This is a genomic window from Xenophilus azovorans DSM 13620 (genome assembly GCF_000745855.1).
GTDB classification, from domain to species: Bacteria; Pseudomonadota; Gammaproteobacteria; order Burkholderiales; family Burkholderiaceae_C; genus Xenophilus; species Xenophilus azovorans.
Genome location: NZ_KN050766.1, coordinates 92942 through 149017, shown reverse-complemented (window position 1 = coordinate 149017; position 56076 = coordinate 92942). Strand labels below are relative to the sequence as shown.

52 protein-coding genes (1 of these 52 running past the window's edge) are annotated in these 56076 nt (G+C 70.5%); 27 read left to right on the top strand and 25 right to left on the bottom strand.

Features of this window, described 5'->3' with window-relative positions:
- Positions 1-555, top strand: the end of a protein-coding gene (locus Q392_RS27150) for a bifunctional protein-serine/threonine kinase/phosphatase (RefSeq protein ID WP_038216102.1). 1194 nt of this gene lie to the left of the window's left edge; the window shows 555 of its 1749 coding nt (coding positions 1195-1749); its start codon lies beyond the left edge, outside the window; the stop codon is at positions 553-555.
- Between the two features lie 447 nt (positions 556-1002).
- On the opposite strand, the gene Q392_RS27145 is transcribed toward Q392_RS27150, so the two are convergent.
- The gene (locus tag Q392_RS27145) at positions 1003-2112 is read right to left on the bottom strand and encodes a M14 family metallopeptidase (protein WP_038216099.1); all 1110 of its coding nucleotides are present in this window, start codon (positions 2110-2112) and stop codon (positions 1003-1005) included.
- Complete coding sequence (locus Q392_RS27140) at positions 2109-3308, bottom strand: M20 aminoacylase family protein (protein WP_038216095.1); 1200 nt, start codon at positions 3306-3308, stop codon at positions 2109-2111. Before Q392_RS27140 ends, Q392_RS27145 begins: the two co-directional genes overlap by 4 nt.
- Positions 3309-3417: 109 nt before the next feature.
- On the opposite strand from Q392_RS27140, the gene argE reads away from it, so the two are divergent.
- From argE to Q392_RS27115, 5 genes are all read left to right on the top strand, one after another.
- A complete protein-coding gene (gene argE / locus Q392_RS27135) occupies positions 3418-4623 on the top strand; it encodes an acetylornithine deacetylase (protein WP_038216092.1) in 1206 nt (401 codons plus the stop codon).
- Entirely contained in the window at positions 4616-5887 is a 1272-nt protein-coding gene (locus tag Q392_RS27130; RefSeq protein ID WP_245610837.1) for a DUF445 domain-containing protein, read from the top strand. Before argE ends, Q392_RS27130 begins: the two co-directional genes overlap by 8 nt.
- 28 nt (positions 5888-5915) lie before the next feature.
- Positions 5916-6815: a LysR substrate-binding domain-containing protein gene (locus tag Q392_RS27125; protein WP_038216089.1), complete on the top strand. Its 900-nt coding sequence runs from the start codon at positions 5916-5918 to the stop codon at positions 6813-6815.
- Positions 6816-7197: 382 nt separating this feature from the next.
- Positions 7198-8859 carry an L-lactate permease gene (locus Q392_RS27120; RefSeq protein ID WP_038216086.1) on the top strand — a complete coding sequence of 554 codons (1662 nt, stop codon included), beginning with the start codon at positions 7198-7200 and terminating at the stop codon, positions 8857-8859.
- Between the two features lie 16 nt (positions 8860-8875).
- The gene (locus Q392_RS27115; RefSeq protein ID WP_038216083.1) at positions 8876-10030 is read left to right on the top strand and encodes an alpha-hydroxy acid oxidase; all 1155 of its coding nucleotides are present in this window, start codon (positions 8876-8878) and stop codon (positions 10028-10030) included.
- A gap of 774 nt (positions 10031-10804) precedes the next feature.
- On the opposite strand, the gene Q392_RS27110 is transcribed toward Q392_RS27115, so the two are convergent.
- From Q392_RS27110 to Q392_RS27075, 8 genes are all read right to left on the bottom strand, one after another.
- The gene (locus tag Q392_RS27110; protein ID WP_038216078.1) at positions 10805-11962 is read right to left on the bottom strand and encodes an ABC transporter substrate-binding protein; all 1158 of its coding nucleotides are present in this window, start codon (positions 11960-11962) and stop codon (positions 10805-10807) included.
- Positions 11963-11987: 25 nt separating this feature from the next.
- The gene (locus Q392_RS27105) at positions 11988-13868 is read right to left on the bottom strand and encodes an AMP-dependent synthetase/ligase (RefSeq protein ID WP_038217224.1); all 1881 of its coding nucleotides are present in this window, start codon (positions 13866-13868) and stop codon (positions 11988-11990) included.
- Positions 13865-14638: an ABC transporter ATP-binding protein gene (locus tag Q392_RS27100; protein ID WP_038216075.1), complete on the bottom strand. Its 774-nt coding sequence runs from the start codon at positions 14636-14638 to the stop codon at positions 13865-13867. The genes Q392_RS27105 and Q392_RS27100 overlap by 4 nt, the downstream gene beginning before the upstream one ends.
- The gene (locus Q392_RS27095; protein ID WP_038216074.1) at positions 14635-15450 is read right to left on the bottom strand and encodes an ABC transporter ATP-binding protein; all 816 of its coding nucleotides are present in this window, start codon (positions 15448-15450) and stop codon (positions 14635-14637) included. Before Q392_RS27095 ends, Q392_RS27100 begins: the two co-directional genes overlap by 4 nt.
- Before the next feature lie 82 nt (positions 15451-15532).
- On the bottom strand, positions 15533-16609 hold the full coding sequence (locus tag Q392_RS27090; RefSeq protein WP_038216073.1) for a branched-chain amino acid ABC transporter permease: 1077 nt from the start codon (positions 16607-16609) through the stop codon (positions 15533-15535).
- A gap of 10 nt (positions 16610-16619) precedes the next feature.
- A complete protein-coding gene (locus Q392_RS27085; protein ID WP_038216071.1) occupies positions 16620-17495 on the bottom strand; it encodes a branched-chain amino acid ABC transporter permease in 876 nt (291 codons plus the stop codon).
- 64 nt (positions 17496-17559) lie between these two features.
- The gene (locus Q392_RS27080) at positions 17560-18372 is read right to left on the bottom strand and encodes a helix-turn-helix transcriptional regulator (RefSeq protein ID WP_038216070.1); all 813 of its coding nucleotides are present in this window, start codon (positions 18370-18372) and stop codon (positions 17560-17562) included.
- A 137-nt stretch (positions 18373-18509) separates the two neighbouring features.
- Positions 18510-19475: an alpha/beta hydrolase gene (locus Q392_RS27075; RefSeq protein ID WP_038216068.1), complete on the bottom strand. Its 966-nt coding sequence runs from the start codon at positions 19473-19475 to the stop codon at positions 18510-18512.
- Between the two features lie 259 nt (positions 19476-19734).
- Between Q392_RS27075 and Q392_RS27070 the strand changes: the two genes are divergently transcribed.
- The 6 genes from Q392_RS27070 (at position 19735) to Q392_RS27045 (ending at position 25111) form a co-directional block, all read left to right on the top strand.
- Entirely contained in the window at positions 19735-21387 is a 1653-nt protein-coding gene (locus tag Q392_RS27070; protein ID WP_051954009.1) for a hypothetical protein, read from the top strand.
- 76 nt (positions 21388-21463) lie between these two features.
- A complete protein-coding gene (locus tag Q392_RS27065) occupies positions 21464-22312 on the top strand; it encodes a 3-hydroxybutyryl-CoA dehydrogenase (RefSeq protein WP_038216066.1) in 849 nt (282 codons plus the stop codon).
- 67 nt (positions 22313-22379) lie between these two features.
- The gene (locus Q392_RS27060) at positions 22380-23198 is read left to right on the top strand and encodes a crotonase/enoyl-CoA hydratase family protein (protein ID WP_038216064.1); all 819 of its coding nucleotides are present in this window, start codon (positions 22380-22382) and stop codon (positions 23196-23198) included.
- Positions 23199-23725: 527 nt separating this feature from the next.
- Entirely contained in the window at positions 23726-24181 is a 456-nt protein-coding gene (locus Q392_RS27055; protein ID WP_038216062.1) for a MarR family winged helix-turn-helix transcriptional regulator, read from the top strand.
- Between the two features lie 73 nt (positions 24182-24254).
- Complete coding sequence (locus tag Q392_RS27050) at positions 24255-24683, top strand: organic hydroperoxide resistance protein (protein ID WP_038216059.1); 429 nt, start codon at positions 24255-24257, stop codon at positions 24681-24683.
- A gap of 65 nt (positions 24684-24748) precedes the next feature.
- Positions 24749-25111, top strand: coding sequence for a DUF1304 domain-containing protein (locus tag Q392_RS27045; RefSeq protein ID WP_038216055.1), 363 nt, complete (start codon positions 24749-24751; stop codon positions 25109-25111).
- Positions 25112-25130: 19 nt separating this feature from the next.
- Here the strand turns inward: Q392_RS27045 and Q392_RS27040 are convergent, their stop codons facing one another.
- Positions 25131-26021 (bottom strand): LysR substrate-binding domain-containing protein, encoded by an 891-nt coding sequence (locus Q392_RS27040; protein ID WP_038217220.1) that lies wholly within the window; start codon positions 26019-26021, stop codon positions 25131-25133.
- Positions 26022-26109: 88 nt separating this feature from the next.
- On the opposite strand from Q392_RS27040, the gene Q392_RS27035 reads away from it, so the two are divergent.
- From Q392_RS27035 to Q392_RS27015, 5 genes are all read left to right on the top strand, one after another.
- Complete coding sequence (locus Q392_RS27035) at positions 26110-27813, top strand: acyl-CoA dehydrogenase family protein (RefSeq protein ID WP_425425204.1); 1704 nt, start codon at positions 26110-26112, stop codon at positions 27811-27813.
- Between the two features lie 87 nt (positions 27814-27900).
- The gene (locus Q392_RS27030) at positions 27901-28899 is read left to right on the top strand and encodes a Bug family tripartite tricarboxylate transporter substrate binding protein (RefSeq protein WP_038216049.1); all 999 of its coding nucleotides are present in this window, start codon (positions 27901-27903) and stop codon (positions 28897-28899) included.
- 62 nt (positions 28900-28961) lie between these two features.
- Complete coding sequence (locus tag Q392_RS27025; protein ID WP_038216046.1) at positions 28962-29957, top strand: tripartite tricarboxylate transporter substrate binding protein; 996 nt, start codon at positions 28962-28964, stop codon at positions 29955-29957.
- Between the two features lie 30 nt (positions 29958-29987).
- The gene (locus tag Q392_RS27020; protein ID WP_038216044.1) at positions 29988-30461 is read left to right on the top strand and encodes a PaaI family thioesterase; all 474 of its coding nucleotides are present in this window, start codon (positions 29988-29990) and stop codon (positions 30459-30461) included.
- On the top strand, positions 30458-31600 hold the full coding sequence (locus Q392_RS27015) for a CaiB/BaiF CoA transferase family protein (RefSeq protein WP_038216042.1): 1143 nt from the start codon (positions 30458-30460) through the stop codon (positions 31598-31600). The genes Q392_RS27020 and Q392_RS27015 overlap by 4 nt, the downstream gene beginning before the upstream one ends.
- Positions 31601-31636: 36 nt before the next feature.
- On the opposite strand, the gene Q392_RS27010 is transcribed toward Q392_RS27015, so the two are convergent.
- The 4 genes from Q392_RS27010 to Q392_RS26995 are packed head-to-tail and all read right to left on the bottom strand — an operon-like array spanning position 31637 to position 35062.
- A complete protein-coding gene (locus Q392_RS27010; RefSeq protein ID WP_051954008.1) occupies positions 31637-32074 on the bottom strand; it encodes a PaaI family thioesterase in 438 nt (145 codons plus the stop codon).
- Positions 32075-32866, bottom strand: a complete 792-nt coding sequence (locus Q392_RS27005) for an enoyl-CoA hydratase (protein WP_038216030.1) — start codon at positions 32864-32866, stop codon at positions 32075-32077.
- Complete coding sequence (locus Q392_RS27000; protein ID WP_038216025.1) at positions 32866-34062, bottom strand: CaiB/BaiF CoA transferase family protein; 1197 nt, start codon at positions 34060-34062, stop codon at positions 32866-32868. Before Q392_RS27000 ends, Q392_RS27005 begins: the two co-directional genes overlap by 1 nt.
- Positions 34063-34081: 19 nt before the next feature.
- The gene (locus tag Q392_RS26995; RefSeq protein ID WP_038216022.1) at positions 34082-35062 is read right to left on the bottom strand and encodes a quinone oxidoreductase family protein; all 981 of its coding nucleotides are present in this window, start codon (positions 35060-35062) and stop codon (positions 34082-34084) included.
- 133 nt (positions 35063-35195) lie between these two features.
- Here Q392_RS26995 and Q392_RS26990 point away from each other — a divergent pair, with 133 nt between their 5' ends.
- Positions 35196-35981, top strand: coding sequence for an IclR family transcriptional regulator (locus Q392_RS26990; RefSeq protein WP_038216021.1), 786 nt, complete (start codon positions 35196-35198; stop codon positions 35979-35981).
- Positions 35982-36010: 29 nt separating this feature from the next.
- Here the strand turns inward: Q392_RS26990 and Q392_RS26985 are convergent, their stop codons facing one another.
- Genes Q392_RS26985 through Q392_RS26965 form a run of 5 tightly spaced genes read right to left on the bottom strand, consistent with a single transcriptional unit; the run spans position 36011 to position 40957 of the window.
- The gene (locus tag Q392_RS26985; RefSeq protein ID WP_038216018.1) at positions 36011-36997 is read right to left on the bottom strand and encodes a tripartite tricarboxylate transporter substrate-binding protein; all 987 of its coding nucleotides are present in this window, start codon (positions 36995-36997) and stop codon (positions 36011-36013) included.
- A 40-nt stretch (positions 36998-37037) separates the two neighbouring features.
- Positions 37038-37736, bottom strand: coding sequence for a fumarylacetoacetate hydrolase family protein (locus Q392_RS26980; protein WP_038216014.1), 699 nt, complete (start codon positions 37734-37736; stop codon positions 37038-37040).
- Between the two features lie 18 nt (positions 37737-37754).
- A complete protein-coding gene (locus Q392_RS26975) occupies positions 37755-38717 on the bottom strand; it encodes a Bug family tripartite tricarboxylate transporter substrate binding protein (protein WP_038216011.1) in 963 nt (320 codons plus the stop codon).
- Positions 38718-38750: 33 nt separating this feature from the next.
- Positions 38751-40106 (bottom strand): metal-dependent hydrolase family protein, encoded by a 1356-nt coding sequence (locus Q392_RS26970; protein ID WP_051954006.1) that lies wholly within the window; start codon positions 40104-40106, stop codon positions 38751-38753.
- A gap of 5 nt (positions 40107-40111) precedes the next feature.
- On the bottom strand, positions 40112-40957 hold the full coding sequence (locus Q392_RS26965) for an alpha/beta fold hydrolase (RefSeq protein ID WP_084217439.1): 846 nt from the start codon (positions 40955-40957) through the stop codon (positions 40112-40114).
- A gap of 137 nt (positions 40958-41094) precedes the next feature.
- On the opposite strand from Q392_RS26965, the gene Q392_RS26960 reads away from it, so the two are divergent.
- On the top strand, positions 41095-42120 hold the full coding sequence (locus Q392_RS26960; protein WP_038216008.1) for a serine/threonine protein kinase: 1026 nt from the start codon (positions 41095-41097) through the stop codon (positions 42118-42120).
- A 3-nt stretch (positions 42121-42123) separates the two neighbouring features.
- Here Q392_RS26960 and Q392_RS26955 read toward each other — a convergent pair whose 3' ends face one another.
- The 3 genes from Q392_RS26955 to Q392_RS26945 all read right to left on the bottom strand — a co-directional run bounded on the left by Q392_RS26955 (position 42124) and on the right by Q392_RS26945 (position 45891).
- Positions 42124-43032, bottom strand: a complete 909-nt coding sequence (locus Q392_RS26955) for a Bug family tripartite tricarboxylate transporter substrate binding protein (protein ID WP_084217438.1) — start codon at positions 43030-43032, stop codon at positions 42124-42126.
- Positions 43033-43286: 254 nt separating this feature from the next.
- Positions 43287-44729, bottom strand: coding sequence for a nicotinate phosphoribosyltransferase (locus Q392_RS26950; protein ID WP_038216004.1), 1443 nt, complete (start codon positions 44727-44729; stop codon positions 43287-43289).
- A 64-nt stretch (positions 44730-44793) separates the two neighbouring features.
- Positions 44794-45891 carry a bifunctional nicotinamide-nucleotide adenylyltransferase/Nudix hydroxylase gene (locus tag Q392_RS26945; protein WP_038216001.1) on the bottom strand — a complete coding sequence of 366 codons (1098 nt, stop codon included), beginning with the start codon at positions 45889-45891 and terminating at the stop codon, positions 44794-44796.
- Between the two features lie 316 nt (positions 45892-46207).
- On the opposite strand from Q392_RS26945, the gene Q392_RS26940 reads away from it, so the two are divergent.
- Genes Q392_RS26940 through kdpE form a run of 7 tightly spaced genes read left to right on the top strand, consistent with a single transcriptional unit; the run spans position 46208 to position 54288 of the window.
- On the top strand, positions 46208-46312 hold the full coding sequence (locus Q392_RS26940) for an ATPase (RefSeq protein ID WP_038215998.1): 105 nt from the start codon (positions 46208-46210) through the stop codon (positions 46310-46312).
- Entirely contained in the window at positions 46309-48021 is a 1713-nt protein-coding gene (gene kdpA / locus Q392_RS26935; RefSeq protein WP_038215996.1) for a potassium-transporting ATPase subunit KdpA, read from the top strand. Before Q392_RS26940 ends, kdpA begins: the two co-directional genes overlap by 4 nt.
- Before the next feature lie 7 nt (positions 48022-48028).
- The gene (gene kdpB, locus Q392_RS26930; protein WP_038215994.1) at positions 48029-50125 is read left to right on the top strand and encodes a potassium-transporting ATPase subunit KdpB; all 2097 of its coding nucleotides are present in this window, start codon (positions 48029-48031) and stop codon (positions 50123-50125) included.
- Between the two features lie 16 nt (positions 50126-50141).
- Positions 50142-50732 carry a potassium-transporting ATPase subunit KdpC gene (gene kdpC / locus Q392_RS26925; RefSeq protein WP_038217203.1) on the top strand — a complete coding sequence of 197 codons (591 nt, stop codon included), beginning with the start codon at positions 50142-50144 and terminating at the stop codon, positions 50730-50732.
- A gap of 10 nt (positions 50733-50742) precedes the next feature.
- Positions 50743-50874 carry a hypothetical protein gene (locus Q392_RS34095; RefSeq protein WP_281173470.1) on the top strand — a complete coding sequence of 44 codons (132 nt, stop codon included), beginning with the start codon at positions 50743-50745 and terminating at the stop codon, positions 50872-50874.
- A 17-nt stretch (positions 50875-50891) separates the two neighbouring features.
- Positions 50892-53585: a DUF4118 domain-containing protein gene (locus Q392_RS26920; protein WP_038215992.1), complete on the top strand. Its 2694-nt coding sequence runs from the start codon at positions 50892-50894 to the stop codon at positions 53583-53585.
- 10 nt (positions 53586-53595) lie between these two features.
- On the top strand, positions 53596-54288 hold the full coding sequence (gene kdpE, locus Q392_RS26915; RefSeq protein ID WP_038215991.1) for a two-component system response regulator KdpE: 693 nt from the start codon (positions 53596-53598) through the stop codon (positions 54286-54288).
- Positions 54289-54295: 7 nt separating this feature from the next.
- On the opposite strand, the gene Q392_RS26910 is transcribed toward kdpE, so the two are convergent.
- Positions 54296-54775 carry a carboxymuconolactone decarboxylase family protein gene (locus tag Q392_RS26910; protein ID WP_038215989.1) on the bottom strand — a complete coding sequence of 160 codons (480 nt, stop codon included), beginning with the start codon at positions 54773-54775 and terminating at the stop codon, positions 54296-54298.
- Positions 54776-54895: 120 nt separating this feature from the next.
- Between Q392_RS26910 and Q392_RS26905 the strand changes: the two genes are divergently transcribed.
- Positions 54896-55660 carry a pseudouridine synthase gene (locus Q392_RS26905; RefSeq protein ID WP_038215986.1) on the top strand — a complete coding sequence of 255 codons (765 nt, stop codon included), beginning with the start codon at positions 54896-54898 and terminating at the stop codon, positions 55658-55660.
- Positions 55661-55712: 52 nt separating this feature from the next.
- On the opposite strand, the gene Q392_RS26900 is transcribed toward Q392_RS26905, so the two are convergent.
- The coding region (locus Q392_RS26900) for a 2Fe-2S iron-sulfur cluster-binding protein (RefSeq protein WP_038217201.1) at positions 55713-56076 on the bottom strand (364 nt) is incomplete at its 5' end.

Here is a 56076-nt window from a genome sequence, read left to right as displayed (position 1 = left end):
GACCTGCGCCCCGAGAACCTGATGGTCGACGCCGCCGGCACCGTGACCTTGATCGACCTGGGCTCGGTGCACGTGGCCGGGCTGGCGGAGCGGCTGGACGCGCCGCCCGCGCCTGCGGTGGAAGGCACGCTGCAGTACGCCGCGCCGGAACTGCTGTTGGGCGAAGGCGCCAGCGAGCGCTCGGACCTGTTCTCGCTGGCCGCGATCGCCTACCAGATGCTGGCCGGCCAGTTGCCCTACAGCCTGGACGCTGCCCGCGTACGCACGCCGGCCGACCTGCGCCGGCTGCGCTGCGTGCCGCTGCGCCACCACCGGCCCGAACTGCCGGCCTGGGTCGATGCCGTTCTGCACAAGGCCCTGCAGCCCGATGCGCAGCGGCGCCAGGAGGCGGTGTCGGAGTTCGTGCACGACCTGCGCGCACCGGCGCCGCAGTTCCTGCAGCGGCGCCCCGTGCCGCTGGCCGAGCGCGACCCGGTGCGCTTCTGGCAAGGGATCGCGCTGCTGCTGGCGCTGGCGGTCGTCGTGCTGATCGCTCTGCGGGTGTTAGGGCGCTGAGATGGCCGCCTCGGGCGTGTGAGGGGGAGCGGGGTAAGCCATGGTCCGGCCCTGGCCCCGGTCAACTCCCCTCACCCGTTCACGCTGAGCCTGTCGAAGCGCATCACCCGGCTTCGACAGGCTCAGCCCGAACGGGGGTGGTGGGTTGACGGCACCTTGGATGCTCCCTCCCGGTTCCACGCGCCGTGGCCGGGGGCCTGGGGCGCGGGCGATTTGTGGGGCGGCGAGGAGCGCAGGACAGGGGCGGGCGGGCCTGCGGTAGGACAGGCACGCTTCAACTCTGACTCGCTGCACCTGTTTGAACGGAGCGCTCCGCAGGAGCGCGCAGTGAGTTATGCAGCGCCGCCCCTGGCCGAGCACCGCAGCGAAGTCGGCGCAACGCGCCGACCGCCCCACCATGAGCCCGCGCCCCAGGCCCCGGCCACGGCGCGCTCCCCCTAAGTCACGTCAGGAGTCAGCCACCCCACTCAACCCATCCACCGCCTGGAACATCGCCTGCCGCGCCTGGCTGATGACCTGCCCCTTCCAGGCGTCGGTGTCGGTGTAGAAGGCCTCGCGCATCTGCCGGCGGATGGCCGCGGCCAACTCGGGGGCGGCGTCGGGATGGTTGTGCAGCCAGTGGTCGGCACGCGTGGCCTGCATCACCTCCAGCAGCGGCAGCGTGCCGTACTCCATCGCGATGCCGGTGTACTCGGCCTGCGGGCATTCCTCGTAGACCGCGTTCCACATCAGGCCGTTGAGCAGCGAGGAGGTGGAGCTGCCGTCGTAGATCGAGGTGACGGGCGTGGCGCCGCCGCCGCTCCACCAGGCGCTGGCGCGCCGGTAGGCGGCCGCGTCGTCGCGGCAGGCGAAGATGCGCTCGCCCAGCCCGTTCGGGCCCAGGCCGGTGTGCAGGTCGATCCAGGCGATGCGCCGCGCCGCCGCGCCGTGCTGGCGCAGCACCTGGCGCAGCGTGCGGTTGCTCCAGGTGGGTGCCTTGCCGCCGAAGAACACGCCGTCCTCGAACTGGTACTGCCCACTCGACATGGCGGCCTGGAAGGCGGGCATGCCGTGCTGCTGCATCCACTGGCCCAGCGCCGCCTCGTTGGCCGGCGTGGGCGGCCACTCGCGCGGCAGCAGCAGCGCGTGCAGCTCGGCATACGCGGGGTTGGCGGGCAGCGGAGCGCCGAAGTCCGCGAAGTTGCGGTTCAGGTCCACGTTCTCCTGCGTCGTCCGCCGCCCGTACGAGAAGCCGTGCGGATTGAGCGCATGCACGTACAGCACCGCCACGCCGGCGGCGCGCGCCTTGTCGCGCCACTCGTCGTCGTGCAGCGCGAAGACCTGCACGCCGCTGCCGCAGTGGCCCTCCACGCCGTGGCAGGCGCTGGTGACGACGAGCAGGCGCTCGGCATCGGCCGGGCCTTCGCGCGCCACGTCCATCGCCAGCGCCTCGCCCCCGGCGCCGGGCAGCGCGAGCGGATGCGTCTGCACCGGCAGCCCCGCCGCCACGCAGGCGGCCAGGAACTTGGCGCGCCCCTCGGCATAGCTCGCCGGGAAAGCCTCCGCCACGCCGATCATGCGGCACGCTCCCGGGCCAGCCACTGCTCGGCCAGCTGCACCCAGACCGTGGCGCCCAGCGGGATCAGGTCGTCGTTGAAGTCGTAGCTGGCGTTGTGCAGCGTACAGGGCCCCTCGCCGTGCAGCGCCGGGCGGTGGCTGCCGTCGCCGTTGCCGATGAAGGCGTAGGCGCCGGGCCTGGCCTGCAGCATGAAGGCGAAGTCCTCGGAGGTCATCGCCGGCTCCTGCTTCAGCACGTTGTCGGCGCCGACCACGCTCGCCATCACGCCGCGGGCGAAGTTCGCCTCGGCCTCGGTGTTGACGGTGGGCGGGTAGTAGCGCACGAACTCGAAATCGCACTCGGCGTCGTGCGCGGCGCAGATGTGCTCGGAGATCTTGCGCATGCGCGCCTCGATCATGTCCAGCACCTCGATGGAGAAGGTGCGCACGGTGCCGGTGATCTCGCAGTCGTTGGGGATCACGTTGTTGGTGTCGCCGGCATGCACCGTGGTCACGGAGATGACGGCCGCGTCCAGCGGCTTCATCTTGCGCGTCAGGATGGTCTGGAAGGCCTGCACCATCTCGCAGGCGATGGGCACCGGGTCGATGGTGGTGTGCGGCAGCGCCGCGTGACCGCCCTTGCCGCGCACGGTGATGTAGAACTTGTTGCCCGAGGCCATCACCGGCCCGGGGCTGACGGCGAACTGCCCGGCCTGCATGCCCGGCCAGTTGTGCATGCCGAACACGGCCTCCATCGGGAACTTCTCGAACAGCCCGTCCTTGATCATCCGGTCAGCGCCGCCGCCGCCCTCCTCGGCCGGCTGGAAGATCAGGTAGACGGTACCGTCGAAGTGGCGGTGCTTCGCCAGGTGCTGCGCCGCCGCCAGCAGCATGGCGGTGTGGCCGTCGTGGCCGCAGGCGTGCATCTTGCCCTCGTGCTTGCTGGCATGCGTGAAGGTGTTGAGCTCGTGGATGGGCAGCGCGTCCATGTCGGCGCGCAGGCCCACGGCGCGCGGGCTGGTGCCGTTCTTCACGATGCCGACCACGCCGGTGGTGCCCAGGCCGCGGTGGATGGGAATGCCCCATTCCGTCAGCCGCGCCGCAACCACGTCTGCGGTGCGGACTTCCTCGTAGGCCAGTTCGGGATGCGCGTGCAGGTCGCGCCGGATGGCGGCGATGCCGGCGGCCTGCGTGACGATGGAATCGATGAGCTTCATGCGCCGCAGTCTAGGCTTTTGGGCCGAAGCCGCCACCGCCGCAAACCCGGGGCCCGGGGCGCGCCCTGCGCCGCGGGCGGGCGGCGGCCGGCTGCCTCACAATCCCCCCATGCCCGAGACCGCCCTTTCCGCCCGCGCCCTGGAGTTCGCCCAGACGCTGGTGCAGATGAACACCGTCAGCGCGAACAGCAACCTGGAGCTGATCGACTTCGCGCGCGACCACCTGGCCGGGCTGGGCATCCGCAGCCGCCTGACCTGGAACGCCGACCGGACCAAGGCCAACCTGTTCGCCACGCTGGGCGCGGGCAAGCCGGCCGGCGTCATCCTCTCGGGCCACACCGACACCGTTTCCTGGGACGGCCAGGACTGGAGCGTGGACCCGCTCTCGGCCATCGTGCAGGACTGGCCGATCACCGAGGGCGACGACTTCCGCGGCAGCGCGCGCCTGTACGGCCGCGGCGCGGCCGACATGAAGGGCTTCATCGCGGTGGCGCTGGCCAACGCCGAGCGCTTCGTCGAGAGCGACGCGCCCTTCTCGGTGCACCTGGCCCTCAGCTACGAGGAGGAGATCGGCTGCTTCGGCGTGCGCGAGCTGATCGCCGACCTGAAGGAGGCCGACATCCGCCCGCTGGCCTGCATCGTCGGCGAGCCGACGCTGATGGTGCCGGCCATCGCGCACAAGGGCGTGTACCGCTGGCGCTGCTGCGTGCGCGGCAAGGAGGCGCACTCCTCGCTCACGCCGCAGTCGGTCAACGCCGTCGAGATGGCCGCCCGCGTGGTCGGCAAGCTGCGCGACATGGCCGAGCTGTACGAGCGGGCCGAGCGGCGCTACACCGGCTTCGACGTGCCCTATTCCACCGCCAGCGTGGGCCAGTTCCACGGCGGCATCGCCGACAACGTGGTGCCGCGCGACGCGGAGTTCCGCTACGAGTTCCGCAACCTGCCGATGGTGGACGCGCTGGCCATGCAGCGCGAGGTCGAGGCCTACGCCCGCTCGCTGGAGCCGGCGATGAAGAAGGTCGCGCCCGAGGCGGGCTTCCGCTTCGAGACCATCTGCGAGATCCCGGCCTTCCAGGGCGACGAGAAGGACGCGGTGACGCGCCTGGCCCAGCGCCTCGCCGGCGAGCCGCGCACCACGCTGGTGGCCTTCGGCACCGAGGCGGGCCTGTTCAAGGGCGCCGGCATTCCCACGGTGGTGTGCGGCCCGGGCAGCATCGCGCAGGCGCATCAGCCCGACGAGTACGTGACGCTGGAACAGCTCGCCCGCTGCGAGGTTTTCATGCAGGGCCTGGCGGACACGAAGGACATTGGCTGAGGCCGAGGCGACCCGCGCCGCGCGCCATCCGGCCGCCGGCATGAAGCGCCTGGCGCTGGCGCTGCTGGCCGGCGCCGCCCTGCTCTATGCCGCGGCCACGCGCTGGGGCGCCCTGCACCCGGCCATGGGCTACGTGGCGGCCTTCGCCGAGGCGGCGATGGTCGGCGCCATTGCCGACTGGTTCGCGGTGACGGCGCTGTTCCGCCGCCCGCTCGGGCTGCCGATCCCGCACACGGCCATCATCCCGGAGAACAAGGCGCGCATCGGGCGCAACCTGGCGAATTTCATCTGCGACCACTTCCTCGCCACGCCGCAGGTGCTGGCCAAGCTGCGCGCCGCCGACCCGGCCCTGCGCCTGGCGCGCTGGCTGGCCCGCCCGGCACAGGCCGGGCAGCTGGGCGCCCTGGCGGCCGTGCTGCTGCGCTACGGCCTCACCGCCTTCGACGACGAGCGGGTGCGCGCCTTCCTGGCGCGGGCGGCGGGCGCAGGCCTGGCGCAGCTGGACTTCTCGCGGCTGGCCGGCCGGGTGCTGGAGGCGCTGACCGCCGACGGCCGCCACCAGGCGCTGCTGGACGACCTGCTGGGCCGCACGGCCGCGCTGCTGGACGACGAGCAGTTGCAGGAGCAGCTCACCGACGCCATCGCCCGCGAGATCAAGGCGCTGCGCTACGTCGGGCTGGACCAGGTGGCGGCCCGCCTGGCCACGCGCAAGATCGTCGCCGCCGTCGCGCGCACGCTGGGCGAGACGGCGGCCACGCCCGGCCATCCGCTGCGCCGGCGCTTCGACGGCTTCATGGACCGCGCGGCGGCGCGGCTGCAGGCCGACCCGGCCTTCATCGCCCGCGGCGAGCAAATCCGCGCCGAGCTGCTGGCCCACCCCGCCCTGGCCGACTACCTGCAGGGCCTGTGGGACCGCCTGCGCGCCTGGCTCGACGCCGACCTGGCGCGCGAGGACTCCAGCCTGCGCCGCCGCGTCACCCAGCTGGCCGGCACGCTCGGCGAGCGGCTGCAGGCCGACGAGGCGATGCGCCGCTGGATCGACGAACAGCTCCTCGACGGCGCGCCCCGCGCCATCGACCGCTGGCGCGAGCGCATCCGCCGCTACATCGAGGAGCGCGTCGCGCAGTGGGACAGCGCCGAACTGACCGGCGAGGTGGAGCGCGCCATCGGCCGCGACCTGCAGTTCATCCGCATCAACGGCACGCTGGTGGGCGGGCTGGTCGGCCTGCTCATCCACGCCGCCACCCGCGCGCTGGGCGGGTGAGGGCGCCCGGCCCGCGCACAATGACGGCATGGCCCCCAACGCCGCCCGCATCCCGCCCATCCAGGCCCTGCTGGCCTTCGAGGCCGTCGCGCGCCTGCGCAGCGTGACGCAGGCGGCGGCCGAGCTGAGCGTCACGCCCAGCGCGGTGAGCCACCGCATCCGCCAGCTCGAGTCGCAGCTCGGCCTGAAGCTCTTCGCCGCGCGCGGCGAGTTCCTGCCCACGGCCGAGGGCGCCGCCTACCTGGCGCGCGTGCGCGAGGCGATGGCGGCGCTGCAGGACCAGCCGCTGGCCGGCCAGCCCGGCGCCGACGCGCCGGCGCGGCTGCGCGTGGCGGTCACGCCCACCTTCTCGCGCCAGTTGCTGCTGCCGCGGCTGGCGATGTTCCGCCACGCCTACCCGGACATCGAGCTGATGCTGCAGGTGGCCATCCCGATCCACAACGTGACGGCCGAGGAGGCCGACATCGAGCTGCGCTTCGGCACCGGTCCCTTCCCCGACCGCGAGTCGATGCACCTGCTCTCGGACGAGGTCTGCCCGGTGTGCAGCCCGGAGTACCTGCGCGAGGCCGGTCCCTTCGACGACGGCTTCGAGACGGAGGCGTCGATCGGCCGCGCGCACCTGATCCGCTCGCCGCTGGAGCCCTGGCGCACCTGGTTCCGCGCCTGCGGCATCGGCCTGCCGGAGCCGGCCTCGGGCAACCAGTTCAACGACCTGGGGCTGGTGCACGACGCCGCGGTGGCCGGCTTCGGCGTGGCGCTGATGCGCATGCGGCTCGGGCAGAGCTGGCTGGACAGCGGCCGCCTGGTGCGCCTGTCGCCGCGCAGCGTGCGCTCGCCGCACGACTACTTCCTGTGCTGGAAGCCGGGCACGCTGGAACGCTGGGAATGCGCCGCCTTCGTCGACTGGCTACGCGGTGCGTTGAAATGACACACCCCCCAAGCGGCTTCGCCGCTCCCCCCTCTCTCGCCTTCGGCGGGAGGGGGGCGCACCCGGAGGCCTGGCCAAGCCAGTTCCTCGGGTGCCCTGGCATGGCCTGCTCCGCGGCCTTCGGATCAGGGAAGGCTGTCGTGTTCCATGCGATGCGGACAGCGCGCGCCGCTCCATGAAAAACTGAAGCAGCCTGGGCGCCGCGCGGGCGGCACTGAAAAACTTTCACACCCGCCGCAACCATATTTCACGCACGCGGCGGAACCCCGCCCCTACAGTCCGCTCCCGGCAGGCCCCGCAGCCGGCTGGGCCGTGCCTGTCAGCCAGGGCGCCGCCGGCGCCCGCGCCATTCCCACAACGACACACCAACAGGAGACGCGCCATGACCTGGCAGCAGATCTACGACCCGTTCGGCAACATGTTCATCTCCACCGCCCTCGCGGCGATCCCGGTGGTGGTGATGCTGGCCGCCCTGGGCTTCTTCCACATCAAGGCGCACATCGCGGCCGGCATGGGCCTGGTGGCGGCGCTGCTGGTGGCCATCTTCGCCTACGGCATGCCGGCCGACATGGCCGGCCGCGCGGCCCTGTTCGGCGGCTTCACCGGCCTGCTGCCCATCGGCTGGATCGTGCTGAACATCATCTTCCTCCACCAGCTCACCGAGCAGAACGGCAGCTTCGCCGTGCTGCAGGACTCGCTGTCGGGCATCACCGAGGACCGGCGCATCCAGCTCCTGCTGATCGCCTTCTGCTTCGGCGCCTTCTTCGAGGGCGCGGCCGGCTTCGGCACGCCGGTGGCGGTGACGGCGGCCATTCTGATCGGCCTGGGCTTCTCGCCGCTGGCGGCCTCGGGCCTGAGCCTGATCGCGAACACGGCGCCGGTGGCCTTCGGTGCGCTGGGCACGCCGGTGATCACCCTGGCCAAGGTGCACGGCTACGACCTGATGGAAGTGACGGCCATGATCGGCCGCCAGTTGCCCTTCTTCTCGCTGCTGGTGCCCTTCTGGCTGATCTGGGCCTTCGCCGGGCGCAAGGGCATGATGGAGATCTGGCCGGCCATCCTGGTCACCGGCGTGAGCTTCGCGGTGCCGCAGTACCTGGTGTCCAACTTCATCGGCCCCGAGCTGGTGGACATCATCGCCGCCATCGTCTCGATGATCTGCCTGGTCGCCTTCCTGCGCGCGTGGAAGCCGAAGAAGGTGTGGACCTCACCCTCGCTGCGCGGCCACGACCCGAGCGCCGCCGAAGCCAAGCCGCCGCAGCCCGTCACCCGCCACAGCACCCAGGCGCTGGTGGCCGCCTGGACGCCGTGGGTCATCCTGTCGGTGTTCGTCTTCATCTGGGGCCTGCCCTCGGTCAAGACCTGGCTCAACGGCCTGTTCGCGCCTTCCTTCCCGATGGAAGGCCTGCACAACATGATCGAGAAGATGCCGCCCGTGGTGCCCACGCCGCACAAGGAAACGGCCGTCTACTCGCTGAACCTGCTGTCGGCCACCGGCACGGGCATCCTGGCGGCCGCCATCGTCGGCGCGCTGGTGATGAAGTACAACCCCGTGGCCATCGTGCGCACCTTCTTCAAGACGCTGTGGCTGGTGAAGTTCTCGCTGCTGACCATCGTGCTGATGCTGGCGCTGGGCACGCTCACCCGCTACTCGGGCACCGACACCACGCTGGGCCTGGCCTTCGCCAACACGGGCGTGCTGTATCCCTTCTTCGGCACGCTGATGGGCTGGCTGGGCGTGGCGCTCACCGGCTCCGACACCGCCTCCAACGTGCTGTTCGGCGGCATGCAGAAGGTGGCGGCCGAGCAGCTGCACCTGAGCCCCAACCTGATGGGCGCGGCCAACAGCTCGGGCGGCGTGATGGGCAAGATGATCGACGCGCAGTCGATCGTGGTCGCCTCCACCGCCACGCGCTGGTTCAACCACGAGGGCGACATCCTGCGCTACGTGTTCTTCCACTCCATCGCGCTGGCCTGCCTGGTCGGCCTGTACGTGACGATGCAGGCCTACGTCTGGCCGTTCACGCTGATGGTCGTGCATTGAACGGACAATTCGCCCCATGAGCGTCATCACCACCATCGAGGACCTGCGCGTGCTCGCCGAGCGGCGCGTGCCGCGCATGTTCTACGACTACGCCGACTCGGGTTCGTGGACGGAGGGCACCTACCGCGCCAACGAGGAGGACTTCCAGAAGATCAAGCTGCGCCAGCGCGTGGCGGTGAACATGGAGGGGCGCACCACGGCGACCACGATGGCGGGCCAGGCAGCGGCGATGCCGGTGTCCATCGCGCCGGTGGGCCTGACGGGCATGCAGCACGCAGACGGCGAGATCCACGCCGCGCGCGCGGCCGAGAAGTTCGGCATCCCCTTCACGCTCTCGACCATGAGCATCTGCTCGATCGAGGACATCGCCGAGCACACGAAGGCGCCGTTCTGGTTCCAGCTCTACATGATGCGCGACCGCGAATCGATGGCCCGGATGATCGGCCGCGCGCGCGACGCCAACTGCAGCGCGCTGGTGCTCACGCTCGACCTGCAGGTGATCGGCCAGCGCCACAAGGACCTGAAGAACGGCCTGACGGCGCCGCCCAGGCCGACGCTGAAGAACATCCTCAACCTGATGACCAAGCCGCGCTGGTGCCTGGGCATGGCCGGCACGAAGCGGCGCACCTTCCGCAACCTGGTGGGCCACGTCAAGGGCGTCTCCGACATGAGCTCGCTGGCGGCCTGGACCAACGAGCAGTTCGACCCGCGCCTGTCGTGGGCCGACATCGAGTGGGTCAAGCGGCAGTGGGGCGGCAAGCTGATCCTCAAGGGCATCATGGTCGAGGAGGACGCGCGACTGGCGGCCGAGGCGGGCGCGGACGCCATCGTGGTGAGCAACCACGGCGGGCGCCAGCTCGACGGCGCGCCCTCGAGCATCTCCGCGCTGCCGCCCATCGTCGACGCGGTGGGCGATCGGCTGGAGGTGTGGATGGACGGCGGCATCCGCAGCGGCCAGGACGTGCTCAAGGCCTGGGCGCTGGGCGCACGAGGCACCATGATCGGCCGCGCCATGGCCTACGGCCTGGGCGCGATGGGCGAGGCCGGCGTCACCAAGGCGCTGCAGATCATCCACAAGGAGCTGGACGTGACGATGGCCTTCTGCGGGCACACGAACATCCAGAACGTGGATCGCTCGATCCTGCTGCCGGGGACGTATCCGACGGCCTGAAGCCGGGCTTTTGGGCTCTTGGGCTCGGGCTCAGTGCCGGCCCAGGCCCCGGTGAGGGGACGGTGGCGCTTCGGTGGAGCGGTCGGCGCGTTGCGCCGACTCCCCTGCGATGCTCGCGCGGCCGGGCCGGCGCAGAACTCGCTACGTTCACTTCGTTCACTGCGCTCAAACATCTGCGCCGAGTCAGATCACGAAGCATGCCTGTCCTGCGGCAGGCATGCAGCCCGGCCGCCCTGCGCTTCTCGGCGCTCCACAGGCGCGCCACCGCCCCCTCACCGGGGCCTGGGCCTGCTCCCGCGACCCAACGGACCGTTGCAGAACACCTCTGCCCGTTCAACTCCCCTCACCCGTTCACGCTGAGCCTGTCGAAGCGCGTCACCCGGCTTCGACAGGCTCAGCCCGAACGGTGGTTGGGGTATCAGCCTCCCCGTTGGATGCTCTACCAACGGTTCCACGCGCCGTGGCCGGGGGCCTGGGGCGAGGGCGATTTGTGGGGCGGCGAGGAGCGCAGGCCGTGGGGCGGGCGTGCCTGCCGAAGGACAGGCACGCTTCAACATCTGACTTGCCGCAGCTGTTTGAGCGCAGCGCTCCGAAGGAGCGCGTAGCGAGTTCTGCGGCACCGCCCCGCGGCCGAGCACCGCAGCGCAGTCGGCGCAACGCGCCGACCGCCCCACCATGAGCCCGCGCCCCAGGCCCCCGGCCACGGCGCGCGCCACGGACCACAAAAAAGGCCGTCCGGAAAGGAGCGGCCTCGTCATCGACGCATCCGGCAGCCTACTGCGCCAGGTAGTCCGACACCACCTTCCACTTCCCATCCACGATCTGCGACAGCCGCGAGGCGTTGTTGCCCAGGCGCTTGGTGGCGGTGAAGGTCATCTTCGGCGCGCCGAACATGTCGGGCTCGAAGGTGCTGGCGTCCATCAGCTTGACGAAGGAATCGGTCGTCAGGTTGGCGCCGGCCTTCTGCGCCACCTGGGCGAAGGCGTCGATGATCATGTAGCCGTAGACCGAGAACACGGTCGGGTCCTCATTGAACTTGGTCTTGTACTTGTTGGCCCAGAAGCGGATCTTCTCGTTCGCCTCGTCGGTGTAGGGGTTCTGCACCGTCATGGTGGCGTAGATGCCGTCCATCGCCTTGCCGCCCAGCTTGTGGATCAGGTCGGTGTAGGCGGCGCTGGAGCCGAGGAACACCGGGTTGAAGCCCGTCTTGCGCGCCTCGCCCACGGTGCCGATGGTCTCGCGGATGATGGTGCCGAGCACCACCAGGTCGCAGCCCGCGGCCTTCATCTTCGCCACCTGGCTGCTGAAGTCGGTGGCGCCGCGCTTGAAGCTGGTCTTCTCGGCCAACTCCATGCCCACCGTCTTCAGGCCCGCCTCGGCGCCGCGCTGCACCTCCAGGCCGAACTCGTCGTCCTGGTAGATGGTGCAGACCTTCTTGGCGCCCTTGTCCTTCACCAGCTTGGGCAGCGCCATGCGGATCTGGTCGTAGTAGGTGGCGGCGAAGGAGTACTTGAGCCGGTGGTGCGGCTCGTACATCTCTCGCGCGGCGGTGATCGGGAAGAAGTTGATGACGTTCTTGTCGAACTGCACCGGCATCGCCGCCATATTCTGCGCGGTGCCGATGTGGCCGGCCATGATGAAGATCTTGTCCTGGTTCACCAGCTTCTGCGCCGCCAGCACCGCCTTCTTGGGGTCGTAGCCCGAGTCCTCCACGTACAGCTTGAGCTTGCGGCCGTTGATGCCGCCCTGCTCGTTGATCTCCTCCACGCGCAGCTGCATGCCGTTGCGCGACTGCTTGCCGAAGCCCGCCAGCGGCCCGGACAGGTCCTGGATGGTGCCGATGCGGATCTCGTCCTTGCTCACGCCCTGCTGGGCCAGGGCGAAGGGGCTGGCCAGGGCCAGAGCGGCCAGGGCGATCAGGGTCTTGTTCATGGCGGCGTCTCCTTTTGCTTGGGTTTCACGAGTACATGGCTTCGATGCGGTCGGCGTACTTGGCCTGCACCAGCTTGCGCTTGAGCTTCATGGTGGGCGTCAGCTCCTCGTCCTCGGCGCTGAGTTGCGTGTCCAGCAGGAAGAACTTCTTGATCTGCTCGACCCGGGCGAACTTCGCGTTGACGCGGTCGATCTCGCCCTGGATCAGCGCCTGCACCTCGGGCGCCCGCGTCAGGCTGGCGTAGTTGCTGAAGGGCACGTCGTGGTCCTGCGCGAATTTCTCGACGTTCTCCTGGTCGATCATGATGATCACCGTCAGGTAGGGCCTCGCATCCCCGATCACCACCGCGTCGGTGACGTAGGGGCTGAACTTGAGCTCGTTCTCCAGCTCGCTGGGCGTGATGTTCTTGCCGCCTGCCGTGATGATGATGTCCTTCATCCGGTCGGTGATGCGGAAATACCCGTCCTCGTCCACCGAGCCGACGTCGCCGGTGTGCAGCCAGCCGTCCGGGTCGATGGTCTCGGCCGTCTTCTCGGGCTGGTGCAGGTAGCCCATGAAGACGTTCGGCCCGCGCACCCGGATTTCGCCGGTGCCCTCGTCGATGCGCACCTCGTTGTACGCCGTGGCCGGGCCAATGGAGCCGGGCTTGATGCGCGCCGCCGGCATGCCGGTGGAAGCGCCACCGGTCTCCGTCATGCCCCACACCTCCAGCATCGGCACGCCCAGCGCGAGGTACCAGCGCACCAGCTCGGGCGAGATGGGCGCCGCGCCGGTGACGAGGAAGCGCGCCCGGTGGATGCCGATGAGCTTGCGCACGTTGTCCAGCGCCAGCCAGCGCGCCATGCGGAAGCGCAGCTTCAGCGCGCCGCCCACCGGCTGCCCGGCCAGCACCCGCTCGGCGATGCGCTGGCCGACGCCGATGGCCCAGGCGTAGACGGCGCGCTGCAGCGGCGTGGCCTCCTTCAGCGCGATCATCACGCCCGAGTAGAACTTCTCCCACACCCGCGGCACGGCCAGGAACACGGTGGGCGCGATCTCGCGCACGTTCTCTGGCACCGTCTCCGGGTTCTCGACGAAGTTGAGCACCGCGCCGGTGTACATGGCGAAGTACTCGCCGCCCATGCGCTCGGCCACGTGGCACAGCGGTAAAAAGCACATGCGCTCGTCGCGCTCGTCCTGCGCGATCAGCGTGTTGTAGCCGCGCATGGCGTACACCAGCCCGGCATGGCTGTGCATGGCGCCCTTGGGCTTGCCGGTGGTGCCCGAGGTGTAGATGAGGATGGCCAGGTCTTCCGGCTGCACCTGGGCCACACGCTCCTCCACCGCGCCCGGGTTCTGCGCCAGGTGCTCGCGGCCCATCGCGCGCAGGGTGTCCAGGCTCAGCACGTCGGGGTCGCGGAAGTCGCGCAGCCCCTTCATGTCGAACACGACCACCTTGCGCAGCAGCGGCAGCTGCGAACGCACGGCCAGCGCCTTGTCGAGCTGCTCGTCGTCCTCGACGAAGAGCACGACGCTGCGCGAGTCCTCGCACAGGTAGTGCACCTGGCTCGCCGCGTCGGTCGGGTAGATGCCGTTGGAGACGCCCGCGCAGCTCAGCACCGCCAGGTCGGCCAGCACCCATTCGACGACGGTGTTGGACAGGATCGACGCGCACTCGCCGCGCGCGAAACCCAGCGCCAGCAGGCCGTGGGCGATCTCGCGCACCGCCTCGGCGGTCTGCGCCCACGTCCAGGCGCGCCAGATGCCCAGCTCCTTCTGGCGCATCCACACCTGCTCGCCGCGCAGGCCGGCGGCGTTCCAGAACACGGCAGGCAGCGTCTCGCCCGGCACCACGACGTCGGTGCGCGGCTGCATGTGGGCGGTGTCCCAGAGGCCCGCGGGGAGGTACGCGCTGCTGCCGTTCATCGCCATGTCTTCTTTTTCTTCCAGCGCCGCTCGCCGCGGGCGCCGCTTTCCTGCATGCCGAGGTAGAACTCCTTGATGTCCTCCTTCTCGCGCAGGCGCTCGCAGGTGTCTTCCATGACGATGCGGCCGTTCTCCAGCACGTAGCCGTAGTCGGCGGCGTTGAGCGCCATGTTGGCGTTCTGCTCCACCAGCAGCAGCGTCGTCCCGCGCTCGCGGTTGATGCGCACCACGATCTCGAAGATCTCCTTGGTGAGCTTGGGGGAGAGGCCCAGCGAGGGCTCGTCCAGCAGCATCAGCTCCGGCGCGGCCATCAGCGCACGGCTGATCGCCAGCATCTGCTGCTGGCCGCCGGAGAGCAGGCCGGCGTCCTGCGCGGCGCGCTCCTTCAGGATGGGGAAGTAGCCGAACACCGTCTCCATGTCGCGCGCCACGCCGTCGCGGTCGCGCCGGGTGTAGGCGCCCATCAGCAGGTTGTCGCGCACCGACAGCAGCGGGAACACCTCGCGCCCCTCGGGCACGTGCGACAGGCCCTGCTGCACGATGTAGGCCGGGTCCTTGGCGGTGATGTCCAGGCCCTTGAAGTGCACCGTGCCCTTGCGCGGGTCGATGATGCCGGAGATGGTCTTGAGGATGGTCGTCTTGCCGGCGCCGTTGCTGCCCAGCACGGTGGCGATCTCGCCGCGCCGCACCTTCAGGCTCACGCCGCGGATGGCCTTGATGGGGCCGTAGGCGCTCTCGACGTTGAGCAGTTGCAGCACGTCGTCGGTCATGCCGTCCTCCTGAGGCTGCTCACGTCTTCCACCGTACCGAGATAGGCTTCCACCACGCGCGGGTCCGCCTGCACCTCGCGCGCCGTGCCCAGCGCCAGCACTTCGCCCTGGTTCATCGCCAGCACGCGGTCGGACACCTTGGACACCAGCGTCATGTCGTGCTCCACCATCAGCACCGAGATGCCCAGCTCCTGCTGGATGTCCTGGATCCAGAAGGCCATGTCGGCCGTCTCCTCCACGTTCAGGCCCGACGAGGGTTCGTCCAGCAGCAGCAGCTTCGGCTCGGTACACAGCGCGCGCGCCAGCTCCACCACCTTGCGCACGCCATACGGCAGGCCGGCCGCCAGCGCGTCGCGGTGGTGCTGCAGGTCCAGCAGGTCGATCACCTGCTCGGCCTTCTCGCGCGCCTCGATCTCGGCGCGGCGCGTGGCGGGGGTGAAGAAGACCTCGCGCCAGAAGCCGGTGCGGCGGTGCGTGTGGCGGCCGATCAGCAGGTTGTGCAGCACCGTGGCGTGCTCGAACAGCTCGATGTTCTGGAAGGTGCGCGCGATGCCCAGCGCCGCGATGGCGTGCGGCGGCTGTTCGGTCAGCACCACCGGCGCGCCGCCTTCGCCGTGCCAGGTGATGCTGCCGGTGGTGGGCTGGTAGATGCGGCTGATGAGGTTGAACACCGTCGTCTTGCCGGCGCCGTTGGGGCCGATGAGGGTGAACACCTCGCCGCGCCGCACCTCGAAGCCCACCTTGTTGACCGCCAGCACGCCGCCGAAGCGCACGCTCAGGTCGTGGGCCGAGAGGAGGATGTCGCCGCTCATCAGTGCCCGCCCGGCCGCCCGAAGGGCACTGAGCGCCCCCTTGGGGGGCAGCGACACACGAAGTGAGGAGCGTGGGGGCTCATCATTTCAATCGGTCGGATTTCGTGAACGACTTCTGCCGCTTGAACATGCCCCGGCGGTAGAAGGGAAAGAGCTGCAGCCAGGTGCGGATCTTCAGCCAGCGCCCGTACAGGCCCATCGGCTCGAAGAGCACGAAGGCGATCAGCACCACGCCGTACACCAGCCCCTGCAGCCCCGGCGCCTGGCCGATGGCCTCGGGCAGCCAGTCCTTGCTCATGGCGATGAGCTGCGGCATCGAGATCAGGAAGATCGCGCCCAGGAACACGCCGTGCACCGAGCCCAGACCGCCGATCACCACCATCAGCAGCAGGTCGATGGACTGCAGGATGCTGAACTGGTCGGGCGAGAGGAAACTGATCTTGTGCGCGTACAGCGCCCCGCCCAGCCCGGCCAGCGCCGCCGACACGGCGAAGGACAGCGTCTTGTAGCGCGCCAGGTGGATGCCCATGCTCTGCGCCGAGACCTCCGAGTCGCGGATCGCGACGAAGGCCCGCCCGGTGGGCGCGCGCAGCAGGTTGAGCACGCCCAGCGTGCACAGGATGGTGGTGACCAGGCACACGAAGTAGAAGGCCTCCCCGCCGCCGAAGTCGATGCCGAACAAGTGCGGCGACTTCACGTGCAGCCCCGCGTTGCCGCCGGTAACACTCTCCCAGCGCGCGAACACCTCCTCGACGATGAAGCCGAAGGCCAGCGTGGCGATGCCCAGGTAGATGCCCTTGACGCGCAGCGCCGGCATGGCGACCACCACGCCCACCGCCGCCGAGAGCAGCGCCGCCGCCACCATCGCCAGCGGGAAGGGCACGCCCAGGTTGACCAGCACGCCCTGCGTGTAGGCCCCCGTGCCCAGGAAGGCCGCGTGCCCGATGGAGAACTGCCCGGTGAAGCCGGCCAGCAGCATCAGCCCCAGGCCCACCACCGAGTAGATGAGCACGAAGTTGAGCTGCGCGAGCCAGTATTCGTCGAGCGCCCAGGGCGCGGCCAGCAGCGCGAGGCCGAGCAGCGCATACCAGAAGCGGTGGCCGCCGTGCTTGGCGAGCGCGATGTCCTGCGCGTAGCTGGTCTTGAAGAGGAAGCGCATGACGGCCCTGCTACACCTTCTTCCTGAGCTTCTCGCCGAACAGGCCGTTCGGCTTGAGCATCAGCATCGCCAGCACCACGATGTAGGGCGCCGTGTCCTTGAAGCCGTCGGGCAGGTAGAAGCCGGCCAGCGACTCCACCACGCCGATGATCAGCCCGCCGACGATGGCGCCCGGCAGGCTGCCGAAGCCGCCCACCACCGCCGCGGGGAAGGCCTTCAGCCCGATGAAGCCCATGTTGGCGTGCACGAAGGTGATGGGCGCCAGCAGCATGCCGGCCACCGTGGCCACCGCCGCCGCCAGGCCCCACACCAGCGAGTTCAGCCGCTTGACCGGGATGCCCATGTAGTAGGCCGCCAGCTGGTTCTGCGAGCTGGCCTGCATGGCAATGCCCAGCTTGCTGTAGCGGAACATGGCGAACAGCAGCGCGCACAGCACGGCGGTGGCGCCGACCACCACCGCCTGCTCCACGTTGACCACCAGGCCGCCGAGCTTCCAGACCTGGTCCTTGTAGGGCACGGCCAGCGTGTGCGTCTCGGTGCCGATGCCGGGCACCATGGTGATCAGGCCGCGCAGCACGTAGCCGATGCCGATGGTCAGCATGACGATGGAGAACTGCGGCTGGCCCAGGATGGGCCGGATGACGGCCAGCTCCACCAGCATGCCGAAGGCGACCATCGCCGCCAGCGCCAGCAGCGCCGCCGCCCAGAACGGCAGGCCGAACAGCGACATGCCCGCGAAGGCGGCGAAGGCCCCCAGCATCATCAGGTCGCCCTGGGCGAAGCTCACCGTCTCGGTGGCCTTGTAGATGAGCACGAAGCCCAGCGCGATCAGGCCGTAGATGCAGCCCTGGGCGATGCCGGAGAGCAGGAGCTGGAGGACTTGCACCGCGCGCCGCCCCCTCAGCGCCCGGGAAGGCGGCGGCCCGCGGCCGGGGTGCGGTGAGGCGCTGTCAGCCGCATAGCACCTCGCCCGCGGCGTCGTGCAGCGCCAGGCGCCGCGAGCCGGCCACGATCTCGCTGGGCCGCAGCCCGTAGATCTGGCGGATCGAATGGCTGAAGTGGGTGGAGTCGGGGTAGCCGGCGTCCAGCGCGATGTCGGTCAGGCTGGCCGACTCCCGCACGTAGCGCAGCAGGCTGCGGGCGCGCTTCCAGGCGCGGAAGGCGCGGAAGGTCATGCCCGTCTGCGCCTTGAACAGGTGCAGGAAGCGCGAGAAGGACAGGTGCACGTCGGCGGCGCACTGCTCGGCCGACCACGGCGCCGCGGGCGCGGCGCTCACGCGCTCGATCACCTGCCGGATGCGCGCGTCCAGCGGCCGCTCGGGCAGCGGCTGGCCGAAGAAGAGGCGGTCGAAGTCGATGCCGCCGAAGCACTCGCGGCCGGAGGCGGCCACGAGCTGCGCATGGGCCGCGCGCACGCGGCGCACGAAGGCGGGGTCGTCCACCGGGCCGCAGCGGCGCAGCACGGCGGGCAGCGCATCGGGATCGACCGATTCCGACTCGACGAGCAGGTTCAGGACCAGCGGCTCGGCGCTCTGGACGTGGTGCGGCACCTGCGGCGGCACGACCAGCAGCTCGCCCGACTGCCAGGCCCCGCCGCCGATGCGGATGCGGTTGGGCAGGCCGCGCGGCGACACGTACACGCCCCAGCCGCCGAAGCTGCGCTCGCTCGCCAGGCCCAGCAGGCCGGCATAGAAGACGCGCTGCGTCGTCAGCCACATGAGGCGCTCCCCACCGTCGGCGTGCACCACCCTCGTCGTCTGCATGCTGCTCGGTCTCCTCGAAGTCGTTGGACGCATCGCACACCCCGCCGCGCCACTGCGCGCCGGCTCTCCCGGGTTGGGCGCATCGTACCGACGGCACGGCGGGCGTTGGCACCCATCTGGACGGGGCTTTCCCTAGTTCAGCGCGCGGCCGGCGCGGCGAAGGCGCGGCGCAGCTCGGCCGCGCACAGCGCGACCGCCGTGTTGGCCTCGTCGAGCACGCGGCCCATGGTGATGAAGCCGTGGATCTGCCGCTCGAAGCACACGTGGGCGACGCGGCTGCCGGCGCCGGACAGCGCGCGGGCGTAGTCCAGCCCCTCGTCGCGCAGCGGGTCGTAGCCGGCGGTGATCACCAGCGCGGGCGGCAGCCCGGCATGGCCGGCCGCCAGCAGGGGCGAGGCGCGCCAGTCGGCGTCGTGCGCGGGGTCGTCGATGTAGTGGTCGTGGAAGTAGGTGATGGTGTCCTGCGTGAGCACGTAGCCCTGGCCGTTGGTCTGGTGCGAGGCATGGCCGCGGCGCATGTCCACGCCGGGGTAGATGAGCAGCTGGAACACGATCGGCAGCGGGCCGCCGCCGTCGGTGTCGTCGCGCGCGGCCAGCGCCACCACCGCGGCGAGGTTGCCGCCGGCGCTGTCGCCGCCCACGGCCAGGCGGGCCGGGTCGATGCGCAGCTCGGCCGCGTGCCGGGCCACCCAGCGCGTGGCGGCCAGCGCGTCGTCCACCGCGGCCGGGAAGCGGTGCTCGGGCGCGAGGCGGTAGTCCACCGCCACCACGGCGCAACCGGCGCCGTTGGCCAGCTCGCGGCACAGCGTGTCGTGCGTGTCCAGGTCGCCGATCACCCAGCCGCCGCCGTGGTAGTAGACGAGCACGGGCAGCACGGCGTCAGGCGCGGCGCCGGCGGGCCGGTAGCTGCGCAACGGGATGTCGCCGTGCGGGCCGGCGGCCTGCAGGTCGCGCACCTCGGCCACCTCGGGCGCGGCGGGCTGGGTGTAGGCACGCCGGTCGCGGTAGAGGGCGCGGGCCTCCGGCGGCGCCAGGGTGTGGGTGGGCGGCACGCCGCGTTCGGCCATCAGGTCGATCAGGGCTCGGGCTTGGGGATGGAGCATGGGCTGTGTTCGGAACGAGGTTGCGAAGGCGCCATCTTGCGCGGTCCGCGCCGGGCCGGCCAGTGCCGGGAGGGAACTCGCCGAGGGTACGCAGCCGCGCCGCGCCGCCGCTTGCGAAAACTGGCTGCGCGGCGCGCCCTTGCTTCTTGTCCCCTGCGTGATTGCGCCGCGCCACCGGCTGCCGAAGACTCGGTCCGCCCGCTGCCGCAGGCATGGCCGGCGGCACGCGCGGCGGACTTCCACGCCACAGGAGACACCCATGCCTTCCACCCTGCGCCGCGGCGCGGCGGGCGCCATGCTCGCCGGCGCCTTCCTGGCCGCCGCCCTGTCGGGCTGCTCCACGCCCGCCCCCACCCGCCCTGCCGGCTGGGCCGCGCCCGAGGCGCTGGTCCGGCCCTCCGCCTTCGCCGGCGTGCACGGCCTGGCGGTGGACCGCCAGGGCCGCCTGCTCGCCGGCTCGGTGGTGGGCAGCTCGATCTGGGAGGTGGACCGCCGCACCGGCGAGGCCCGCGTCTTCATCGGCGCGCCCGAGGGCCAGGCCGACGACATCGCCGTCGGCCCTCGCGGCGAGCTGGCCTGGACCAACTACCTGATGGGCATGCTGCGCTACCGGGAGCGCGACGGCGCGCCGATGCAGGTGCTGGCCAAGGAGCTGCCGGGCCTGAACTCGCTGGACTTCGACCGCCGCAGCGGCAGGCTCTATGCGTCGCAGGTCTTCCTGGGCGACGCGCTGTGGGAGATCGACCGCAGCGGCCGGACGCCGCCGCGCCTGATCGGGAAGGACCTGGGCGGCTTCAACGGCTTCGAGGTCGGGCCCGACGGCATGCTCTACGGGCCGCTGTGGTTCAAGGGCCAGGTGGTGAAGATCGACCCGGCCAGCGGCGCCGTCACCGTGATCGCCGACGGCTTCCAGATCCCCGCCGCCGCCAACCTGGACGGCAAGGGCCACCTGTGGGTGGTCGATGCGCGCAGCGGCGAACTGGTGCGGGTGGAGCTGGCCACCGGCCGCAAGACGGTGGCCCGGCAGCTCAAGCCCTCGCTGGACAACCTGGCGATCGCGCCGGACGGCACGATCTACATCTCCAACATGGCCGACAACGCGGTGCAGGCCTTCAACCCCGCCACCGGCGAGCTGCGCACGCTCACCGGCGGCGCGGTGGCGGTGCCCGGCGGACTGAAGGCCGAGGGCGACCGGCTGTGGGTGGCCGACATCTTCGGCTTCCGCGAGGTCGACCTGAAGAGCGGCGCGGTGAGCGACATCTTCCGCATGCAGCGCGAGCCGGAGCTGGAGTACCCCTTCTCGGTGGGCCTGTCGAGGACGCGCTTCGCGCTCAGCTCGTGGTTCACCGGCACAGTGCAGCTGGTGGACCGCGCCACGCGCAAGACCACCGCCGTCATCCACGGGCTGAAGGCGCCCTACGACGCGATCCCGCTGGAGGACGGCAGCGTGATCGTGGCCGAGATCGCCACCGGCACCCTCACCCGCGCCAGCGGCGAGAAGTTCGCCGAGCGGAAGGTGCTGGCCGGCGGCATCCAGGGCCCGGTGCAGATGGTGCTGGGCGCCGACGGCGCGATCTACGTGACCGAGGCGGCCGGCCGGCTGCTGCGCGTGCCGCTGGCCGGCGGACAGCCGGTGGCGGTGGCACAGGGCCTGGCGATGCCGGAGGGCCTGGCGCAGACGCCCTGGGGCAGCTTCATCGTGGCCGAGGCCGCGGCGCAGCGGCTGGTGGAGATCGACCCCGCCGACGGCAGCCGCCGCACCGTGGCCGAGCGGCTGCCCATCGGCCTGGCGCCCAGCCCCGGCCTGCCGCCGACCAACGTGCCCACCGGCGTGGCGGTGGGGGCGGACGGCAGCATCTACGTCTCGGCCGACCGCGACAACGCCATCTACCGCATCCGCCCCCGGCGCTGAAGTCCGGCGCAATGCCATCGGCTGCCGCTAGCATCGGCCATCGATCCCCCTTTTTCTTTCTTTCGAGGAGCACTCAATGGACATCCAGACCGTCGGCATCATCGGCGCCGGCACCATGGGCAACGGCATCGCGCAGGCCTGCGCCGTCTCGGGCATCAAGGTGGTGATGGTGGACATCCACCAGGCCGCGGTGGACAAGGGCCTGACCGCCGTCTCCGGCAGCCTCGACCGGCTGATCAAGAAGGAGAAGCTGACCGAGGCGCAGAAGAAGGACGCGCTGGCGCTGATCCGGGGCTCGACGAACTACGACGACCTGAAGGCGGCGCAGCTCGTCATCGAAGCGGCCACCGAGAACCACGAGCTCAAGCGCAAGATCCTGCAGCAGGTGGACGGCCTGCTGGCGCCGGAGGTGATCATCGCCTCCAACACCTCGTCCATCTCCATCACGCAGCTCGCCGCCGACACCCAGCGGCCCGACCGCTTCATCGGCATGCACTTCTTCAACCCGGTGCCGATGATGGCGCTGGTGGAGCTGATCCGCGGCTACCTGACCAGCGACGCCACGCACGACGCGGTGAAGGCGCTGGCCGTCAAGCTCGGCAAGCAGCCCATCACGGTGAAGAACGCGCCGGGCTTCGTGGTCAACCGCATCCTGGTGCCGATGATCAACGAGGCCTTCTTCGTGCTGGCCGAGGGCCTGGCGACGCCGGAGGACATCGACGCCGGCATGAAGCTCGGCTGCAACCACCCCATCGGCCCGCTGGCGCTGGCCGACATGATCGGGCTGGACGTGTGCCTGGCGGTGATGGAGGTGTACCTGGAGGAGTTCGGCGACTCCAAGTACCGCGCCTGCCCGCTGCTCAAGGAGATGGTGGCCGCCGGCCAGCTCGGCCGCAAGACCGGCCGGGGCGTCTACACCTACTGACCGGCCGTCATCCAGGCGACGGGGCCGGCGGCCCGGCTGCACTATGGTTCGTCCCGAAGGAGACCCCATGACACCGACCCCCGTCACCCCGCCGCCCGAGGGCTGCATCAGCTGCGAAGTCGTCGACGAGCACATCCTGCTCGTCGGCATCAACCGCCCCGCCAAGCGCAACGGCTGGACGCCGCGCATGTTCCGCGAGCTGGCCGAGGCCTACACCCGGCTGGACGACGACCCGCAGCTTCGCGTCGGCGTGCTGCACGCCTACGGCGACCACTTCACGGCCGGCCTGGACCTGCCGGCCGTGGCCGACTACCTCAAGCGCGGCGAGAAGCTCACCCCGCCCGGCCTGGTGGAGCCGCACGACTTCGGCCTGCCCGGCTACCGACGCCGCACCAAGCCGATGGTGGCGGCCGTCAAGGGCATCTGCTTCACCGTGGGCATCGAGCTGATGCTGGGCGCCGACATCGTGGTGGCGGCGGACGACTGCCGCTTCTCGCAAATGGAAGTGCAGCGCTGCATCCTGCCCGCCGGCGGCGCCACGCTGCGCATGCCCGAGCGTGCCGGCGTGGGCAACGCCATGCTGCACCTGCTGACCGCCGACGAGTTCGACGCCGCCGAGGCATACCGCTGCAACTTCGTGCAGAAGGTGGTGCCGGTGGCCGAGCTGATGGACACCGCGCTCGGCCTGGCACGCCGCATCGCCGCGCAGGCGCCGCAGGCCGTGGTCGCCACGCGGCTGAACGTGCTCAAGGCCATCGAGCTGGGACAGGCGGCGGCGGTGGCCGACTTCATCCCGGTGCAGCAGCGGCTGGCGGCCAGTGAAGATGCGGCAGAAGGCATCCGGGCCTTCATCGAGAAGCGGCCGGCGCGGTTCATGGGGCGCTGAGTCTCTTTGGGGTCGCGCTCGATGGGCCTGCTCCCGCGGCCCAACGCACCGTTGCAGAACACCCCTTGCCCAGTTCAATTCCCCTCACCCGTTCACGCTGAGCCTGTCGAAGCGCGGCACCCGGCTTCGACAGGCTCAGCCCGAACGGGGGTAGCGGGTTGACGGCACCTTGGATGCTCCCTCCCGGTTCCACGCGCCGTGGCCGGGGGCCTGGGGCGCGGGCGATTTGTGGGGCGGCGAGGAGCGCAGGACAGGGGCGGGCGTGCCTGCCGAAGGACAGGCACGCTTCAACATCTGACTTGCCGCAGCTGTTCGAGCGCAGTGAACGAAGTGAACGCAGCGAGTTCTGCGGCACCGCCCCCCCTGGCCGAGCACCGCAGCGAAGTCGGCGCAACGCGCCGACCGCCCCACCATGAGCCCGCGCCCCAGGCCCCCGGCCACGGCGCGCACCCCGCACGCCCACGTCGCCAGCAGGGTCGTCCATCGAATCAATTGCACACAATTCAATTGCCAACTACATTCGAACTATGTCGAAGGCGCCCCTCTCCCCCGACGAACTGCTGAAGCTGGACAACCAGCTGTGCTTCGCCATCTATTCGGCCTCGCTGGCGATGACCAAGCTGTACAAGCCGCTGCTCGACAAGCTGGGCCTGACCTACCCGCAATACCTCGTCATGCTGGCCCTGTGGGAGGAAGACGGCCCGATGGTCTCCGCCCTGGGCGAGCGCCTCTCGCTCGACTCCGGCACGCTCACGCCCCTGCTCAAGCGGCTGGAGGCGGCCGGCTTCGTCAGCCGCGTGCGCGATGTCGCCGACGAGCGGCGCGTGCACATCATGCTGACACCGAAAGGCCGCAGGCTCAAGGCCCGGGCGCTGGAGGTGCCGGACTGCCTGATCGCGGCCACCCAGTGCTCCCTCGGCGAGATCGCCTCGCTCACCCTGCAGTTGCGCGCCTTGCGCGACCGCGTGAAACAGGCCGCCTGAAGCCGCCTTCGCCATTTCTCCCGCCGCTTCGGTTCCGAAGCACTTCTCCTCCTCCATCACCCAAGGAAAGACCATGACCACTCAGCTCGACAAGGTTCTCTACACCGCCGAATCGCACACCACCGGCGGCCGCGACGGCGGCGCCGGCCAATCCAGCGACGGCGCGCTCGACGTCAAGCTCAACCCGCCCGGCTCCGGCAAGGCCGGCACCAACCCCGAGCAACTCTTCGCCGTGGGCTACTCGGCCTGCTTCATCGGCGCGATGAAAGCGGTGGGCCCGAAGGTCGGCGTCAAGGTGCCGGAAGACGTGGCGGTCGACGCCAGCGTCTCGCTCGGCCCGACCAACGGCGGCGCGGCCTACGGCGTCGCCGTCAAGCTGGCGATCAGCCTGCCGGGCCTGGATGCCGACGCGAAGAAGAAGCTGGTGGACGCCGCCCACGCCGTCTGCCCCTACTCGAACGCGACGCGCGGCAACATCCCGGTCGAACTGACCATCGCCTGATGCCCCTGCCACCCCCTCCGCGACGGCCCGCGCAGGGCCTTCGACGGGAGGGCGACCGATTTCCCATGAATCTTCTCGCCCGCATCCTCGCCCTGCTGGTCGCAGCGGAGCACGTCTACATCCTGGTGCTGGAGATGTTCTTCTGGAACAAGCCGGCCGGGCTGAAGGCCTTCAACCTCACGCAGGAGCTGGCCGACGCCACCACCGTGCTGGCCGCCAACCAGGGCCTGTACAACGGCTTCCTGGCCGCGGGCCTGGTCTGGGGCGTGTTCAGCCGCCAGCGGCCGGTGGTGATCTTCTTCCTCGGCTGCGTGATCGTCGCCGGCGTGTTCGGCGCCGCCACCGCCACGCCGAAGATCCTGCTCGTGCAAGCACTGCCCGGCCTCATCGCGCTGGCCGCGGTGCTGCTCGGCCGCCGCCAGGCCTGACGGGGGGGCCGGCCCGCGCTCACCGCCCCGGCGGCAGGGCGCGGGCCATGTCCTGCAGCAGCCGCTCGACCAGCATGTTGCGCGGCCCCGGCCGCCACACGCCGTAGGTTTCGGACTGGGCCACCTCGCGGTCCAGCGGCCGGAACACCGCGCCCTTGAGCGCGCTGCGCTGCATGGCCTCGGGCACCAGCGCCACGCCCAGGCCCTGCGAGACCAGCGACACCACCGCCAGCCAGTGCCGCACCTCGTGCCGCACTTCGGGCAAAAAACCCGCCGCCGCGCAGATCGACAGGATGCGCTCGTGGTAATCGGGCGAGGCGGTGCGCGAGAACAGCACGAAGGGCTGCTCGCGCAGCTCGGACGGCGCCAGCACGCGCCGCCGGGCCAGCGCGTGGCGCGTCGGCAGGCAGCAGACGAAGGGCTCGGTCAGCAGCAGGCGCTGCGCCAGCCCCTGCGGCAGGCGGTGCGTGTGCACGAAGCCCAGGTCCAGCCGGTCGTGCAGCAACTCGGCCACCTGTTCGCCGGTGTTCAGTTCCGCCAGGCTGATGCGCACGCCGGGGTGCCGGGCCTGGAAGGCCCGCAGCGCCTGCGGCAGCCCGCGGTAGAGCATCGCGCCGACAAAACCGATGCGCAGCCGGCCCACCGAACCGGCCGCCACGTCGCGCGCCTCCAGCGCCATCTCCTCCGTCTGGCGCAGCAGGCGCCGCGCCGACTCGCGCAGCGCCAGGCCGGCGGCCGTCAGGCGCACCTCCTTGCTGTTGCGCTCGAACAGGCGCGCGCCCACCGCGTCCTCCAGCTGGCGGATCGCCACCGACAGCGGCGGCTGCGAGATCGCCAGCCGCTGCGCGGCGCGGCCGAAGTGCAGCTCGTCGGCCAGCACCGAGAAGTAGCGCAGGTGGCGCAGCTCCATCATTCGCATCACCTATCGAAGAAGACCTAAACAATATTGGACACGGATCGATGCCGATCGAACAATGGCGCAAACACGGAGACACGCCATGACCGAATCGACTTCCGCTGCTGTCACGCACCCGATCCCCGACCGCCACGGCCAGAACCTCTACACGGTGGACGCCGAGCTGCAGCGCCTGCTGACGCTGTACCTGCCCGACGACCTGCGCCGCCACATGGCGCCGCACTTCGAGCGTCTGGGCGGCCTGGCCGGCGGCCCGCTGGACGAGCTGGCCGGCACCGCCGACCGCAACCCGCCCGTGCTGGAGAGCCGCACCCGCACCGGCCTGGACGTGCAGCGCATCGTCAAGCACCCGGCCTACGTCGAGATGGAACGCCTGGCGCTGTCGGAATTCGCGATGGGCGCGATCTCGCACCGCGACGAGACCTTCGGCTGGCAGGGCAAGATGCCGCCGGCCGTCAAGTACGTGCTGTTCTATCTCTTCGTGCAGGCCGAGTTCGGCCTGTGCTGCCCGGTCTCGATGACCGACTCGCTCACCCGCACGCTCAAGAAGTTCGGCAGCCCCGCGCTGGTGGCCCGCTTCCTGCCGCGCCTGACGACGCTGGACTTCGACGAGCTGGCGCAGGGCGCCATGTTCATGACCGAGCAGGCCGCCGGCTCCGACATCGCCGCCACCACCACGCTGGCCCGCCCCGGCCCGAATGGCGAGTGGCTGCTGACCGGCGACAAGTGGTTCTGCTCCAACCCCGACGCCGGCTTCGCGATGGTGCTGGCCCGCGTGGAGGGCGGTGCGCCGGGCATGAAGGGCGTCTCGCTCTTCCTGCTGCCGCGCCGGCTGGAGGACGGCAGCCTCAACCGCTACCGCATCATCCGGCTGAAGGACAAGATGGGCACGCGCTCGATGGCCAGCGGCGAGATCCGCCTCGAAGGCGCGACGGCGTACCTCGTCGGCGAGCAGGGCCGCGGCTTCGTGCAGATGGCCGACATGGTGAACAACTCGCGCCTGTCCAACGGCGTGCGCGCCGCCGGCCTGATGCGCCGCGCGGTGGCCGAGGCCGAGTACATCGCGGCCGAGCGCCGCGCCTTCGGCAAGCGCCTGGCGGACATGCCGCTGATGCAGCGCCAGCTCGACAAGCTGCGCGTGCCGGCCGAGCAGGCGCGCACGATGGTGTTCCAGACCGCGCAGGCGCTGGCCCGCTCCGACGCGGGCGAGGACGGCGCCTACGCGCTGCTGCGCATCCTCACGCCGCTCATCAAGTTCCGCGCCTGCCGCGACGCGCGCAAGGTCACGGGCGACGCGATGGAGGTGCGCGGCGGCTGCGGCTACATCGAGGAATGGAGCGATCCGCGCCTGGTGCGCGACGCGCACCTGGGCTCGATCTGGGAAGGCACCAGCAACATCGTGGCGCTGGACGTGATCCGCGCCATCAAGCGCGAGAACTCGCTGCCGGTGCTGCGGGCGCACGCCGAGGCGCTGCTGGCCGAGCCGGGCATCGCGCCGGCCTTCGCCACGGCCCTGCGCGAGGCGATGGACCGCGCCTGCGCCCTGGCCCAGACCGCCGCGCAGGAAGGCGGCGAAGTGCTGGCCCGCCAGGCCGCCTCGGCCCTGTACCACTGCACCAGCGCCATCGCCATGGCCTGGGAGGCTGCGCGCAGCGGCTCGACCGAGCGCATGCGCTGGGCGCAACTGGCGCTGCTGCACCGCGTGCTGCCGCGCGACCCGCTCAGCCCCGACGCCGTGCCCGCCGCCTGGGCCGCCAGCGGCACGCCCGCCGCCGTCGCGGCCTGAGCGGAGCGACCTGTTCCCCCCAGACGGCGCCCTCGCCCCGCGCGACGGCCGCCGTTCCATGACCTAGAAACCAAGGAGACATACGCCATGCGTCATCACTTCTCACGCCCCCGCCGCGCCCTGCTGCTGGCCGCCGCCCTGCTGGGCCCGGCCGCCTTCGCGCCGGCCGCGCTGGCCGAGGGCGCCTTCCCGACCAAGCCGGTCACGCTGGTCGTGCCCTTCCCGCCCGGCGGCCCGACGGATGCGATGGCCCGCACCCTGGCCGCCGAGATGAAGGACCGCCTGGGCCAGCCCATGATCGTGGAGAACCGCGCCGGCGCCGGCGGCAACATCGGCGCCGAATACGTGGCGCGCGCCGAGGCCGACGGCCACACGCTGCTGTTCGGCACCTCGGGCCCGCTCGCGATCAACTCCAGCCTGTACCGCAAGATCGGCTACGACCAGACCAAGAGCTTCGCGCCCGTCATCCAGATCGGGCACCTGCCCAACATCCTGGTGGTGCATCCCTCTCTGCCGGTGAAGGACGTGAAGGAACTGGTCGCCTACGCCAAGGCCAACCCGGGCAAGCTCAGCTACGCCTCGTCGGGCAACGGCGCCTCCTCGCACCTGGCGGGCGTGCTGTTCAACTCGGTGGCGGGCACCGACATCATGCACGTCCCGTACAAGGGCACCGGCCCGGCGCTCAACGACCTGCTGGGCAACCAGGTGAGCATGACCTTCACCGACATCCTCACCGCCCTGCCCTACGTCAAGGCCGGCAAGCTGCGCGCGCTGGGCGTGGCCACGGCCGCGCGCTCGCAGGCGCTGCCGCAGGTGCCCAGCATCGCCGAGCAGGGCTACAAGGGCTACGACGTGAGCGTGTTCTTCGGCATCGTCGCCCCCGCCGGCACGCCGGCCGACCGCGTCGCCAGGCTGAACAAGGCCTTCACCGAGGTGCTGGCCACGCCCAAGGTCAAGGAGCTGTTCGCCTCGCAGGGCCTGGAGCCGGCGCCGGACCACTCGCCCCAGCAACTGGCCCGCTTCATCACCGCGGAGACGGCGAAGTGGAAGGGCGTGGTGGCGCAGTCGGGCGCGCAGCTCGACTGAGGGCGCGCCTCGCCGCAGGCCGCGGCACGTCATCCGTCTGTCACACATCCCGGGAGGCATCCATGCGCAACGACCATCCCTCGCGCCGCAGCCTGCTGGCCGCGGCCTCCGCAGCCGCCCTGGCGGCGGCGATCCATCCCCTGGCCGCGGCCCAGGGCGGCGGGTTTCCCGCCAGGCCGGTCCGCCTCGTCGTGCCCTACGGCGCGGGCGGGCCGACCGACACCCACCTGCGCGTGGTCGCGCAGCAGGCGTCGTCGCTTCTGGGGCAGCCGGTCGTCATCGACAACAAGCCCGGCGCCAACGGGACCTTCGGCGCCGCCGAGCTGGCGCGGGCCCAGCCCGACGGCTACACGGTCGCCGTGCTGCCGGCCAGCGTGTACCGCGAGCCGTACCTGAACCGCGTCGCCTTCGACCCGCTGAAGCTCAGCTACATCATCGGCCTGACCGACTACACCTTCGGGCTGGCCGTCCGGCAGGACGCGCCCTGGAAGAACTGGGCCGAGTTCCTGGCGGACGCGAAGAAGCGCCCCGGCGAGATCTCCGTCGGCGCCGCGGGCCCGGTGCAGACGCCCAGCATCGTGCTGGCCGAGCTGGCGGGCAAGGCCGGCATCGACCTGAACCGCGTGCCCTACAAGGGCGACTCCGACCAGGCGAGCGACCTGCTCGGCGGCCACGTCGACGCCGGCGTGCTGTCGGGCGTGGCCTCGACGTACATCCACTCCGGCCGCCTGCGCTACCTGGCGATGCTCACGCCGAAGCGCGTGCCGCAGTTCCCCGACGTGCCCACGCTGCGCGAGCTGGGCGTGGACGCGGTGGTCGAGTCGCCCTACGGCATCGCCGGCCCGCAGGGCCTGCCGGCCGAGCGCGTGCGCGTCCTCCATGATGCCTTCAAGGCCGCGCTGGAATCGGCCGACGGGCGCAAGGTGCTCGACCAGCTCAACCAGCCGCTGAACTACCGCAGCCCGGAGGAATTCGCGCAGTACGCGAGGAGCGCCTTCGCCCGCGAGAAGTCGCGCATGGAACAGTTCAAGGCGCCCTCGGGCACGCGCAAGCCATGAAGCCGCGCCGCCCGGCGCGATGATCGGGCCATGACGACATCCACCGCACCCTCCGCCACCGCCGCCGATGCCAACCCCTTCGAGGGCGAACCCGCCGGCGTGCTGTTCGGCCTGCCGATGCCGATGGCCCGCGCCATGGCCCTGCGCGGCGAGGCCGTCGGCCACGACCGGGCCCGCATCCGCATGCTGTACCAGCCCGAGCAGACCAACAGCCGCGGCGACGTGCACGGCGGCGCCATCGCCTCGCTGCTGGACTGCGGCCTGGCCGCGGCGGTGCGTTCGCACGACCCGGCCGCCTTCGGCGTGGTCACCATCGACCTGACGCTGCACTTCGTCTCGGCCGGCGGCGGCGACCTGATCGCCACCGCGCACTGCGAGCGGCGCGGCCGCTCCATCAGCTTCGCCCGCGGCGAGGTGCACACGGAAGACGGCACGCTGGTGGCGATGGCCACCGGCACCTTCAAGCTCGTGGCGCGCGCCGCATCGACACCCCCCAGCCCATGAACACCACCACACCCTCCTCTTCCTGCGCCGGCGCGCTGGCCGGCATCCGCGTGCTCGACATCTCGCGCATCCTCGGCGGCCCGTACTGCGGGCAGATCCTGGGCGACCACGGCGCCGACGTGCTCAAGGTCGAGCCGCCGGGCGGCGACGACACGCGCACCTGGGGCCCGCCCTTCCGCGACGGCGTGGCCTCGTACTACCACGGGCTGAACCGCAACAAGCGCATCCAGCACCTGGACCTGACCACCCCCGAGGGCCGCGAGGCGCTGCTCGCCCTGGCGGCCGAGGCCGACGTGCTGATCGAGAACTTCAAGACCGGCACGATGGAGCGCTGGGGCATCGGCTACGACACGCTCTCGCAGCGCTTCCCGCGGCTGGTGTGGTGCCGCGTCTCGGGCTTCGGCAGCGACGGCCCGCTGGGCGCCCTGCCCGGCTACGACGCCGCCGTGCAGGCCATGACCGGCATCATGAGCATCAACGGCGAGGCCGAGGGCGGCCCGCTGCGCGTGGGCCTGCCGGTGGTCGACATGGTGACGGGCCTGAATGCCGTGATCGGCGTGCTGCTGGCGCTGCAGGAGCGGCAGAAAAGCGGCAAGGGCCAGTTCGTCGAGGCGGCGCTGTACGACAGCGGCCTGTCGCTGCTGCACCCGCACGCGGCCAACTGGTTCATGGACGGCCGCAACCCCAAGCGCACCGGCAACGCGCACCCCAACATCTACCCCTACGACGCGCTGCGCACCGGCACCGACCCGGTCTTCGTCGCCGTCGGCAACGACCGCCAGTTCGCCGCCTTCTGCCGCGTGATCGGCCTGCCCGGCCTGGCGCAGGACCCGAACTACGCCACCGCCGGCGCGCGCTCGGTGCACCGCGACGGTCTCAAGCAGACGCTGGAGGCGCAGCTCGCCGCCTTCGACGGCCGCACGCTGGTCGACGACCTGATGGCCGCCGGCGTGCCCGCCGCGCCGGTGCTGCCGGTGGACGCCGCGCTGCAGCATCCGCACACCCTGCACCGCGGGATGGTGGTGGAGATGGAGGGCGGCTGGCGCGGGCTCGGCGCGCCGGTGAAGCTCAGCCGCACGCCGGCCACCTACCGCCACGTGCCGCTGACGCCCGGCGAGCGCTTCGAGCCGCAGGCCTGAGCCTGCCGTCGCGCAGGCGCCTGACGACACCCGGAGCTATCCGGCGGCATCCCGGCTGCTTGCCGGCTCCGACAGCACCTTGCAGGTGGACGATGCGCAGGCCAACACGCCGCCGCGCTCGTCCCGCAGTTCCGCTTCCATGAAGGCGACGCTGCGCCCCAGCTTGCGGACCCAGGCCACGGCGATGACCCGGTCGATCCCCACCCGACCCATGAACGACACCTTCATCTCCAGCGTCGCCAGACGGGGCTGGCCGTGCGCGCTGGCCGCGGCGAATGCCATGGCGTTGTCCAGGAAAGCCGTGACGTAGCCGCCCTGCACCGTGCCGCCTCCGCTATGGGTGAACGCCGCGCGGGGCCGGAAGCGCACTTCGGCGCGGCCGTCCTGCGCCGAGACCTCCTCGAATCCGAGGCTGTAGAGAAGCGCCGAAGGAAAGTGCTCGGTGTCTTGGAGAAGAGGATGGCTGGACCTCATTCAGAACCCCTTGAAGACGGGCGCGCGCTTCTCGGCGAACGCGCGGCGCCCTTCGGCATAGTCCTCGCTGCGCGTGCAGCGCTGGCGCGCCCGTTCGATCCCGACGGCATGACCGCCGGCACCCACGTCGCTCGTCGCCAAGCTGATCGCCGCCTTGGCTAGGCGCACCGTCAGCGGCGCGTTCTCCGAGACCTGACCCACGACCGTCTGCACGGCGTCCTCGAAGCCTTCGTCGTCGAAGCATGCATGCACCAGGCCGATGCGTTCGGCCTCCGCGCCGTCGAAGCGGCGTGCCGTGAAGAACAGCTCCGATGTGCGAGCCGCGCCGATCGCATCGACCATCTGCCGGATGCCGACGTAGCTGTAGCCTAGCCCCAGGCGCGCGGCCGGCATCCGGAAGGACGATGCCTTCGTGCAATAGCGCAGGTCGCAGGCGACGGCCAGCCCGAGGCCACCGCCCATGCAGACGCCACGGATGGCCGCCATAACGGGAAAAGGGGCTTGCTGCAACGCCTTCTGCGCTTCCTCGACGGCCTGGTCGTACTGCTCGCTGCCCGTCTGCGCCGTCCGCGTCGTGTCGAATTCCGAGATGTCGGCGCCGGACATGAACGCCTTCTCTCCGTCGCCCCGCAGCACGAGAACCCGCATCTGCGCATCCTGGCCGAGCGCCCGGACGGTTTCGCCCAGTTCCCGCCACATGGACAGGGACATCGCGTTGTACTTGCCCGGGTTGTCGATGCGTATCTGCTTTGCCCCGGGACCGAGGTCGTCGAGATGGAGAACGCCCGCCATCAGATCGCTCCTGCCTCGCGCAACTGCTCGATCTGCGCGTCGGCGTAGCCAGCCTCGCGCAGCACTTCGTCGCTGTGCTGGCCGATCGCCGGCGCCGCGGCCACCAGGCTCGCGGGCGTGCGTTCGAGCACGACGGGCTGGGTGATGAGGCGCAGGCGCTCCCCCTGCGCGGTGTCGACCTCGCCGACCACCCCGAGATGCCTGACCTGATCATCCTCGAACATTTGGGGAATGTCGTAGACCGGTCCCGAGGGAATGTTGGCCTTGTTCAGCAGCTGCACCCAATGCTGGACGGTGTGGGTGGCGAACAGTGCCTGGACCGTTCCATTGATCTCGGCTCGGTTGCGCACGCGGTCCGCATTGAGCCGGAACTCTGGCCGCTCCAGCCAGTCCAGCCTGCCGATCGCCGTGCAGAAATCCTTCCACTGGCCTTCGCCGGAGACGCCGATGTTCAAGTAGCCATCGCTGGCCTTGAAAAGCCCCATCGGCGCGGAGGTCGGATGGTCGTTGCCTTCTTGGCCGGCCACCTGGCCATCGACCAGATAGCGCGCGGCCTGGAAATCCATCATCGCGATCTGGCTATGGAGCAAAGATGCATGCACCCACTGCCCTTCGCCCGACACCTCGCGTTCGAGCAAGGCGGTCAGGATGCCGAGCGCCGCATAAAGGCCCGTGCTGGAGTCCGATACGGCAATGCCCGCCCGCGTCGGCACGGTGTTCGGGAAGCCCGTCACCGACATGAGGCCCCCCATGCCCTGTATGACTTGGTCGAAGCCCGGCCGCCAGGCATAAGGCCCATCCTGGCCGAAGCCGGAAATGCTGGCCAGGATGATGCGTGGGTTGATCTTGCGCAGGGTTTCGTAGTCGACGCCCAGGCGCTTCTTGACGTCCGGGCGCCAGTTCTCGAGCACCACGTCGGCGCTCTCCGCCAGTTTGTGCAGCACCGCGCGCGCCTCGGGACGCTTGAGGTTCAAGGTCAGGCCCCGTTTGTTGCGGTTGAGATTCTGGAAATCTCCGCCCTTTCGCTTGGCCGCGAACATCGCGTCGTTCGGGTCCACGCCCGGCGGCGGCTCGATGCGGATCACGTCTGCACCGAAGTCCGCGAGCATGCGAGCGCAGGTCGGACCGGCACGCACCCGTGACAGATCCAGTACCCGGAAACGGGCGAGTGCGGAAGAAGCTTGAATGCGGCTCATGGCAGATTCTTGGAGAGAGTCAGGAAACGAGAAGGACCAGCTTGCCGAAATGCGCGTTGCTGCGCATGTGCGCCAGCGCCTCGGCGGCATCTTCCAGCGCGAAGGTCCGGCTCAGCGGGAGGGACAGCCGGCCATCGGCGACGGCGCTCCACAGGTCGGCCCGCATGGCGCACGCAATCTGGCGCACTTCATCGAGGCTGCGCGTGCGGAAGGTCGCGCCGACGTAGTGCAGGCGGCGCAACGAGTGGAGATCGAAATCGAAAGTACCGGTGAAGCCGCCCATCCGCCCGACGTTCACGATGCGCCCGCCGATCCGGGTAGCCAGCATCGACTGCGACAGCGTGTCGCCGGCCACGAGGTCGATCACCAGATCGACGCCTTGCTGCCTCGTCGCCATCAGCACCTGTTGCGACCAGTCGCCCCGGCTCGAATCAACGACAGACGTCGCCCCGTGGCCGAACAGGGCACGGCGGCGTACCTCGTTGCCCGAGGAGCCCAGCACCTGCGACGCCCCGAGCAGCCGGGCAACCTGCATGGCCATCAATCCCACCGCGCTGCTGGCCCCGTGGACCAGAACGGCCTGCCCGCTTCTGAAAGCGCCGCTGGCCGTGATCGCATCATGCGAGGTCTGCAGCGCGATCGGTAGCGTGCTCGCCCGCGCGAAGTCCGTCCAGCCCGAAGGAAGCCGATGGACACGGCCCCAGTCCGTGCAGGCATATTCGGCATAGCCTCCGACGCCGGAGCACATGACGGCATCGCCCACACTCAGCAGGTGGGGCGGCACCTGCGCGCCCATCGCCGCCACCTCGCCGGCCCATTCGATGCCGATGACCGATCCCATGCCGCCGCTGCGCCCATGCTGATGGCCCGCCGCCACGTGCAGGTCGGCGCGGTTGAGGCTGGCTGCGCGCACTCTCACCAGCACTTCGTTGGGTTGAGGCTCGGGCATGGGCCGTTCGGCCAGGATGGCGCCCTCCGGCGCAACGACAATGGCCCTCATGAGAGCGAGCCGCCTCGGGCCGCCGCGCTTTCGGCGCACTCTGGATCAATGAAATAATTCATGCAATGAATTCAATATCCGTGGATTCCGGCTCATGAACAAGTACAGGTGATCGGCATCCCGTTCCGTCCGCATGACTGAGAAGACCTCATCCCAGCCCCTGGTCACCGGCCTGCTTCGCGGCCTGGCGGTGCTTCGGTGTTTCGACTACGGCCGGGAACGCCTCGGCAGCAGCGACATCGCGCGCATGACGGGGCTGCCCCAGCCCACCGTCTGGCGGTTGTGCAAGACGCTCGAACACGGCGGCTACCTGGTGGCCGACAAGGACGGCGGGAGCTTTCGCCCCGGACTTTCCATCCTGACGCTGGGCTTCGCCGCGCTCGACACACTGGAGCTGACCGAACTGGTGCGTCCGCTGCTTCAGGAAATCGCCAACACCTACCAGGCGGCCTGCAGCCTGTCGGTGAAAGAGTCGTCCAACATGCTGTACCTGCAGCGCATGGAGGCGCCTCGCGCGATCCTGAGCCTGAATCTGCGCGTCGGCTCGGAAGTGCCCATCATCAACAGCGGCACAGGCTGGGCGCTGCTGGCGGGCATGGCCGCTCCCGACCGGGAAGAAACACTGGCGCAGTGCAGAAAGGCCGATGCGGCGCTCTACAAGAAGATGCACGCGAAGGCGCTGGCGGCCGTGGACGACTATGCGCAAAACGGCTTCGTTTCCAACGTGGACGTCTTCTTCCCCGGACTCTCGACGGTGTCGGTGCCCCTGCGGGACAACAGCCGCTGGACGCCCTATGCCCTGAACTGCACGGCGGCCACCTCGACGCTGGGCTCGGCAACGGCTCGCAAAGCCGCAGGCATGGCACTCAGGCGCGCCGTGGAGCAGGTGCTGCCCATCGTCACCCGCATCGGGCAGTGAGAGAGTGCGGACGAACCCGCCATGCTCGCTCATGATTCCGCCGTGAAGCCCACCTCTTTGATGAGGCGCCGCCACTCCTGGGTGTCCTTGGCCAGCATGTCGGCCAGCTGAGCCGGCGTGCACGACACCACGTCGGCGCCGGCCTGCTTCATGAAATCCACCAGGCTCGGGTCCGACAGTGCCGCCACCACGGCCTTGTTCGCGAGTTGCACCGCGGCATCGCTGGCCTTGGCCGGCAGGAACAGGCCATACCACTCACGGGCGGTCATGTCGAAACCCTGTTCCCGGTAGGTGGGAAGGTCCGGAACGAAGGAACTGCGCGCGTCGCCCGAGATCGCGATCAGCCGGGCCTTGCCGCTGCGCACCATCGGCATGAAGTTCCCTACGGGGCCCGATACGCCGGAAATCTGCCCGCCGAGCATGTCGGTGACCGCCGCCGCCGTGCCTTTGTAGACCACCGGCTGCAGATCTGCGCCTGCGGTCTTGTTCACCACGGTCATGATCAGGTGAGGCATGGAGCCCACGCCCGGTGCGCCGTAGTTCGCCCTCTCCGGATTGGCCCCGGCCCAGGCGAGAAAGTCCTTCATGCTGCGCACCGATTCCGGCACCGCCGGCCCCACGCAGAAGGCGTGGTTCGTGTAGCACGCGGAACTCACGGGCCGGAAATCCTCCATGGGCCTGTACGGCAGGTTCTTAAAGGTGAACGGGTACATCGACAGAGACGAGGAGTGCGTGAGCAGCAGCACGCTGCCGTCGGCCACGGCGTCCTTGACGAAGCCGTTGGCGATCTGCCCGGACGCGCCGGGCTTGTTCTCGACAACCACCGCGTTGGCGTAGTTGCCGCGCATGCGATCCGCCATCCGGCGGGCCATCGTGTCGGACAGTCCTCCCGCCACGAAGCCGACGACGATCCTCGCGGAATCCAGCGGCTGTCGAGCGAGGGCCGGCCGTCCGAAGCCGAGGACGCTGGCGGACACGGCGCCCGATGCGGCCAGGAATTTGCGACGATCAAACATGCTTGTCTCCTTTTGTCGAATGCTTGGCATGGGTTTCGGCTCACGCCACGGTCACTTTCAGGGAGCCCAGTCCTTCGACGGTCCCTTCCATCACGTCGCCACGGACGACCGGCCCGACGCCCTCGGGCGTGCCGCTGAAAATCAGGTCGCCCGGATGAAGCTCGAAGAGCGTGGACAGCTCGGAGATCATCTCGTCCACGCTCCAGATCAACTGCGACAGATCCGATCTTTGGCGCGCCTCTCCCTGCACGTTCAGCGTGATGGCTCCGCTTCGCAGGGGGCCCGTGCTGTCCAGGGGATGGATCGGGCCGATCGGCGCCGAGAAATCGAAGGCCTTGCCCACCTCCCAGGGGTGGCCTGCCTGCGCAGCGGCGCGCTGCAGATCGCGGCGCGTCATGTCCAAGCCGATGGCGTACCCGAAGATGTGTTCCGAGGCGCGAGCCGCGGGAATGTCCCGTCCTCGCCGCCCGAGGGCCACCACCAGTTCGATCTCGTGGTGGCAGTTGCCCGTGCGGGACGGATAGGGAAATACACCGCCCTCCGCGGGCACGGGCAGAACAGAATCCGCAGGCTTGCAGAAGAATATGGGAGGCGACCTGTCCGGGTCATGGCCCATTTCCCGGACATGGGCTTCATAGTTGCGGCCGACGCAATACACCCGCCGGACGGGAAACAGGCCCCGTTGTCCCGCCACGGGGATCGCGACAGTGGCAGGCGGAGGAAAAACGCAGTGGGTCATGTTCTCTGATTTCCGATCTCAATCGATGCGGATGCCCCGCTCCTTGATGAGCGCGCTCCATTTCTTCTGCTCGTCGAGGATCGTCCTGCGCATCTCGTCGGGCGTACTGGTGATGACGGTGGCGCCGCGCTCGTGCATGGCACGCGCCACTTCGTCGGACCGGACTGCCTTCGCCAGTTCATCGTGCAAACGCTTCGCCATGGCAGGCGAGAGTCCGTTGGGCGCGACGTAGCCGAACCAGATGTTGTCCTCGAAGCCTGGCAGCCACTGGCTGATGGGTGGCACGTCCGGCGCCTGGGGCGAAGGCTTCAGGCTCGTGACCCCCAGGGCGCGCAGCTTGCCGGAGCGGATGTAGGGCAGAGCCACCGGCAGGTTGTCGAAGGCCATGGGGATGATCCCGGCCAGCAGGTCGTTCATCACCGGCGCGCTGCCCTTGTAGGGAACGTGGGTCAGCACCAGCCTGGCGTCGTGCTGCAGCATCTCGCCGTTGAGGTGAGCGCTCGAACCCGCGCCCATCGATCCGAAGCTGGCTCCTTGTTGCGAGCGCAGCATCTCCACCAGTTCGGGGAAACTCTTTGCCCGGACCTTGTCGGGATTGACGACCAGCACGTTGGGCAGCGTCAGGGCCAGTGTCAAGGGAGCCACGTCCTTGACCGGATCCACTTTCAGATCCTTGTAGAGGAAGGGGTTGGTGGTCATGACGCTCGCCGGCACCAGTCCGATGGTGGCGCCGTCTGGCTTGGCGGCGGCGACGGCCTGGAGCCCGATGGAGCCGTTGGCGCCCGGCCGGTTGTCGACGATCACCGGAAGGCCCATGTTGCGGGACAGCACGGTGGCCGTCATGCGCGCGAGGTTGTCGGAGAGCCCGCCCGCAGGATAGGGAACGACGATGGTGATCCGCTGAGGGTCCTGCGCGAACACGCTGCCCGCGAGGGCGAGGGCCAGCACGGCGCCCCAGAAGCGCAGCATTGCTTTCATCATGGTTGATCTCCTTTTTTCTGGATTTGCAATACGTCAGGCCGCGGCGGCCCGAGTGACGGAGGCCGATGCCACCGTTTCTCTATAGAGCTCGCGCTCGGAGATCGCCAGGCTCCGCTCCCACGGCCAGCGGTGCATCTCGGGCGTCGGCGTCATGTCCGTCATCTCGCCGCCCAGAATCACCGCGCAGAGCCGCCGGCTGTCCTGCAGGATGCGGATGTCCTGCAGCGGATCACCGTCGATGACGAGCAGGTCGGCGAACTTGCCCACTTCCAGCGTTCCGAGGTTTTCCGGATCGACGGTGAAGGCGGCGTTCCTGGTCCCGCAGGTGATGGCTTGCAGCGGCGACATGCCCAGGTGGCTGACGAACAGTTCGAGTTCGCGCGCATGCCACTCTCCGTAGGGCGTGACGGCGAAGCCGCTGTCGGTACCGCACATCATCGTCACGCCGTTGCGCCAGCCGTATTCGAGGTTCTTGACGGCGAGATCCAGATCGCGCCGGAACCGATCGATGCGGCCTTGCGAACAGCCGGCGATGTGCCCCCACTCGGCCACGTTGGCAACGAAGGTCAGCGCAGGGCAGCATGGAATCCCGGCGTCGGCCAGCCTGTCCGCACAAGCCTGGTCCATGAAGTCGGCATGTTGGATCCAGTCGATGCCGGCTTCGATGCAATCGGAGACGGACTGACCCGCCCGCGCATGGGCCGTGACGCGTCGCCCGAGGCGGTGCGCCTCGTCGACGATCAGCTTCAGCTCGTCGGCACGGAAGGCCGGCACGCTGCCTCCGCCGGGCGTCAGGGTGGCCGACTCGCCACTGGCCGCGATCTTGATGAAGTCCACCCCGTTCTTCACCTGGTCGCGCACTTCAGCCAGCATCTGCGATGCCGTCTCCGTCATGGCCCCCACGCCCGACCTGGGGCTTCCCACCCAGGACGGAAAGTAGTCGGTCAGCGCCGCATGATTGCTGAGATAGCGGGCAGCCGCCGAGATGCGCGGGCCGGGGAACAGTCCGCCCTTGATCGCATCGCGCACGGCCACGCCCACATACCAGCTGCCGCCCGGGTCGCTGAAGGAGGTCACGCCCGACTGCAGTACCTTGCGGGCGTGGTAGACACCACGGATGGCGCGGTACTCCGGCGAGCCGAAGAGATCCTGCTCCTCGATGCCGCGGGCCACGCCGTACGAGATGTGGCAATGCGCATCCGTCAGCCCTGGCATCACGGTCTTGCCTGCGGCGTCGATCGTCACGCTGGCGCCGGGAGGCAGCGGGGGCGCCTGTTCGCCGGCAGCAATCGCGCTGATGCGGCCGCCGTCCATCTCCATCCAGGCAAGCTTCTGCGCGGGACGACCGGTGCCGTCGATCAGCGTGCCGTTGACGATGTATTTCTTCACCGCGCTCAGCTCCAGCTCAACCCATCTGCTGTATGCCGGCCCGCGCGGCCCATGGCGAAATCCCACAGGATCGCATTGAAGATTTCTGGCTTCTCGTAGTAGGCGGTGTGGGCCGCACCAGCGATCAGGGCCAGTTGGCTGTTGGCCAGCATCTCGCGCGCCTGGCGGCCGACGGCCGGGGCGACAGTCTTGTCTTCCTCACCCCACACCAGCAGCACGGGGAGGGACGACTTGGCGAGTGTCTCGCCGATCACGTCGTTGTCCAGGTCGATGGCGATGTAGTTGCCCAGCGTGGCAAAGGAGTCGAGGGCGCCGGCGGAGTTGTTGATCCTCCACTCCTCCTCGACGAGCTCCGGCGTGGTGAGCGCGGGGTCGTGCATCACGCGCCTGAGCTTGCTCTCCACGCCTTCGCGCGTCTGATTGTTCGCTCCGGCCTGGATGCGGTTGCGCGCCTCCTGGCCGATGGGCACCAGCCCCATGCTGCCGACCAGCACGATCCGCTCCACGCGCTGTGGATGCTCCAGCGCATGGGAGGCCACGACATGGCCTCCCAGCGAAGTACCGACGATGGTCGCCTTCGGGATGGCCAGTGCATCCATGACTTCGGCCAAGAAGGCGCGATAGGCCGGAACGGAGCAGGGAACGCCCTTGCCCTTGGACGCATAGCCGTGGCCGGGCAGATCAACGGCCCAGACCCGCAGGCCCGCCTCGGCCAGCGCATCGATGTTGCGGCTCCATCTGTCCGCGCGCCCCCCCGTGCCATGCACCAGAACCACATGGCGATCTCCGTGCCCGGCCGCGAGCACGCGGGTGAACGCTCCGGAAGGAAGAGTGATGGGGAAGTGGATCATTGCCAGGCCGCCTTTCAATTCATTAAATGAATAATCTATTCATTAATTTAGCATGACACCGAAAGAGCCACGCCCTGGGCAAGCACCTATTGAACTGATCCGCTTTCAACGCCCGTTGGCGCACCGACAATGCGCCGATGCCCGACGCCCCCGCCTCGCCCCACCCCTACGCCTCGCTCACGCCCGATACGGTGCTGGACGCGCTGGCCACGCTCGGCCTGCACGGCGACGGCCGGCTGGTGGCGCTGAGCTCCTACGAGAACCGCGTCTACCAGGTGGGCATCGAGGGCCTGGAGGACCACCGCAACGTGGTCGTCAAGTTCTACCGCCCCGGCCGCTGGAGCGATGCGCAGATCCAGGAGGAGCACGACTTCGCCGCCGAACTCGCGGCGGCCGAGGTGCCGGTGGTTGCGCCGCTGGTGCTCCAGGGCGGCACCGTGCACCACCACGCCGGTTTCGCCTTCAGCGTCAGCCCCTCGCGCGGCGGGCGCGCGCCGGAACTGCACGACTTCGAGGTGCTGGAATGGGTGGGCCGCTTCCTCGCGCGCATCCATGCCGTGGGCGCCGCGCGGCCTTTCGTGCACCGGCCGGCGCTGGACCTGGCGAGCTTCGGCACCGAGCCGCGGGAATGGCTGCTGACGCACCACATGGTTCCGCTGGACGTGCAGGCCGAATGGACGCGCGCCTGCGACCAGGCCCTGGCGATGATCGCCGACACCCCGCTGGCCGACCCGCCGGCCTCGGGCCTGGCGACGCTGCGCCTGCACGGCGACTGCCACCCCGGCAACATCCTGTGGACGCCCACCGACCGCGAGGGCGGCGGCCCGCACTTCGTGGACCTGGACGACGCGCGCACCGGCTTCGCCGTGCAGGACCTGTGGATGCTGCTGGACGGCGAACGGCGCGACCGCACCGCTCAACTGAGCGGCCTGCTCGACGGCTACGAGCAGTTCCGCGAATTCGACCGCCGCGAGCTGGCGCTGATCGAGCCGCTGCGCACGCTGCGCCTGCTGCACTACTCGGCCTGGCTGGCCCGGCGCTGGGAAGACCCGATCTTCCCGATCACCTTCCCCTGGTTCGGCAGCAGCGACTACTGGAAGGGCCAGATCCAGATGCTGCAGGACCAGTGCGAGGCGATGGCCGAGCCGCCGCTGGTGGTGTGAGGCTCAACCCTTCTTCAGCTTGAGCAGGTAGATCAGCACGTCTGCCATCGAGCTGTCGAGTTCCACGAAGCCCTGGAAGGCGCTGCCTTCCTGCCAGAACGGGTCCCAGTTGTTGCGCTTGACGGCCTTCTGCCAGGCCTCCGAGTTCACCGCCTGGCGCACGGCCTGGAGCAGCGCCTGCCGCCGTTCGGCAGGCACGTCCTTGCCGGTGAACACGCCGCGCCAGTTGGCCAGATCGACGTCGACCCCCTGCTCCTTGAAGGAAGGCATGCCGAGGAAAGGGCGCTTGGACGACACGCCGATGGCGCGCAGGCGCCCGCTGCCGATTCCTTCGGCGAATTCGCTGTAGCCGGCGATGCCGGCGACGGCCTGGCCGCCCACGACCGCCTCCACCACCTGCGCGCCGCCCGGGAAGGGCCGATACACCAGATCGGCCGTGCGGCCGGCCACGCGGGCGAGCATGCCGGCGAACATGTGGTCGACGCCGCCGGCCGAGCCGCCGGCGATCGGCGTCTTCTCCGGCTGGCTGCGCAGCTGCGCCACCAGTGCCTTGGGGGTGGTGATGGGCGAGTCGGCGCGCACGACCAGCACGCAGTAGTCGCTGGTGAGCCGCGCGACCGGCGCCACCCGGGCCAGCGTAACCGGCGGCTTGTGCAGGGCGATCGCGCCCGTCATCACCATGCCGCCCATCAGGAGGGTGTCGGCCGCGCTGCCGTAGGCCTCCACGTAGCGCGCCAGCCCGGGCGTGCCGCCCTTGCCGCCGAGGTTCTCGTACACCACCTGCGCGGCGGCCCCGGAGTCCACCAGCGCGGAGCCCAACGCGCGGCCCGTCTGGTCCCATCCGCCGCCCTCGTTGGCCGGGATGAAGATTCTCACCTGCGGCAGCGCCGCATGCGCCTTGCCGATCGGCATGCATGCCCCGATCGCGGCGGCGCCAAGCCCTCCGAGCAGCCGCCTGCGCCGCGTCCTCAGACCTTCCTGCGTGTTGTGCACTTCACAGCCTTCGTTGAGAAAGACCGTCCCTGCAGGCGGCTGGCTCGCCGACGAGGCCGTGGCCCTGCCGCACGATGCGCCGCCCTTGTTGTTCGAGCCGTACTCTAGGAACGATGGCTGTCAATCCGCTGTCACCGGCCCTGGGGGTTTCCCTCGACGGAGCCGGCCCCGGCTCACAGCGGCAAGGCGTCGGCCAGCCGCGCCACGCCGGCCGCCGCGCGCGCACGCACGTCGTCGAAGCCCTGCATGCGCCGAAGCTCACCGTCCTCGAACACCGTCTCCAGCGCATCGTCCGCAGGCATGCCCCCAGGCCCGTCGATCCGCACCGTGCGCCAGCCATCCGCCGCGCCGCCGGCCAGCGTGAGCCGGCCCTTCTTCGACGCCTTGGAGGCATCGCCCACCGGCTGCTTGAACACGTCGCGCCACGCGCCGTCCACCTGCATGGCGGAGCACTTCATCGCCCATTGCATCGTGTCGCGGTTGCACTGCTGCAGCAGGCCGCCGCCCATGCCGAAGGCGACGTTCTCGGCCGCGAAGCCGTGGTGGTGCAGGTTGGCCAGCACGGTGCGCAGCGAGCGCAGGTCGATGCCGTCGCCCTGGATGATGCGCACCGTCTTCAGCACGCGATACCCCTTGCGGTTGGTCGTCGTGCCGAAGCGCGCGGCCAGGATGTGCGCCACCTTCAGCACCGTCTCGGCCGGGTCGCCGGAGTCGGGCCGCACCACCAGCGTGGCGCCGCTGCGCTCGACCGCCTCCTTCAGCTCTCCACCCCACAGGCGGTCGCAGGCGTTGAAGATGTCGTAGCTGTCGCTCACCACCGCGAACACGGCGCCGGGCCTGCCGAACTGCGCGACCATGTTGCGGTACGCGTCGGCCTCGTGCTCGCGGCCCCAGCCGGTGATGGTGCTGTGCTCGGCGGCGGGGATCGAGAAGCCCGCCATCTCGCAGCCGTACCAGCGGCGGCCGGCCACCAGCGCCATCACGGTGTCGGTGCCCTGGAAGTTGACCAGGTGCGCCAGGCCGCCCAGCGCGGCCGACTCGTTGCTCGACACGCCGCGCGCGCCGAAGTCGTGCAGCTTGAAGCCGATCTGGCCCTCGGGGTCGTCGCTGTTGGCCTCCAGGTAGCGCAGCAGGATCGCCTTGGCCGCGGCCGAGATCGTGGCCACGGTGGTGGGGTACCAGATGGCGCGCAGCAGTTCGGTCTCGACGTAGCTGGTGAGCCAGAAGCAGTCCGGGTCGGTGTTCTCCACCGTCGCCAGCACGTTGTGCATGGGCACCACGCTGCCTTCGGGCACCGCGCGGATGCGCAGCGGCAGCCGGCCGCCGTGCCGCTCGACCAGGCGCAGCCAGCCTTCGCGGTTGAAGGGCTCGCCGTGCAGGCCGAAGATCGCGGTGGCCTCGTCCACGTCGTCGCGCGTGATGGGCGTGGACAGGTATTCGCGCAGCCAGGCCTGCAGCCCGAAGAAGACGGCATGCCGGAATGCGCCGCCGCGCGACTCCACGTAGCTGAACACCGTCTGCGTGCCGGGCGGGTACTGCAGCCAGTGGCTGGCCTTGTACGAGTCGGTGCGCAGCAGCAGGTTGCGCCCCAGCGGGGACGAAAGGTTCGAGGTCATGTGAAAGCTCCTTTCACGATGGGCGCCGTCCACCGGCGCCCGTTGCCATGGACCGGGCGCTGCCTCAGTTCTTGCCCAGTCCTCCCAGGAAGTGATTGGCGATGAAGTAGTGGTCCTCGTACATGCGCTCGCGCATGTCCAGGAACTCGGCCAGCGGCACCCAGCGCGCCTGCGCCGCGTCGTCGCTGGCGCGCACTTCCGTCAGCCCCGTCCACTGGTTGTGCGCCAGCTCGAAGAAGAAGGCGTGCGTGATGGTGCGGCCGCGCTGCGAGCGCTGCGGCGCGTCGAAGACCTCGCGACCCTTCACGCTGCCGTGCAGCACCGGCACCGGCACCTTCAGGCGCGTCTCCTCCTTCAGCTCGCGGATGGCGGCGTCGAGCAGCCGCTCGTTCTTCCCGACGAAGCCGCCCGGCAGCGCCCATGCGCCCTTGCCCGGCTGGAACCTGCGCTGCACCAGCAGGATGTGGCCGGCCTCGACCACCACCGCGTCGACGGTGGTGAAGATGGGCGGAAACTCGCTGCCGGCGTAGCGGTACTTGTCGCGGTAGTCGTCGAGGAAGACGCGCTCCTCCACCAGCGCGGCGTAGTCGGCCGAGGCGGCGAATTGCGCGAGGAAGCTCGCCGTGCCCTCGGGCAAGGCGTCGGGCGGGATCCGGCCGCGCCGCCCGGGATCGAAGTAGAGCTGCCGCACCTCGGTCGCGTGGATGCTCTGCACGGCCTCGTTGGGCACGAACTCCCAGCGCGGGAACAGGCGCAGGTAGTAGCTGCTCGCGTCCTTGAGGTGGCCGACCAGCGCCACGCGCGTGTGCGCCGGGTCGGCCCCGTCCTGCGCGATGAGGCGGTCCACCGCTTGCTGGATGGACGCGATCCAGAGCTGGTCGTTGTAGGGCGAATCGCCCACGCCCACCACGCTCACGCGCATCTGCTCGGCCTGGCCCTGCAGGCAGGCGCGCACCATGCGCTCGCGCTCGTCGAAGGTGAAGGGGTTCTTCACGCTGCGCGGCTGGCGGTCGGAGCCGACGACGACGATGACGCGCCTGGCCGTGCGCAGGGCCTGCTCGATCAAGCGCTGGTGGCCGTGGTGCAGGGGCTGGAAGCGGCCGATCACGACCGCATAGGAGAACTGGCGCGCCGGCGAGGCGCCCGTGGCGTTGGCGTTCATCTGGGAATCCCCCAAGAAAAGCACCCTCCGTGGATGCCGTGCGGCCAAGATAACAGCCTTTCCGCGTGAAGTCCAATTTAGTTGCTTTATGCCACTATTGGCGCTATTCGCCGTCTTGACGGTTTTTTGATACGGCCGACCCCACTCTCTACCCCGTTTTGACGCCCCCGTTCCGAGACTGCCTGCCATCTGTTTGACGTTGGCAGGAGTGATGAATGGACATGGTCTGGATGGGCGCGCTGGCCCTGCTCTGGGTGGCCGCGGCGGCATTGGCCGCCGGGCTGTGGCGGCTCGGCCGGCCGCAGGGAGAGCGGCCATGATCCCGTTGGAAGCCCTCTACGGCTTCGGCGGGCTGCTCGCCGTGCTGCTGCTGGCCTACCTGGTCTTCGCGCTGGTCTGCGCCGAGGCGTTCCAGCCGTGAACGCGCAAGCCTGGGGCCTGCTGGCCCTGTTCCTCGTGCTGCTGGGCCTGCTGGCCTGGCCGCTGGGCCGCGGCCTCGCGGCGCTGGTCGACGGCCGCCTGCCGCGCTGGATGCAGCGCGCCGAGGCGCCGCTGTATCGCCTGGCCGGCGTACGGCCGGACGCCGTGATGGACTGGAGCGGCTACGCGCTGGCGCTGCTGGTCTTCAACGCGCTCGGCACGCTGGTGGTCTACGGGCTGCAGCGCCTGCAGGGCGTGCTGCCGCTCAATCCCGCCGGCCTTGGCGCCGTCTCGCCGGACTCGGCCTTCAACACGGCCGTGAGCTTCGTGACGAACACCAACTGGCAGGGCTACGGCGGCGAGAGCACCATGAGCCACCTCACCCAGATGCTGGGGCTGGCGGTGCAGAACTTCCTGTCCGCCGCCACCGGCATCGCGGTGGCCTTCGCGCTGGTGCGCGGCTTCGCGGCGCGCGGCGGGGGCCGCCAGGGCACGGCGCGCTTCGGCGCCGTCGGCAACGCCTGGGCCGACCTCACGCGCGTCACGCTGTGGGTGCTGGTGCCGGTCGCCTTCCTGATCGCGGTGTTCTTCGTCTCGCAGGGCGTGATCCAGAACTTCGACGGCCCGCGCGAGGTGGCGACGCTGGAAGCCGGCCGGCAGACCCTCGCCCTGGGCCCGGTCGCCTCGCAGGAGGCCATCAAGATGCTGGGCACCAACGGCGGCGGCTTCTTCAACGCCAACTCGGCGCACCCCTACGAGAACCCCACGGCGCTGACGAACCTGGTGCAGATGCTGGCGATCTTCCTCATCCCGGCCGCGCTGTGCCTCGCCTTCGGCCGGGCCGTGGGCGACATCCGCCAGGGGTGGGCGCTGCTGGCGGCGATGACGCTGCTCTTCGTTGCCGCCGTGGCCGTCGCCACCTGGGCGGAAGCCGCCGGCAACCCTTTGCTGACGGCGCTGGGCGTCGATCCGTCGATGGGCAACATGGAAGGCAAGGAGCTGCGCTTCGGCATCGACGCCTCCGCGCTGTTCGCCGTGGTCACCACCGCGGCCTCCTGCGGCGCCGTGGTCGCCATGCACGACTCCTTCACGCCGCTGGGCGGCCTCGTGCCGCTGGTGCTGATGCAGCTGGGCGAGGTGGTGTTCGGCGGCGTCGGCGCGGGCCTGTACGGCATGCTGGTGTTCGCGGTGCTGGCGGTGTTCATCGCCGGGCTGATGATCGGCCGCACGCCCGAGTACCTGGGCAAGAAGATCGAGGTGTACGAGATGAAGTTGACCTCGATCGCCATCCTCGTCACGCCGCTGCTGGTGCTGCTGGGCACCGCCGTGGCGGTGGGCGCCGGCGCCGGCCGGGCCGGCATCGCCAACCCGGGCGCGCACGGCTTCTCCGAGATCCTCTACGCCTTCAGCTCGGCGGCCAACAACAACGGCAGCGCCTTCGCGGGCCTCGCGGCCAACACGCCCTTCTACAACGCCTGGCTGGGCCTGGCGATGTGGCTGGGCCGCTTCGGCGTGATCGTGCCGGTGCTGGCGATGGCCGGCGCGCTGGCCGGCAAGCAGCGCGTGCCGGTGACGGCCGGCACGCTGCCCACGCACGGGCCGCTGTTCGTCGTGCTGCTGATCGGCACGGTGCTGCTGGTGGGCCTGCTGAACTACGTGCCGGCGCTGGCCCTGGGCCCGGCGGTCGAGCACCTGATGCTCTGGAAGTGAGGCCGCCATGACCTCGATGAAGCAATCCCTGTCCCTCCTCGATCCCGCGCTGCTGCGGCCGGCGCTGGCCGGCGCCTTCGCCAAGCTCAGCCCGCGCGTGCAGTGGCGCAACCCGGTGATGTTCGTCGTCTACATCGGCAGCATCCTCACCACGCTGCTGTGGGTGCACACGCTGGGCTTCCCCGGCGGCACCGGCATGCCGCCCGGCTTCGTGCTGGCGGTGGCGGTGTGGCTGTGGTTCACCGTGCTGTTCGCCAACTTCGCAGAGGCGCTGGCCGAGGGGCGCAGCAAGGCGCAGGCGGCCTCGCTGCGCGGGCTGCGCCGGGACACCTGGGCCAAGAAGCTCAAGGGGGAACACCGGATGGACGGCTTCCTTCCGGTGCAGGCGCCGGACCTGCGCAAGAGCGACGTGGTGCTGGTGGAGGCCGGCGACCTGGTGCCGCTGGACGGCGAGGTGATCGAGGGCGTGGCCTCGGTGGACGAGAGCGCCATCACCGGCGAATCGGCGCCGGTGGTGCGCGAATCGGGCGGCGACTTCTCGGCCGTGACGGGCGGCACGCGGGTGCTGTCGGACTGGCTGGTGGTGCGCATCGGCGTCAACCCCGGCGAGTCCTTCCTCGACCGCATGATCGGCATGGTGGAGGCCGCGCGGCGCAGCCGCACGCCCAACGAGATCGCGCTGACCATCCTGCTGGTGGCGCTGACCATCGTGTTCCTGGCCGTCACGGCGACGCTGCTGCCCTACTCGATCTTCAGCGTGCAGGCCACCGGCGCGGGCACGGTGGTGTCGCTCACGGCGCTGGTGGCGCTGCTGGTGTGCCTGATCCCCACCACCATCGGCGGCCTGCTGTCGGCGGTGGGCGTGGCGGGCATGAGCCGCATGATGCAGGCCAACGTGATCGCCACCTCCGGCCGCGCGGTGGAAGCGGCCGGCGACGTGGACGTGCTGCTCCTGGACAAGACCGGCACCATCACCCACGGCAACCGGCAGGCCGCCGCCTTCCTGCCGGCGCCGGGCGTGGGCAAGGCGCGGCTGGCGCAGGCGGCGCAGCTCGCCTCGCTGGCCGACGAGACGCCCGAGGGCCGCAGCATCGTCGAGCTGGCGCGGCGCGAGGGCATCGCGCCGAAGCCGGTGGAGGACGCGGCCTTCGTGCCCTTCACGGCGCAGACGCGCATGAGCGGCGCCGACCTGCCCGCCGCCGCGCTGGACCTCTCCGGCGAACCGGTGCCGCTCCGCAAGGGCGCGGTGGAAGCGCTGCGCCGCCACGTCGAGTCGCTCGGCGGCCGCCTGCCGCCCGAGGTGGCGCACACGGCCGACGAGGTGGCGCGGCGCGGCAGCACGCCGCTGGCGGTGGCCGAGGGCGCGCACGTGCTCGGCGTGGTGGAGCTGAAGGACATCGTCAAGACCGGCATCCGCGAGCGCTTCGCCGCGCTGCGGCGCATGGGCATCCGCACGGTGATGATCACCGGCGACAACCGGCTCACGGCCGCGGCCATCGCCGCCGAGGCCGGCGTGGACGACTTCCTCGCCGAAGCCACGCCGGAAGACAAGCTCAGGCTGATCCGCCAGCACCAGGCCGAGGGCCGGCTGGTCGCGATGACCGGCGACGGCACCAACGATGCACCGGCGCTGGCCCAGGCCGACGTGGCGGTGGCCATGGGCAGCGGCACGCAGGCCGCCAAGGAGGCCGGCAACATGGTCGACCTCGACTCCAACCCCACCAAGCTGCTGGAGGTGGTGGAAACCGGCAAGGCGCTCTTGATGACGCGCGGCTCGCTCACCACCTTCTCCATCGCCAACGACGTGGCGAAGTACTTCGCCATCATCCCGGCGATCTTCGTGGGCACCTACCCGCAGCTCGCGCGGCTCGACGTGATGCGGCTGACGAGCCCGTCCTCCGCCATCCTGAGCGCGGTGATCTTCAACGCGCTGGTCATCGTCTTCCTGATCCCGCTGGCGCTCAGGGGTGTGCGCTACCGGCCGGTAGGCGCCGCAGCGCTGCTGCGCCGCAACCTCGCCCTGTACGGCCTGGGCGGGCTGGCCGTGCCCTTCGCCGGCATCAAGCTCATCGACCTGCTGCTGGCCGCCCTCGGCCTCGCGTGAAGGAACCCGCCACATGATGAAGAACACCCTTTCCCTCCTGCGCCCGGCGATCGCCCTGTTCGTGCTGCTGAGCGTGCTCACCGGCATCGCCTACCCGCTGGCCGTGACCGGCGTGGCCCGCCTCGCCTTCCCCGAGGCGGCGGCCGGCAGCCTGGTGATGCGGGACGGCCGGGCCGTCGGCTCCGCGCTCATCGGCCAGAACTTCAGCGACCCGCGGCACTTCTGGGGCCGCCCCTCGGCGACCGCGCCCCTGCCCTACAACGCGGCCGCCTCGTCGGGCTCGAACCAGGGGCCGCTGAACCCCGCGCTGGCGGAGGCGGTCAGGGCGCGCATCGAGGCGCTGCGCGCCGCCGACCCGGCCAGCGGCACGCCGGTGCCGGCCGACCTGGTCACCGCCTCGGCCAGCGGCCTGGACCCGCACATCAGCCCGGCCGCGGCGCGCTACCAGCTGCCCCGCATCGCCCGCCTGCGCGGCCTGCCGGCGGCACAGCTGGAGCAACTGGTGGCGCAGCACACCGAGCCGCCGCTGCTGTTCGGCCTGATCGGCGAGCCGCGCGTGAACGTGCTGGCGCTCAACCTCGCGCTGGACGCGCTGCCGCAGCGCTGAAGGACGCTCCGTGGCCCGCGACCTGCTCCACCTGCTGCTCGCGCTGGCCGCGTTCGTGGTGCCCGCGCTCTTCGCCTGGGCCGCCGTGAACCGGGGCGCGCTGCGCCACCGCTGGAAGCGGCGCCGGCGCGCGCGACGCTGAGCTAAGCTGCCGAGCCCATGGCCGAAGCCGCCCGCCCCGACCCGGACGCCCTGCTGGCGCAGTTGCATGCGGAGGCGGCGCCGCGCGGCCGGCTGCGCATCTACTTCGGCGCCAACGCAGGGGTCGGCAAGACCTGGGCCCTGCTCAGCGCCGCACGGCGCGAGCGCGAGGCCGGCCGCGACGTGCTGATCGGCGTGATCGAGACGCACGGCCGCGCCGAGACCGCGGCGCTGCTGGAAGGCCTGCCGGCGCTGCCGCTGCGCGGCGTGCCCTACCGCGGCCGCGTGCTGCAGGAATTCGACCTCGACGCCGCCCTCGCGCGCCGCCCCGAGGTGCTGCTGGTGGACGAGCTGGCCCACAGCAACGCGCCGGGCTCGCGCCATGCCAAGCGCTGGCAGGACGTGCAGGAGCTGCTGGCCGCCGGCATCGACATATGGTCGGCGCTGAACGTGCAGCACCTGGAGAGCCTGAACGGCACGGTGGGCGCCATCACCGGCATCCGCGTGCACGAGACGGTGCCCGATGCCGTGCTGGACGAAGCCGACGAGGTGGTGCTGGTGGACGCCACGCCCGACGAACTGGCCGCGCGCCTGGCCGCCGGCAAGGTCTACCTGCCGCAGCAGGCGCGGCAGGCGGCGCAGAACTTCTTCCGCAAGGGCAACCTGATCGCGCTGCGCGAGATCGCCCTGCGCCGCACCGCCGAGCATGTGGAGGACGACGTGCGCGGCTGGCGCGTGGAGCAGTCGGGCGCCGGCGCACCGCCGGCCTGGAACACCTCGGGCGCCATCCTCGCCGCGGTGGGCCCCGGCGAGGAGGCCGCGCAGACGGTGCGCGCCGCCGCCCGCCTGGCCGGCCAGCTCAGCGTCCGCTGGCACGCCGCCTACGTGGAGACGCCGCGCCTGGCGCGCCTGCCCGCCGCGGCGCGCGACCGCCTCCTCGCCGTGCTGCGGCTGGCGCAGGACCTCGGCGCGGAAACCGCCGTGCTCACCGGCCAGCAGGTGGCGCCCGCGCTGGCCGCGCAGGCGCAGCGCCTGAACTGCGCGACGCTGGTGCTCGGCCGCAGCCGCTCGCGGCGCCTGCCCTGGCAGCCGACGCTGGCCCGCCAGGTGGCGCGCACCGCGCCGGCGCTGGACCTGATCTCCGTCGCGCCGGCCGGCAGCACGCGCCGCGTGGCCCGCGCACCACGCGACCCCGGCGAGGCGCAGGACGACACCACGCGCGCCCCCGCCCGCTGGCCCGGCTTCGCCTGGGCCGCGGCCAGCAGCGTCGCCGTCACGCTGCTGGCCACGCCGCTCTCGGGCGTGCTGGAGCTGACCAACATCGTCATGCTCTACCTGCTGGGCGTGGTGGGCGTGGCCTGGCGCTTCGGCCGCGGGCCGGCCGCCTGCGCGGCGGCGCTGAACGTCATCGCCTTCGACTACTTCTTCGTGCAGCCCACGCTCTCCTTCGCCGTCAGCGACGTGCAGTACCTGCTGACCTTCGCCGTCATGCTGGGCGTGGGCCTGCTGGTGGGCCAGCTCACCGCCGGGCTGCGCTTCGCGGCCGGCGTGTCGGCCAGCCGCGAACGCCGCACGCAGTCGCTCTTCGAGCTGACGCGCGAACTGTCGGCCGCGCTGGAGGCGGGCCAGGTGGCGGCACTCGGCGCGGCCGCGGTGCAGTGGCACTTCGGCGGCGAGGCGCTGGTGCTGCTGGCAGACGCGCAGGACCGCCTGGCGCCCCCCTCCGATCCGCCCGCGGGCTTCGACCTCGGCGTGGCCGACTGGGCTTTCCGCCACGGGCAAAGCGCCGGCCTGTCCACGGCCACGCTGGCCGCGCAGCCCTGGCACTACGTGCCGCTGGCCGCGCCGATGCGCGCGCGCGGCGTGCTGGCGCTGCGGCCGGCGCAGCCGCGCTGGCTGCTCATCCCCGAACAGGCGCAGCAACTGGAGACGCTGGCGCGCCAGGTCGCCATCGCGGTCGAGCGCGTGCACTACGTCGACGTGGCACGGCAGGCGGTGGTGGAGATCGAGTCGGAGCGCCTGCGCAACGCGCTGCTGGGCGCCCTCTCGCACGACGTGCGCACGCCGCTGACGGCGCTGATCGCCCTGGCCGAGTCGCTGCGCGCGCTGCCGCCGCCGCTGTCGGACGCGCAGGCGCGCACGGCGCAGGCCATCGTCGCCCAGGCGCAGGCGCTGAACACGCTGGTGGGCAACCTGCTGGACATGGCGCGGCTGGAAGGCGGCGGGGTGAACCTGCGGCGCGACTGGCAGTCGGTCGAGGAGGCGGTGGGCGCCGCCATCCGTGCCGCGCAGCCGGCGCTCGGCGCGGCAGCGGTGCGCACCGACCTGCCGGCCGACCTGCCGCTGGTGGAGTTCGACGCGGTGCTGATCGAACGTGTGCTGGTCAACCTGCTGGAGAACGCCGCCCGCTACGGGGCGCCGCCCATCGTCGTGTCGGCCCGGGCGCTGCCGCAGGCGCTGCGCATCTCGGTGCGCGACCACGGCGCCGGCCTGCCGCCGCACCTGCGCGGCCGCGAGCAGGTGCTGTTCGACAAGTTCACCCGCGGCCAGGCCGAATCGGCCGTGCCCGGGGTCGGCCTGGGGCTGGCGATCTGCCAGGCCATCGTGCAGGCGCACGGCGGCGAGATCGCCGCGGCGAACGCCGACGCGGGGGACGGCGCAGAATTCACCGTCACGCTGCCGCGGCGCGAGCCGCCGGCGCTGCCCGAATAGCACCGCGCCCATGCCCACCCCATCGCCGACCGCCGTCGTCATCGAGGACGAGCCGCAGATCCGCCGCTTCGTGCGCGCGGCGCTGGAGGCGGAAGGCTGGCAGGTGCACGAGGCCGCCACGCAGCGCGAGGGGCTGGCCGCAGCCGGCACGCGCCAGCCCGACCTGCTGGTGCTCGACCTCGGTCTGCCCGACGGCGACGGCACGGACCTGATCCGCGACGTGCGGGGCTGGTCCGGCGTGCCCATCATCGTGCTCTCGGCACGCGCCGACGAGGCCGACAAGATCGCCGCGCTGGACGCCGGCGCCGACGACTACCTCACCAAGCCCTTCGGCACCGGCGAACTGCTGGCCCGCGTGCGCGCCAGCCTGCGCCGTCCGCGCGCGGCGGCCGGCGATGCCACGGCGGTGTTCCGATTCGGCGCGGTCGAGGTCGACCGTGCCGCGCGCCTGGTGCGCCGCGACGGCGAGGAGGTCCACCTCACGCCCACCGAATACCGCCTGCTCTCGGCGCTGGTCGCCAACGCCGGACGCGTGCTGACGCAGCGCCAGCTGCTGCGCGAGGTCTGGGGCCCCGCTCACAGCGAGCAGAGCCACTACCTGCGCGTCTACATGGGCCACCTGCGCGGCAAGCTGGAAGCCGATCCGGCGCAGCCGCGCCACCTGCTGACGGAGACGGCGGTGGGCTACCGGCTGGTGGTCTGAGCGGGGCTCAGGCGAAGACGGCCTTGTCCAGCCCGTAGGCCTTGTCGGCCGAGCCCGGCAGGGTGCGGAAGGCGACGTTCAGCCGGTTCCAGGCGTTGATGGCCATGACGGCGAAGGTCAGGTCCACCAGCTCCTTCTCGGAGAACTGCGCGCGCGCCGCCTCGTAGTCGGCGTCGGGCACGCCCTGCGGCGGCAGCGTGCTGACCGCTTCCGTCCAGGCCAGCGCGGCGCGCTCGCGCGCGTCGAACCACTGCGATTCGCGCCAGGCCGCGACGTGGTGCAGGCGCAGCTCGCCCTCGCCCGCCAGCTTGGCCTGCTTGACATGCATGTCCAGGCAGAAGCCGCAGCCGTTGATCTGCGAGGCGCGGATGTCGACCAGGTACAGCAGCCTCGGGTCCAGGTCGGCCTTCTTGACCTGCATGCTCAGCTCGACCATCTTCCTGAAGAGTTCGGGCGAGGTCTGCGAGGCGTTGAGTCGTTGGTTCATGGTGCTTCTTCCTTCGGTGGTTGAAAAAAACGGACGGGATGCCATCAAGACGGGGCGGCCGCCCGGTTTGTGACAGAGCCGCCGGCGCACGCCCGGCCGAGCCGCTAGCATTCCACCCTCATGACCGCCGCCGAACCGATCCGCCTGAACAAGCGCATGGCCGACCTGGGCCTGTGCTCGCGCCGCGAGGCCGATGCCTGGATCGAGCAGGGATGGGTCAAGGTCAACGGGCAGGTGGCCCCGATGGGGCTGAAGGTGGGGCCGCAGGACCGCATCGAGGTCGACCGCCGGGCCCAGGGCCAGCAGGCGCAGCAGGTGACGATCCTGCTGCACAAGCCGGTGGGCTACGTCAGCGGCCAGGCCGAGGACGGCCATCCGCCCGCCGTCACCCTGGTGCAGCCGCGCAACCACTGGCGCGGCGACGCCTCGCGCACGCGCTTCGCGCCGCAGCAGCTGCGCGGCCTCGCGCCGGCGGGACGGCTGGACATCGATTCGGTCGGCCTGCTGGTGCTCACGCAGGACGGCCGCGTCGCCCGCCGGCTGATCGGCGAGGACTCGGACATCGAGAAGGAATACCTGGTGCGGGTGAGCTTCGGCAACGTCGCCGCGAACGTGCAGGCCGCCTTTCCCCGCGAGCAGCTGGCGCGGCTGCGCCACGGCCTCGCGCTCGACGGCCAGCCGCTCAGGCCGGCCCGCGTCGACTGGCAGAACCCGGAGCAGCTGCGCTTCGTGCTCACCGAGGGCAAGAAGCGCCAGATCCGCCGCATGTGCGAGCTGGTCGGCCTGAAGGTGGTGGGCCTCAAGCGCATCCGCATCGGCCGCGTGATGCTGGGGCAGCTGCCGCAGGGGCAGTGGCGCTACCTGGGAGCCGACGAACGCTTCTGAAGCAGCGCCGACGCCGCGCCGGGACTCGGCACGCTGTGAACGGACCGCCCTCCTAGATGTCGAGCACCAGCTTCCTGCCGGTGCAGCGCGACACGCAGATCATCATCGTCTTGCCCGACTGGCGTTCGAGCTTGGTCAGGATGCCGTCCTGGTGGTCCAGTTCGCCGTCGAAGCCCAGCACCGCCGTCTCGCAGGCGCCGCACACGCCTTCCTTGCAGCTGTGGTCCGGGTTCAGCCCGGCGTCGATCAGCGCGTCCAGGATCGACTTGCCCGCGGGCACCTCCACCGTCTGCCCGCTTTGCTCGCACACCACCTCGAAGCCGTGCGCCTCGCTGGCCGACGCCACCACCACCGCGGCGAAGCGCTCGATGTGCGCATTGGCGTAGCCCAGCTGCTCGCAGGTCTTCTCGAAGGCG

What these genes read in the sequence shown, in the direction of transcription:
- Q392_RS27145 (WP_038216099.1), bottom strand. Translation starts at nt 2,112, where the DNA reads ATGATCGGCGTGGCGGAGGCTTTCCCGGCGAGCTATGCCGAGGGGCGC.
- Q392_RS27140 (WP_038216095.1), bottom strand. Translation starts at nt 3,308, where the DNA reads ATGAAGCTCATCGATTCCATCGTCACGCAGGCCGCCGGCATCGCCGCC.
- argE (WP_038216092.1), top strand. Translation starts at nt 3,418, where the DNA reads ATGCCCGAGACCGCCCTTTCCGCCCGCGCCCTGGAGTTCGCCCAGACG.
- Q392_RS27125 (WP_038216089.1), top strand. Translation starts at nt 5,916, where the DNA reads ATGGCCCCCAACGCCGCCCGCATCCCGCCCATCCAGGCCCTGCTGGCC.
- Q392_RS27120 (WP_038216086.1), top strand. Translation starts at nt 7,198, where the DNA reads ATGACCTGGCAGCAGATCTACGACCCGTTCGGCAACATGTTCATCTCC.
- Q392_RS27115 (WP_038216083.1), top strand. Translation starts at nt 8,876, where the DNA reads ATGAGCGTCATCACCACCATCGAGGACCTGCGCGTGCTCGCCGAGCGG.
- Q392_RS27110 (WP_038216078.1), bottom strand. Translation starts at nt 11,962, where the DNA reads ATGAACAAGACCCTGATCGCCCTGGCCGCTCTGGCCCTGGCCAGCCCC.
- Q392_RS27105 (WP_038217224.1), bottom strand. Translation starts at nt 13,868, where the DNA reads ATGAACGGCAGCAGCGCGTACCTCCCCGCGGGCCTCTGGGACACCGCC.
- Q392_RS27100 (WP_038216075.1), bottom strand. Translation starts at nt 14,638, where the DNA reads ATGACCGACGACGTGCTGCAACTGCTCAACGTCGAGAGCGCCTACGGC.
- Q392_RS27095 (WP_038216074.1), bottom strand. Translation starts at nt 15,450, where the DNA reads ATGAGCGGCGACATCCTCCTCTCGGCCCACGACCTGAGCGTGCGCTTC.
- Q392_RS27090 (WP_038216073.1), bottom strand. Translation starts at nt 16,609, where the DNA reads ATGCGCTTCCTCTTCAAGACCAGCTACGCGCAGGACATCGCGCTCGCC.
- Q392_RS27080 (WP_038216070.1), bottom strand. Translation starts at nt 18,372, where the DNA reads ATGCAGACGACGAGGGTGGTGCACGCCGACGGTGGGGAGCGCCTCATG.
- Q392_RS27075 (WP_038216068.1), bottom strand. Translation starts at nt 19,475, where the DNA reads ATGCTCCATCCCCAAGCCCGAGCCCTGATCGACCTGATGGCCGAACGC.
- Q392_RS27070 (WP_051954009.1), top strand. Translation starts at nt 19,735, where the DNA reads ATGCCTTCCACCCTGCGCCGCGGCGCGGCGGGCGCCATGCTCGCCGGC.
- Q392_RS27065 (WP_038216066.1), top strand. Translation starts at nt 21,464, where the DNA reads ATGGACATCCAGACCGTCGGCATCATCGGCGCCGGCACCATGGGCAAC.
- Q392_RS27060 (WP_038216064.1), top strand. Translation starts at nt 22,380, where the DNA reads ATGACACCGACCCCCGTCACCCCGCCGCCCGAGGGCTGCATCAGCTGC.
- Q392_RS27055 (WP_038216062.1), top strand. Translation starts at nt 23,726, where the DNA reads ATGTCGAAGGCGCCCCTCTCCCCCGACGAACTGCTGAAGCTGGACAAC.
- Q392_RS27050 (WP_038216059.1), top strand. Translation starts at nt 24,255, where the DNA reads ATGACCACTCAGCTCGACAAGGTTCTCTACACCGCCGAATCGCACACC.
- Q392_RS27045 (WP_038216055.1), top strand. Translation starts at nt 24,749, where the DNA reads ATGAATCTTCTCGCCCGCATCCTCGCCCTGCTGGTCGCAGCGGAGCAC.
- Q392_RS27040 (WP_038217220.1), bottom strand. Translation starts at nt 26,021, where the DNA reads ATGGAGCTGCGCCACCTGCGCTACTTCTCGGTGCTGGCCGACGAGCTG.
- Q392_RS27035 (WP_425425204.1), top strand. Translation starts at nt 26,110, where the DNA reads ATGACCGAATCGACTTCCGCTGCTGTCACGCACCCGATCCCCGACCGC.
- Q392_RS27030 (WP_038216049.1), top strand. Translation starts at nt 27,901, where the DNA reads ATGCGTCATCACTTCTCACGCCCCCGCCGCGCCCTGCTGCTGGCCGCC.
- Q392_RS27025 (WP_038216046.1), top strand. Translation starts at nt 28,962, where the DNA reads ATGCGCAACGACCATCCCTCGCGCCGCAGCCTGCTGGCCGCGGCCTCC.
- Q392_RS27020 (WP_038216044.1), top strand. Translation starts at nt 29,988, where the DNA reads ATGACGACATCCACCGCACCCTCCGCCACCGCCGCCGATGCCAACCCC.
- Q392_RS27015 (WP_038216042.1), top strand. Translation starts at nt 30,458, where the DNA reads ATGAACACCACCACACCCTCCTCTTCCTGCGCCGGCGCGCTGGCCGGC.
- Q392_RS27010 (WP_051954008.1), bottom strand. Translation starts at nt 32,074, where the DNA reads ATGAGGTCCAGCCATCCTCTTCTCCAAGACACCGAGCACTTTCCTTCG.
- Q392_RS27005 (WP_038216030.1), bottom strand. Translation starts at nt 32,866, where the DNA reads ATGGCGGGCGTTCTCCATCTCGACGACCTCGGTCCCGGGGCAAAGCAG.
- Q392_RS27000 (WP_038216025.1), bottom strand. Translation starts at nt 34,062, where the DNA reads ATGAGCCGCATTCAAGCTTCTTCCGCACTCGCCCGTTTCCGGGTACTG.
- Q392_RS26995 (WP_038216022.1), bottom strand. Translation starts at nt 35,062, where the DNA reads ATGAGGGCCATTGTCGTTGCGCCGGAGGGCGCCATCCTGGCCGAACGG.
- Q392_RS26990 (WP_038216021.1), top strand. Translation starts at nt 35,196, where the DNA reads ATGACTGAGAAGACCTCATCCCAGCCCCTGGTCACCGGCCTGCTTCGC.
- Q392_RS26985 (WP_038216018.1), bottom strand. Translation starts at nt 36,997, where the DNA reads ATGTTTGATCGTCGCAAATTCCTGGCCGCATCGGGCGCCGTGTCCGCC.
- Q392_RS26980 (WP_038216014.1), bottom strand. Translation starts at nt 37,736, where the DNA reads ATGACCCACTGCGTTTTTCCTCCGCCTGCCACTGTCGCGATCCCCGTG.
- Q392_RS26975 (WP_038216011.1), bottom strand. Translation starts at nt 38,717, where the DNA reads ATGATGAAAGCAATGCTGCGCTTCTGGGGCGCCGTGCTGGCCCTCGCC.
- Q392_RS26965 (WP_084217439.1), bottom strand. Translation starts at nt 40,957, where the DNA reads ATGATCCACTTCCCCATCACTCTTCCTTCCGGAGCGTTCACCCGCGTG.
- Q392_RS26960 (WP_038216008.1), top strand. Translation starts at nt 41,095, where the DNA reads ATGCCCGACGCCCCCGCCTCGCCCCACCCCTACGCCTCGCTCACGCCC.
- Q392_RS26955 (WP_084217438.1), bottom strand. Translation starts at nt 43,032, where the DNA reads ATGCCGATCGGCAAGGCGCATGCGGCGCTGCCGCAGGTGAGAATCTTC.
- Q392_RS26950 (WP_038216004.1), bottom strand. Translation starts at nt 44,729, where the DNA reads ATGACCTCGAACCTTTCGTCCCCGCTGGGGCGCAACCTGCTGCTGCGC.
- Q392_RS26945 (WP_038216001.1), bottom strand. Translation starts at nt 45,891, where the DNA reads ATGAACGCCAACGCCACGGGCGCCTCGCCGGCGCGCCAGTTCTCCTAT.
- Q392_RS26940 (WP_038215998.1), top strand. Translation starts at nt 46,208, where the DNA reads ATGATCCCGTTGGAAGCCCTCTACGGCTTCGGCGGGCTGCTCGCCGTG.
- kdpB (WP_038215994.1), top strand. Translation starts at nt 48,029, where the DNA reads ATGACCTCGATGAAGCAATCCCTGTCCCTCCTCGATCCCGCGCTGCTG.
- kdpC (WP_038217203.1), top strand. Translation starts at nt 50,142, where the DNA reads ATGAAGAACACCCTTTCCCTCCTGCGCCCGGCGATCGCCCTGTTCGTG.
- Q392_RS26920 (WP_038215992.1), top strand. Translation starts at nt 50,892, where the DNA reads ATGGCCGAAGCCGCCCGCCCCGACCCGGACGCCCTGCTGGCGCAGTTG.
- kdpE (WP_038215991.1), top strand. Translation starts at nt 53,596, where the DNA reads ATGCCCACCCCATCGCCGACCGCCGTCGTCATCGAGGACGAGCCGCAG.
- Q392_RS26910 (WP_038215989.1), bottom strand. Translation starts at nt 54,775, where the DNA reads ATGAACCAACGACTCAACGCCTCGCAGACCTCGCCCGAACTCTTCAGG.
- Q392_RS26905 (WP_038215986.1), top strand. Translation starts at nt 54,896, where the DNA reads ATGACCGCCGCCGAACCGATCCGCCTGAACAAGCGCATGGCCGACCTG.